Annotated in this window: 74 protein-coding genes (1 of these 74 cut by a window edge); 42 read left to right on the forward strand and 32 right to left on the reverse strand. The window is 56.0% G+C overall.

Annotated features, from left to right (window positions below; translation table 11 throughout):
* The 5 genes from T370_RS0106830 to T370_RS0106855 form a co-directional block, all read right to left on the reverse strand.
* A partial coding sequence (locus T370_RS0106830; RefSeq protein WP_034505975.1) for a Mu transposase C-terminal domain-containing protein occupies window positions 1-1,729 on the reverse strand: 1,729 nt, incomplete at its 3' end.
* Window positions 1,730-1,994: 265 nt separating this feature from the next.
* Window positions 1,995-2,318, reverse strand: coding sequence for a hypothetical protein (locus tag T370_RS0106835; RefSeq protein ID WP_029435226.1), 324 nt, complete (start codon window positions 2,316-2,318; stop codon window positions 1,995-1,997).
* 34 nt (window positions 2,319-2,352) lie between these two features.
* Window positions 2,353-2,583 (reverse strand): hypothetical protein, encoded by a 231-nt coding sequence (locus T370_RS0106840; RefSeq protein WP_029435227.1) that lies wholly within the window; start codon window positions 2,581-2,583, stop codon window positions 2,353-2,355.
* 209 nt (window positions 2,584-2,792) lie between these two features.
* Window positions 2,793-3,008 (reverse strand): hypothetical protein, encoded by a 216-nt coding sequence (locus T370_RS0106850; RefSeq protein WP_029435229.1) that lies wholly within the window; start codon window positions 3,006-3,008, stop codon window positions 2,793-2,795.
* Window positions 3,005-3,268 (reverse strand): DNA-binding protein, encoded by a 264-nt coding sequence (locus tag T370_RS0106855; RefSeq protein WP_029435230.1) that lies wholly within the window; start codon window positions 3,266-3,268, stop codon window positions 3,005-3,007. The genes T370_RS0106850 and T370_RS0106855 overlap by 4 nt, the downstream gene beginning before the upstream one ends.
* 135 nt (window positions 3,269-3,403) lie before the next feature.
* On the opposite strand from T370_RS0106855, the gene T370_RS24220 reads away from it, so the two are divergent.
* Window positions 3,404-3,796 carry a helix-turn-helix domain-containing protein gene (locus T370_RS24220; RefSeq protein ID WP_081847501.1) on the forward strand — a complete coding sequence of 131 codons (393 nt, stop codon included), beginning with the start codon at window positions 3,404-3,406 and terminating at the stop codon, window positions 3,794-3,796.
* Between the two features lie 1,157 nt (window positions 3,797-4,953).
* Here the strand turns inward: T370_RS24220 and T370_RS0106860 are convergent.
* The 20 genes from T370_RS0106860 to T370_RS23525 all read right to left on the reverse strand — a co-directional run bounded on the left by T370_RS0106860 (window position 4,954) and on the right by T370_RS23525 (window position 17,203).
* Complete coding sequence (locus T370_RS0106860; RefSeq protein WP_029435231.1) at window positions 4,954-5,805, reverse strand: tyrosine-type recombinase/integrase; 852 nt, start codon at window positions 5,803-5,805, stop codon at window positions 4,954-4,956.
* A gap of 173 nt (window positions 5,806-5,978) precedes the next feature.
* Entirely contained in the window at window positions 5,979-6,473 is a 495-nt protein-coding gene (locus tag T370_RS0106865) for a hypothetical protein (RefSeq protein WP_029435232.1), read from the reverse strand.
* Window positions 6,474-6,564: 91 nt separating this feature from the next.
* Window positions 6,565-7,071, reverse strand: coding sequence for a hypothetical protein (locus T370_RS0106870; protein ID WP_029435233.1), 507 nt, complete (start codon window positions 7,069-7,071; stop codon window positions 6,565-6,567).
* A 339-nt stretch (window positions 7,072-7,410) separates the two neighbouring features.
* Window positions 7,411-7,647, reverse strand: coding sequence for a hypothetical protein (locus T370_RS24915; RefSeq protein WP_156034360.1), 237 nt, complete (start codon window positions 7,645-7,647; stop codon window positions 7,411-7,413).
* A gap of 51 nt (window positions 7,648-7,698) precedes the next feature.
* Window positions 7,699-7,929, reverse strand: a complete 231-nt coding sequence (locus T370_RS0106875; RefSeq protein WP_029435234.1) for a hypothetical protein — start codon at window positions 7,927-7,929, stop codon at window positions 7,699-7,701.
* A gap of 273 nt (window positions 7,930-8,202) precedes the next feature.
* A complete protein-coding gene (locus tag T370_RS0106885) occupies window positions 8,203-9,069 on the reverse strand; it encodes a DNA cytosine methyltransferase (protein WP_029435236.1) in 867 nt (288 codons plus the stop codon).
* 428 nt (window positions 9,070-9,497) lie between these two features.
* Window positions 9,498-10,262, reverse strand: a complete 765-nt coding sequence (locus T370_RS0106890; protein WP_051643772.1) for a hypothetical protein — start codon at window positions 10,260-10,262, stop codon at window positions 9,498-9,500.
* A gap of 15 nt (window positions 10,263-10,277) precedes the next feature.
* Window positions 10,278-10,682 (reverse strand): hypothetical protein, encoded by a 405-nt coding sequence (locus T370_RS23520; protein WP_051643773.1) that lies wholly within the window; start codon window positions 10,680-10,682, stop codon window positions 10,278-10,280.
* Between the two features lie 55 nt (window positions 10,683-10,737).
* Window positions 10,738-11,556, reverse strand: a complete 819-nt coding sequence (locus T370_RS0106900) for a hypothetical protein (protein WP_248604232.1) — start codon at window positions 11,554-11,556, stop codon at window positions 10,738-10,740.
* A 237-nt stretch (window positions 11,557-11,793) separates the two neighbouring features.
* Window positions 11,794-12,597: a RecB family exonuclease gene (locus T370_RS0106905; RefSeq protein ID WP_029435239.1), complete on the reverse strand. Its 804-nt coding sequence runs from the start codon at window positions 12,595-12,597 to the stop codon at window positions 11,794-11,796.
* Entirely contained in the window at window positions 12,594-12,734 is a 141-nt protein-coding gene (locus tag T370_RS25490) for a hypothetical protein (RefSeq protein WP_169739149.1), read from the reverse strand. Before T370_RS25490 ends, T370_RS0106905 begins: the two co-directional genes overlap by 4 nt.
* Window positions 12,731-13,024 (reverse strand): hypothetical protein, encoded by a 294-nt coding sequence (locus T370_RS0106915; protein ID WP_029435240.1) that lies wholly within the window; start codon window positions 13,022-13,024, stop codon window positions 12,731-12,733. Before T370_RS0106915 ends, T370_RS25490 begins: the two co-directional genes overlap by 4 nt.
* A gap of 82 nt (window positions 13,025-13,106) precedes the next feature.
* Entirely contained in the window at window positions 13,107-13,397 is a 291-nt protein-coding gene (locus T370_RS0106920) for a hypothetical protein (protein ID WP_029435241.1), read from the reverse strand.
* An 81-nt stretch (window positions 13,398-13,478) separates the two neighbouring features.
* A complete protein-coding gene (locus tag T370_RS0106925) occupies window positions 13,479-13,703 on the reverse strand; it encodes a hypothetical protein (protein ID WP_029435242.1) in 225 nt (74 codons plus the stop codon).
* A 124-nt stretch (window positions 13,704-13,827) separates the two neighbouring features.
* Window positions 13,828-14,175: a hypothetical protein gene (locus T370_RS24920; protein WP_029435243.1), complete on the reverse strand. Its 348-nt coding sequence runs from the start codon at window positions 14,173-14,175 to the stop codon at window positions 13,828-13,830.
* Entirely contained in the window at window positions 14,168-14,641 is a 474-nt protein-coding gene (locus T370_RS24225; protein ID WP_081847502.1) for a Panacea domain-containing protein, read from the reverse strand. Before T370_RS24225 ends, T370_RS24920 begins: the two co-directional genes overlap by 8 nt.
* A gap of 389 nt (window positions 14,642-15,030) precedes the next feature.
* Entirely contained in the window at window positions 15,031-15,186 is a 156-nt protein-coding gene (locus tag T370_RS24925) for a hypothetical protein (RefSeq protein ID WP_156034362.1), read from the reverse strand.
* Between the two features lie 209 nt (window positions 15,187-15,395).
* Window positions 15,396-15,596, reverse strand: coding sequence for a hypothetical protein (locus T370_RS24930; protein ID WP_156034363.1), 201 nt, complete (start codon window positions 15,594-15,596; stop codon window positions 15,396-15,398).
* Entirely contained in the window at window positions 15,596-16,477 is an 882-nt protein-coding gene (locus T370_RS24230; RefSeq protein WP_081847503.1) for an SDH family Clp fold serine proteinase, read from the reverse strand. The genes T370_RS24930 and T370_RS24230 overlap by 1 nt, the downstream gene beginning before the upstream one ends.
* A gap of 72 nt (window positions 16,478-16,549) precedes the next feature.
* The gene (locus tag T370_RS23525; RefSeq protein WP_016361042.1) at window positions 16,550-17,203 is read right to left on the reverse strand and encodes a LexA family transcriptional regulator; all 654 of its coding nucleotides are present in this window, start codon (window positions 17,201-17,203) and stop codon (window positions 16,550-16,552) included.
* A 131-nt stretch (window positions 17,204-17,334) separates the two neighbouring features.
* Here T370_RS23525 and T370_RS26275 point away from each other — a divergent pair, with 131 nt between their 5' ends.
* Window positions 17,335-17,535: a helix-turn-helix domain-containing protein gene (locus T370_RS26275; RefSeq protein WP_428829478.1), complete on the forward strand. Its 201-nt coding sequence runs from the start codon at window positions 17,335-17,337 to the stop codon at window positions 17,533-17,535.
* Here the strand turns inward: T370_RS26275 and T370_RS25360 are convergent.
* Window positions 17,459-17,752, reverse strand: coding sequence for a hypothetical protein (locus T370_RS25360; protein WP_162177135.1), 294 nt, complete (start codon window positions 17,750-17,752; stop codon window positions 17,459-17,461). The genes T370_RS26275 and T370_RS25360 overlap by 77 nt on opposite strands.
* A gap of 41 nt (window positions 17,753-17,793) precedes the next feature.
* Here T370_RS25360 and T370_RS23530 point away from each other — a divergent pair, with 41 nt between their 5' ends.
* The 16 genes from T370_RS23530 to terL all read left to right on the forward strand — a co-directional run bounded on the left by T370_RS23530 (window position 17,794) and on the right by terL (window position 27,268).
* Window positions 17,794-18,237, forward strand: coding sequence for a phage regulatory CII family protein (locus T370_RS23530; RefSeq protein ID WP_051643774.1), 444 nt, complete (start codon window positions 17,794-17,796; stop codon window positions 18,235-18,237).
* Window positions 18,238-18,829: 592 nt separating this feature from the next.
* Window positions 18,830-19,078, forward strand: coding sequence for a hypothetical protein (locus tag T370_RS0106955; RefSeq protein WP_029435247.1), 249 nt, complete (start codon window positions 18,830-18,832; stop codon window positions 19,076-19,078).
* A gap of 387 nt (window positions 19,079-19,465) precedes the next feature.
* Entirely contained in the window at window positions 19,466-20,353 is an 888-nt protein-coding gene (locus T370_RS23535; RefSeq protein WP_051643775.1) for a hypothetical protein, read from the forward strand.
* 1 nt (window position 20,354) lies between these two features.
* Window positions 20,355-21,764 (forward strand): replicative DNA helicase, encoded by a 1,410-nt coding sequence (locus T370_RS23540; protein WP_051643776.1) that lies wholly within the window; start codon window positions 20,355-20,357, stop codon window positions 21,762-21,764.
* Window positions 21,765-21,835: 71 nt separating this feature from the next.
* Window positions 21,836-22,255: a Mor transcription activator family protein gene (locus T370_RS23545; RefSeq protein ID WP_051643777.1), complete on the forward strand. Its 420-nt coding sequence runs from the start codon at window positions 21,836-21,838 to the stop codon at window positions 22,253-22,255.
* Window positions 22,252-22,683 (forward strand): RusA family crossover junction endodeoxyribonuclease, encoded by a 432-nt coding sequence (locus T370_RS22750; protein WP_051643778.1) that lies wholly within the window; start codon window positions 22,252-22,254, stop codon window positions 22,681-22,683. Before T370_RS23545 ends, T370_RS22750 begins: the two co-directional genes overlap by 4 nt.
* Window positions 22,680-22,862, forward strand: coding sequence for a hypothetical protein (locus tag T370_RS0106990; protein ID WP_029435252.1), 183 nt, complete (start codon window positions 22,680-22,682; stop codon window positions 22,860-22,862). Before T370_RS22750 ends, T370_RS0106990 begins: the two co-directional genes overlap by 4 nt.
* Window positions 22,855-23,115 carry a hypothetical protein gene (locus T370_RS0106995; RefSeq protein ID WP_051643779.1) on the forward strand — a complete coding sequence of 87 codons (261 nt, stop codon included), beginning with the start codon at window positions 22,855-22,857 and terminating at the stop codon, window positions 23,113-23,115. Before T370_RS0106990 ends, T370_RS0106995 begins: the two co-directional genes overlap by 8 nt.
* Window positions 23,108-23,476, forward strand: coding sequence for a helix-turn-helix domain-containing protein (locus T370_RS0107000; RefSeq protein WP_029435254.1), 369 nt, complete (start codon window positions 23,108-23,110; stop codon window positions 23,474-23,476). The genes T370_RS0106995 and T370_RS0107000 overlap by 8 nt, the downstream gene beginning before the upstream one ends.
* Window positions 23,477-23,541: 65 nt before the next feature.
* On the forward strand, window positions 23,542-23,928 hold the full coding sequence (locus T370_RS0107005) for a D-Ala-D-Ala carboxypeptidase family metallohydrolase (RefSeq protein WP_029435255.1): 387 nt from the start codon (window positions 23,542-23,544) through the stop codon (window positions 23,926-23,928).
* Between the two features lie 11 nt (window positions 23,929-23,939).
* Window positions 23,940-24,218 carry an RNA-binding protein gene (locus T370_RS0107010; protein ID WP_248604233.1) on the forward strand — a complete coding sequence of 93 codons (279 nt, stop codon included), beginning with the start codon at window positions 23,940-23,942 and terminating at the stop codon, window positions 24,216-24,218.
* Between the two features lie 14 nt (window positions 24,219-24,232).
* The gene (locus T370_RS0107015; RefSeq protein WP_248604234.1) at window positions 24,233-24,538 is read left to right on the forward strand and encodes a hypothetical protein; all 306 of its coding nucleotides are present in this window, start codon (window positions 24,233-24,235) and stop codon (window positions 24,536-24,538) included.
* On the forward strand, window positions 24,538-24,810 hold the full coding sequence (locus tag T370_RS22755; RefSeq protein WP_034505981.1) for a hypothetical protein: 273 nt from the start codon (window positions 24,538-24,540) through the stop codon (window positions 24,808-24,810). Before T370_RS0107015 ends, T370_RS22755 begins: the two co-directional genes overlap by 1 nt.
* Window positions 24,811-24,827: 17 nt before the next feature.
* The gene (locus T370_RS26280; RefSeq protein ID WP_029435258.1) at window positions 24,828-25,289 is read left to right on the forward strand and encodes a helix-turn-helix domain-containing protein; all 462 of its coding nucleotides are present in this window, start codon (window positions 24,828-24,830) and stop codon (window positions 25,287-25,289) included.
* Complete coding sequence (locus T370_RS0107030; protein WP_211250496.1) at window positions 25,273-25,812, forward strand: hypothetical protein; 540 nt, start codon at window positions 25,273-25,275, stop codon at window positions 25,810-25,812. Before T370_RS26280 ends, T370_RS0107030 begins: the two co-directional genes overlap by 17 nt.
* Complete coding sequence (gene terL / locus T370_RS0107035) at window positions 25,805-27,268, forward strand: phage terminase large subunit (RefSeq protein WP_081847505.1); 1,464 nt, start codon at window positions 25,805-25,807, stop codon at window positions 27,266-27,268. The genes T370_RS0107030 and terL overlap by 8 nt, the downstream gene beginning before the upstream one ends.
* A gap of 14 nt (window positions 27,269-27,282) precedes the next feature.
* Here terL and T370_RS0107040 read toward each other — a convergent pair whose 3' ends face one another.
* The gene (locus T370_RS0107040; RefSeq protein ID WP_029435261.1) at window positions 27,283-28,029 is read right to left on the reverse strand and encodes an endonuclease; all 747 of its coding nucleotides are present in this window, start codon (window positions 28,027-28,029) and stop codon (window positions 27,283-27,285) included.
* Window positions 28,030-28,163: 134 nt separating this feature from the next.
* On the opposite strand from T370_RS0107040, the gene T370_RS0107045 reads away from it, so the two are divergent.
* The 5 genes from T370_RS0107045 to T370_RS0107065 are packed head-to-tail and all read left to right on the forward strand — an operon-like array spanning window position 28,164 to window position 34,514.
* Window positions 28,164-30,350 carry a DUF1073 domain-containing protein gene (locus T370_RS0107045; RefSeq protein WP_081847506.1) on the forward strand — a complete coding sequence of 729 codons (2,187 nt, stop codon included), beginning with the start codon at window positions 28,164-28,166 and terminating at the stop codon, window positions 30,348-30,350.
* A complete protein-coding gene (locus tag T370_RS0107050) occupies window positions 30,343-31,125 on the forward strand; it encodes a phage head morphogenesis protein (protein WP_051643780.1) in 783 nt (260 codons plus the stop codon). Before T370_RS0107045 ends, T370_RS0107050 begins: the two co-directional genes overlap by 8 nt.
* Window positions 31,126-31,128: 3 nt before the next feature.
* Complete coding sequence (locus tag T370_RS23550) at window positions 31,129-32,841, forward strand: DUF2213 domain-containing protein (protein WP_051643781.1); 1,713 nt, start codon at window positions 31,129-31,131, stop codon at window positions 32,839-32,841.
* A gap of 10 nt (window positions 32,842-32,851) precedes the next feature.
* Window positions 32,852-33,490, forward strand: a complete 639-nt coding sequence (locus tag T370_RS0107060) for a structural cement protein Gp24 (protein ID WP_051643782.1) — start codon at window positions 32,852-32,854, stop codon at window positions 33,488-33,490.
* Between the two features lie 10 nt (window positions 33,491-33,500).
* Window positions 33,501-34,514, forward strand: coding sequence for a major capsid family protein (locus T370_RS0107065; protein ID WP_029435266.1), 1,014 nt, complete (start codon window positions 33,501-33,503; stop codon window positions 34,512-34,514).
* A gap of 454 nt (window positions 34,515-34,968) precedes the next feature.
* On the opposite strand, the gene T370_RS23555 is transcribed toward T370_RS0107065, so the two are convergent.
* The 5 genes from T370_RS23555 to T370_RS0107095 all read right to left on the reverse strand — a co-directional run bounded on the left by T370_RS23555 (window position 34,969) and on the right by T370_RS0107095 (window position 39,548).
* Window positions 34,969-35,895 carry a BRO-N domain-containing protein gene (locus tag T370_RS23555; protein WP_081847507.1) on the reverse strand — a complete coding sequence of 309 codons (927 nt, stop codon included), beginning with the start codon at window positions 35,893-35,895 and terminating at the stop codon, window positions 34,969-34,971.
* A gap of 357 nt (window positions 35,896-36,252) precedes the next feature.
* On the reverse strand, window positions 36,253-37,323 hold the full coding sequence (locus T370_RS0107080; RefSeq protein ID WP_029435268.1) for a type I restriction endonuclease: 1,071 nt from the start codon (window positions 37,321-37,323) through the stop codon (window positions 36,253-36,255).
* Between the two features lie 32 nt (window positions 37,324-37,355).
* Window positions 37,356-38,348: a hypothetical protein gene (locus tag T370_RS23560; RefSeq protein WP_051643784.1), complete on the reverse strand. Its 993-nt coding sequence runs from the start codon at window positions 38,346-38,348 to the stop codon at window positions 37,356-37,358.
* Window positions 38,349-38,668: 320 nt separating this feature from the next.
* Entirely contained in the window at window positions 38,669-38,962 is a 294-nt protein-coding gene (locus tag T370_RS0107090; RefSeq protein WP_029435270.1) for a hypothetical protein, read from the reverse strand.
* Window positions 38,963-39,182: 220 nt separating this feature from the next.
* Window positions 39,183-39,548 carry a trypco2 family protein gene (locus tag T370_RS0107095; protein ID WP_156034365.1) on the reverse strand — a complete coding sequence of 122 codons (366 nt, stop codon included), beginning with the start codon at window positions 39,546-39,548 and terminating at the stop codon, window positions 39,183-39,185.
* A gap of 150 nt (window positions 39,549-39,698) precedes the next feature.
* Between T370_RS0107095 and T370_RS0107100 the strand changes: the two genes are divergently transcribed.
* The 19 genes from T370_RS0107100 to T370_RS0107195 form a co-directional block, all read left to right on the forward strand.
* Complete coding sequence (locus T370_RS0107100; RefSeq protein WP_029435272.1) at window positions 39,699-40,487, forward strand: BRO-N domain-containing protein; 789 nt, start codon at window positions 39,699-39,701, stop codon at window positions 40,485-40,487.
* 74 nt (window positions 40,488-40,561) lie between these two features.
* A complete protein-coding gene (locus tag T370_RS0107105; protein WP_051643785.1) occupies window positions 40,562-40,975 on the forward strand; it encodes a hypothetical protein in 414 nt (137 codons plus the stop codon).
* 3 nt (window positions 40,976-40,978) lie between these two features.
* Window positions 40,979-41,410, forward strand: a complete 432-nt coding sequence (locus T370_RS0107110) for a DUF4054 domain-containing protein (RefSeq protein WP_029435274.1) — start codon at window positions 40,979-40,981, stop codon at window positions 41,408-41,410.
* A gap of 2 nt (window positions 41,411-41,412) precedes the next feature.
* Window positions 41,413-41,973 carry a hypothetical protein gene (locus T370_RS0107115; RefSeq protein WP_156034366.1) on the forward strand — a complete coding sequence of 187 codons (561 nt, stop codon included), beginning with the start codon at window positions 41,413-41,415 and terminating at the stop codon, window positions 41,971-41,973.
* On the forward strand, window positions 41,970-42,401 hold the full coding sequence (locus T370_RS0107120; protein WP_029435276.1) for a phage collar protein: 432 nt from the start codon (window positions 41,970-41,972) through the stop codon (window positions 42,399-42,401). The genes T370_RS0107115 and T370_RS0107120 overlap by 4 nt, the downstream gene beginning before the upstream one ends.
* Window positions 42,394-42,879, forward strand: a complete 486-nt coding sequence (locus tag T370_RS0107125; protein ID WP_029435277.1) for a phage neck terminator protein — start codon at window positions 42,394-42,396, stop codon at window positions 42,877-42,879. The genes T370_RS0107120 and T370_RS0107125 overlap by 8 nt, the downstream gene beginning before the upstream one ends.
* A 15-nt stretch (window positions 42,880-42,894) precedes the next feature.
* Complete coding sequence (locus tag T370_RS0107130) at window positions 42,895-44,400, forward strand: DUF3383 domain-containing protein (protein WP_051643786.1); 1,506 nt, start codon at window positions 42,895-42,897, stop codon at window positions 44,398-44,400.
* A gap of 11 nt (window positions 44,401-44,411) precedes the next feature.
* Complete coding sequence (locus tag T370_RS0107135) at window positions 44,412-44,861, forward strand: phage tail fiber protein (protein ID WP_029435279.1); 450 nt, start codon at window positions 44,412-44,414, stop codon at window positions 44,859-44,861.
* A gap of 15 nt (window positions 44,862-44,876) precedes the next feature.
* The gene (locus tag T370_RS25365) at window positions 44,877-45,374 is read left to right on the forward strand and encodes a hypothetical protein (protein ID WP_034505984.1); all 498 of its coding nucleotides are present in this window, start codon (window positions 44,877-44,879) and stop codon (window positions 45,372-45,374) included.
* 117 nt (window positions 45,375-45,491) lie between these two features.
* A complete protein-coding gene (locus T370_RS0107150) occupies window positions 45,492-47,294 on the forward strand; it encodes a phage tail tape measure protein (RefSeq protein WP_029435281.1) in 1,803 nt (600 codons plus the stop codon).
* Between the two features lies 1 nt (window position 47,295).
* Window positions 47,296-47,853 (forward strand): phage baseplate protein, encoded by a 558-nt coding sequence (locus T370_RS0107155; RefSeq protein ID WP_051643787.1) that lies wholly within the window; start codon window positions 47,296-47,298, stop codon window positions 47,851-47,853.
* Window positions 47,850-48,152: a phage baseplate plug family protein gene (locus tag T370_RS0107160; RefSeq protein WP_029435283.1), complete on the forward strand. Its 303-nt coding sequence runs from the start codon at window positions 47,850-47,852 to the stop codon at window positions 48,150-48,152. The genes T370_RS0107155 and T370_RS0107160 overlap by 4 nt, the downstream gene beginning before the upstream one ends.
* The gene (locus T370_RS0107165; protein WP_029435284.1) at window positions 48,149-49,051 is read left to right on the forward strand and encodes a baseplate hub protein; all 903 of its coding nucleotides are present in this window, start codon (window positions 48,149-48,151) and stop codon (window positions 49,049-49,051) included. The genes T370_RS0107160 and T370_RS0107165 overlap by 4 nt, the downstream gene beginning before the upstream one ends.
* Window positions 49,051-49,773 (forward strand): phage baseplate assembly protein, encoded by a 723-nt coding sequence (locus tag T370_RS0107170; protein WP_029435285.1) that lies wholly within the window; start codon window positions 49,051-49,053, stop codon window positions 49,771-49,773. The genes T370_RS0107165 and T370_RS0107170 overlap by 1 nt, the downstream gene beginning before the upstream one ends.
* Before the next feature lie 11 nt (window positions 49,774-49,784).
* The gene (locus T370_RS0107175; RefSeq protein WP_029435286.1) at window positions 49,785-50,558 is read left to right on the forward strand and encodes a hypothetical protein; all 774 of its coding nucleotides are present in this window, start codon (window positions 49,785-49,787) and stop codon (window positions 50,556-50,558) included.
* A gap of 161 nt (window positions 50,559-50,719) precedes the next feature.
* Window positions 50,720-50,989 (forward strand): hypothetical protein, encoded by a 270-nt coding sequence (locus T370_RS0107180; RefSeq protein ID WP_051643788.1) that lies wholly within the window; start codon window positions 50,720-50,722, stop codon window positions 50,987-50,989.
* Window positions 50,976-52,229 carry a baseplate J/gp47 family protein gene (locus T370_RS0107185; protein WP_029435288.1) on the forward strand — a complete coding sequence of 418 codons (1,254 nt, stop codon included), beginning with the start codon at window positions 50,976-50,978 and terminating at the stop codon, window positions 52,227-52,229. The genes T370_RS0107180 and T370_RS0107185 overlap by 14 nt, the downstream gene beginning before the upstream one ends.
* On the forward strand, window positions 52,222-52,887 hold the full coding sequence (locus T370_RS0107190) for a baseplate wedge 1 family protein (RefSeq protein WP_051643789.1): 666 nt from the start codon (window positions 52,222-52,224) through the stop codon (window positions 52,885-52,887). The genes T370_RS0107185 and T370_RS0107190 overlap by 8 nt, the downstream gene beginning before the upstream one ends.
* Window positions 52,865-53,086, forward strand: partial view of a phage tail protein gene (locus T370_RS0107195; RefSeq protein WP_029435290.1) — the beginning only. It continues 1,065 nt past the right edge of the window; the window shows 222 of its 1,287 coding nt (coding positions 1-222); it begins with the start codon at window positions 52,865-52,867; its stop codon lies beyond the right edge, outside the window. The genes T370_RS0107190 and T370_RS0107195 overlap by 23 nt, the downstream gene beginning before the upstream one ends.

A 53,086-nucleotide genomic window follows, 5' to 3' on the forward strand; every position in this document is an offset into this window, starting at 1 on the left:
TGGGATCGCGCATGTCATAACGGACGTTGACCTTTTCACCGTGGAACAGATCAAGCTCCTTGGCGTAATATTCGCGCCCGGCGAGCTTGAACCGGCAGTTTTTGACCGGGCATTCCTTGGTGGGCATGAACAGTTCGTCCCGAACCGTTGAAGGCACCGCCAAAATTTCATAATCGGGATTTTCGGCGAGTTTCATTTCCCAATATTCATTGGGCGAGTAGTTTCGCCGCTTGCCGTTGGCATCCGTAAACTTCGGGAGAGACGTGTGCGGCGTGGCGTTGTACTCCTCAATGCGGTACTGGAGCGCCGCGAGAAGCTGATCAAGCGTAGGCAACTTATCGGATTTTGCGGTCTTTTCGATTTCCTTGCGGGTAAGCAGATAGAACTTTCGAGCCGCGTCCGAGTCCATGTCGTGGTGCGTGCAGGAATCAAAACGCTTGGAGAGAGGGGTACAGATGGTTTTGACCGCTATTTCCATAAGCCCTTTGCCCTGAGGAATGGACGGGATCGAATGCTTGGCGACAATGCCGAGCTGCGTCAAAATACCCGTGCCTTCTCTGGTGAGCATGGCGTTTTTGTAGCCCGGCCCGTTGTCGGTATAGAAAAACTGCGGAATGCCGTAGCTCACGCAAGCCGCCCGGAGTGCGTCCAGTACGGTGAGGCCGTTTTCTGACGTATCCACGGAAGAGCCGACGCATTTGCGTGTGGCAATATCCAGAATGAGCGTGATTTCCGGTTTGAATGCCCGTTTCTGGTAGGGGTGATAGAACATGGCGTCGAGCGTGGTGCCGTCGCCCGTGAAGCCCTCCACCGGGAGCATGTTTTCCGTCGAGCGGCGCTTGTACGCGCAGAACTTCCGAAAGGCGTTGCCCGTGGTGCGCCCGTGCATCCGTTCCTTTTCCGGTATCTTGTCCAGCCAGCGCCGCACGGCATGAACGGACGGGACGTTTTCCGGGTGTTCGGCTAACTCTTTCAGGATGCCGCTATTGTGAGGCTTTCTAGCTATTTCTTTGCCGGGAAGAGCCGAAAGCAGTACAGTACCTTCGGGCATACCAGCACCAACCCATTTGATCAGTGTCACAAATTCATTGTATGACTGTTGTACTGAGGGCTTTTGAGGCTTTTGCCAGAGTTGCAGAAAGACATGGAGCCATGCGGGAGGCGTCATATCCTTTTGCGGATTGATGGGAACCAAACCAAGGATGCCCTTTGTTTCATATGTCGAACACCAATCATAAAGTCTGGTAATGGAGATCCCGCGTGAAGAGTTGCGACGGGCGTTGGCGACATAGGCCGCATCCATGAGGTTTTGCGGCAATGTGCCGTTTTTGTATCCTTCAGCCAGAGTGATGATTGCCGTCCGGCGCGTATGTCCTGCCATTTCAAAATTGTATACGGCGTCAATAAACACCTTGCGTGACAACACGACATCCCGTTCACGGGAAGAAAGATGCGCGAGGGAAACGACGGGGTCTTGAGGGACGGCGGGCGTGGCGGGTTCAAGGGCGACCGGGAGACTTTCCCGTTCCTCGGCGGAGACGGCCAACGCGATCGCTTCGCGTACGTCGGTGGGGAGCGTGATGGTGGGATATTCGAAGCCACCGCCTTGACCGGAGCGAGGGCGGGAAGGCCAGTTTTCACGCTTTGCACGGCTAAGCAAGTTCTTAGGCGCTATGCCCTTAAACTCGGCAAGTTCGCGTGTCGTGTATGCTTCCTTGATCTCGCTCATATCCTCACCTCATAAATATGTCCCGGATTATGCCGCTCCGGGGAGCGTCCCGCGTGGAGGCTCGCGGTATTCGCCGTTGTGCAGGTTTCGCCGCCCGCCGCATGGCGTAGCAGGCGGCCTACACGGGCGCGGTAGGGTGACCGTGGCGCTCTGGGCGCTCTGCGGCCCCGGTTTGTAAGGTTCCGCCTTCTCGGTTAGATTGGGCACATCAGAATCAACCATCTAACTCCCGGACCGTCCGGGAATGCCGAGGAGGCGGAAATGCTCAGATACCTTCTGCAAAGCCCCGCTCATAAGCGGCTCTACGTTCCGCAACTTCAAAGGCTTCCTTTTGCCGCCACAGGACGTTTGCCCCTTCAACGATCGGAGCGGGCGTTTCCGAATCTTTCGGAAGTACCCCAACCAGCACGAAGAGCAGAGCTTTAGGGTTGGTTTTCAGCCCACGCAGACGGTCCCAGTTGGTGAAGCGTCCCCAGACAGGACCAAGGTTCATCCAGAAATCTTCGCGATCCTGCTCCAGATAGAGGGTCCACGCGTTTCTATGAAAGATGGTACAGGTGATGGGGATTCGTTCGATAGAGGGGGGCATGCCGTTTCTCCTTTCATTGATTGATGTTGCACCGCTAGTCGAAGAAATGGATCGGTTCATCGGGGAACAGAAGGCGGTTGATTTCCCTTACCCGTTGCCTCCCCGTCTTCCACTCGTCGAGAGCGCGGCGGATCGCCGAAACGGGAAGCCTGTTAAGCCGTGCCAACAGGAGAACCATGTGATCCTTAGGCATCCCGCCATTCCGCAGGACACAAACAATGTTCCGCAACTTGTCGGACAGATTGGACTTGTACTGTTGAGTCATGTTACTTCTCCTTACTTTTTGTTCCTCTTCGGCAAATACCGAAGATGCTTTCTTCCGGGATTGGCCTTTAAAAGGGCTGTGACTCCTTTGATGCACTGGTCGCAGATGTACCTTGTGCAGTCTTTGTTCTCGATAAGAGCTTTACAACTCTCTTCCTCTTCCTTGACGTCACAGAAGCTACAGACGGGTCCGGTGAATTTCATACCGCCCTACCTCTTCGGGATGTAGGTACTGTCCATGCAGCAGTACGGCCCCTTGGTGCTCCACAACGGGACAAGTTCCACCTTGGCTTGGAATCCTCCCTCCACCGTCCGTTCGTTGACTGCGGAAACCAGCACCGTTACGGCCTGTTCCCATTCAAGGTGGGCTACCTCGGCAAGTACGGCGCTGCGGATTTGTCGATAGGACCGGGATTGTTCGCTCATGCCGCTGCCTCCTTTCTTTTTGTGCGTTTACCGCCGCAACTTTCATCCCCGACAGTGCCGTCCTTGAGCCTCAGCAGGACGGCGATCCTATGGGATTCTCCATAGGTTCCCTTGATCCGTCCCGCCATCACGTCATAGACGGACTTGGGGTTCAGCCCGTGTCGCCGTGCCAGATCGGCGATAGTCTCGCCACGCCGTGCAAGCTCCTTCTTGATCTCTTCCGGCGTCCGAAGCCGCCCGGAAGCCTTCTTTTCCGCCATAATATCCTCCCGTACTTGCGCCCCCTTCCGGTTCCGTGTAGGGGTTTAGGTGTCGTTTGTTTTCCGTTTTTGTCGTTATTTGATAAAAAGAGTTTAGTCGTTTGTTTAAATTAAGTCAATGAGGTTTTTAAACGTATGGATAATTTTGGCCAGCGGCTCAAAAATGAACGTGAACGGCTAGGACTCACACAAAAAGAACTTGCAGAGGCTGTATCTATTTCATATGTCACACAATCAAACTACGAGACAGGTAAAAGAAAGCCTGACACGAAATACATTGCATCCATTGCAACTATCGGATTTGATTTAAAATATCTATTTACAGATACAAGAGAAGAGAACTCTCCGCTCGCACCTGAAGAACGAGTCGTACTTCAGTGTTATAGAGAGGCAAGCCCTGCCATCAGGAAGGCTGCACTTGCGGTATTGGTGTCAGGAGGAACTGGGAGTGGAGGGCAAAATGTGATGGTAAACGGCAACGTGACAGGGGGTGTCGTCGCTCATACCATCAAAGGGAGCGGGGAATAAGCCTTAAAAAGGGTAAAGAATCGTGTTCAAGTCCATTTTTTTGAAAAAAACAACATAGATAAATATATAAGTATGTTATGTGTTAGCAGTCGCGTTCAAGTTAATGTTCTAGTTCCAGCGTCGAAGTTGAACTCTCAAGAGAGATGAGGGAAGAGAAACCCAGTATAAAGTTTTTCCGAGTAAGAAAATTTTTATATTAATTTATTTCAAATGATTGCATCATTTTTACTGGTATAAAGATAAGTATAAACTTCGGGGTGGGAAGTTTATACTTGAGGAAGTGTGTAGCGAGAAAAACTGTGAAAGAAGAGAGCCAAGTATATTTTTACAAAAAGAAACTATATGTAATAATATAAATATGTTAAGTAAACATAGACAAGCAAAGCTTCATGCAAAGGTTATGCAAAACTTCACTTAGCCGCTAAAAGGGTTGGTGAGGTAAAACTTCTTTTTTTCGTAAAAATCATTTTTACTATTAAAAACAATATGATATATTGTTTTGCTAGGGTAAAGGTTAAGGTAAAAGCTCGGCAATCTAACCTTTACCCCCTGCGAGGCAAAAGCGGTTGTATGTTCCAAAAATAGATATTTTTCTAATATACGGAAATTAAAAATATTTATACAAAAAAGCAGTTGTAGCTTTGGTTGTAAGTTCTGAGGATAAACCTACAACCTTTCTGGCTGCCGCACTTCCGAGTTCTTCTTGGAATGAAAAATATTTTTATTCAAATTAACTATATGATTTATATATAGTTAATACTCTTATCAGATTTCGGGATTCATTTCAGACTTGCACTTGGGAAGAACGAAATTTTTCAGCAAACAGCTTACGAAGACCATAGATTCAAAATAGGGGGCAATTCCGCGTCATAGGCCGCGTTTTATGGAGCGGACGGGAATATAAGTAGAAAACGAAAAATCGCGGCCTGTTTTTACCGCGAAAAATACATGTGTTTTGGTGTACGTTTTGGCACCAAACAATAAACGGGCGGCTCCGATGAGGAACCGCCCGTTTTTGATCATCCTGTGATCATTCCATCCCGAATTGCGCGCTAAAAATACCCCACTGGCGATCAAAAATGAGCAATCTGTTCCGAATCGCGCGCGAAATTTTCCGCCTCAAAATTTTTCATAACATCCCGTGACGCAAGGCCAATCTACCCATTTCCCGAATTACCCGCATGTCCCGAATTGATCGCTACCCCAGTCTTGATGCGCGGCGTGGTGCGCGGATAGGGAAGACCCGTTCCGGGGGCTTCAAAAACGAACCGCTCATTTTCGCGTAAGGCATAGAGACGGAACAGCACGCTATATAATGTAGGGCTCATGGCAATCGTGCGTGATTCCCGGTTCCCGCCCCGGCGTTTGCTTGTCCACAGCCGGACGGTCCTGTTTTCCAGATCGACATCTTCCCACGCCATTTCGCGGATTTCGGAAATGCGCCCCGCCGTATGGAGAAGGCAGAGCAGGAAATCCCGCTCGAACCCTGTAGCGCAGGACATGAGCTTGGCAACGTCACCTTTCGGTGGAATATATTTCACGGCCTGCACTGTGGCGAAAGGCTCAGTCTGGCGCGCAATATTGACCGGAACGTACCCCTCTCGTGCGGCCCATGAGTAAAGCGCTGATAACTCGATACGGTACTTGTTCGCGGATTTTGCGCTCACGGCTTCCTTGGCTGCTTCAAGAAAGGCTTCCAGATCGTTTTTTGTGATAGTTGAGAATTCGGCTTTAGGTCCGATGAACTTATTTAGCTTTCGAAGAACGCTTTTCTTATAGATGAGTGTGTTCTTCTTGCATCTTCCTTCGCGTTTTTGAAGATAGAGAGCCGAAACCTCATACAAGGCCAAGCGTTTGGGCATAGTTGCGGATTTCTTGACGATTGATTCCCATTCGAGCGCCTTCATCTTGCTCAAGAATCCGCCCCGGTACGCGATTCTTTGCCCTCCTTCGAACACTTCCGCCGCGTATCGCATACCATTCTTCGTCTTGTATTTCCTGATGGACATGAGAAACCTCTTTGAGTGTATCGCTATCCCAAAGGAAGCGGACGGAGCGGAGCGTTTTTCCGCGTCCTACAGGGATATGGGGGTATATTTTCCAAATTCTACGGAATGTTTCCCGACTGATGCCGAGCCGTTCGCTCATCTCGTCGGCGGTGAGTGTTTCCATCTTGTCCTCCCTACGCGGCCCGCTCGTACACCCGCGTCCCGATCTCCGCTATCTGGGGGTCGACCTTTTCGAGCGCATTACACAGCGTGGTCAGCGTTTTGAGCAGATTGTGCCAATGAAGGCCCCGGAAGTAGGCGGGGCAGGTGTTCCGGCAGTCCTCAAGGAAGGTCAGCCCGGCCCACATCCCGGCGCCCCATTGCGTCCAGCGGGAAGCATCGGCGGCAGACGCCTGAATATCCCCTACGTGCCCGGCAAGGATATGGAACCGGGCATCCAGATCCCGTTTCGCGCCTGCGGAGAGCCTGCGCTTCTGCGTGTCGTCCGCGCATCGGTCGATCCAGCGGTTGACCTTCTCGACTTGTCTGCCAAGGTCGCCAAGCTGCGCCAGCATTTCCAGCTTGAGGAGGGATAGCGCCACGGTGATCATGGACAAGGCCAGAACACAGCGGGTGTGCTGGATGGCCTCGTGCGGGTACGGGATTACGGGGTTGATGGGTCTTCGCATGTTCTCCTCCAGAAAAAGGAAAGCCCCTTTAGGGGCTACTTCGGTTCGCGCTTGGCTTGAGAGTTCCAAACGTCTACAGCGGCGTTATTAACTAGTATTCGCAGAACTTCTTTATTTCTGAAAAAGTTACTTCGCGCAACCACTTGGGTACCTGTGGCAATTCTTCGTCGAAGGGAATGGGCACGCTAAAGCATATCTTTAGGCTTCGGATGGATACCCTTGGCATGTAGTGGATATTGTCTTCGCTATACTCTTTACCGAGTCCGATCTTTTCGGCCATGAAGACGTTGGTGTCGAACTGTACGTCTTCGGAAGCCAGCCGGGCAGCAAGTTGCCTCCCCTCGCGCGTGTTAAGGTTTGGGAAATATCCGTACCCGGGGGCCATCTTCCCGGGGACGCCACGCAGATAGAGTTCGTCGGACGGCTTGTCGAAAAGGAGGCCCACAGGGGTCTTCTTGTCGTTGAGGAGCAGGCTGTGGGCGCTGTAGTCGTTTATGAGCAGGGTTCTAGCATATCGACACTTTGTCGCTTTGCTGATGGCAAGTTCGATGAGTTCCACGCATTCCGGGCCTTCTCCGATGTAGTACATCCGTTCCATGTGGCTATTCCTTCGGTTCGCGGGGTTCGGGGATGGGGCCTGCCCATTGCCAGCCCTCTCTTGTTCTGTCGCATAATTCGGGGAACTTCGTAATCCCAAGGTGTGAAGATGTTTTATACCAATACCATCCCGGAACCTGAGGCGGGTTATCCGCCCACTCCAGCGCTCGGGGCAGGGCGTTCCATTGTTTGACAGCATATTCCACGTCGACCTTTGGAGCGCAAGGGCCGCACATCCCGCACGCGGGACAGAATCCGTAGGCTCTCGTATCTACTCTCATGACCACATCGGAAGCCCCACACGCCGGGCACGGTAGCAACGTCAGTTCTTCGGGCATACTCACCTCTTTGCTTTTTCCTCAGCGGCCTGATCCCAACATGAGGTCGTTTTATTGGCGTCCATACAAAGGCACATTCCTTCAACATTTTGGGTCGTTCTATAATCGCAACTAGCTTTATCCGCTGAAAAAGGACACCATCCAGAAGCGGCACATTGCTGTGCAAGCCAAAGAACTTTCTTTTTTTCCATGTCCCGTTCTTCGGTACGTGCTTTGAGGTCTTCAAGTAAGTTGTTCATCTCCCTTCCTCCACGGCCTCGCGTGCGGCTTCCATGAGCCGTTCAAGCTCGTCAAGCCATTCCTGTGCGGTCATCTTTCTTCTCCTGCGCGTTGTTCAACACTTCTTCCCAAGCTTGCGGAGTAACGTCTGAGCACCACACCTCTTTCATAGGGCAATTTTCTGTTTCTTCGCCATGTAGCGGGCATCGAGTATAAACCGATGCACTGATTTTGCACATATACGCCCGCGCAATCGCCTCTTTCGAGCACTTCATGATGGATTCAAGGGAGGTGTCACTCATTGTCCATCTCCTTCTCAGCTTGCAAATGTGCCATTCTCATCCCGTGGGCACATGGTACGTCTTCAATGTCGAGATGGAGTGCAATTATCTTTGCTCTCGCCTCGAACTCTGCGGCGTCGCGGTAGTCTGGCGGGATCACCATCGCCAAATCACGAATGGGGTATCTAGCTTTCTGGCAAATCTCACGAAGCACAGGGCTACATGTCTGCCTGCGCTTCTTGCACCGGAAGCACACGTCCTTCCGAAACTCCAGCCACTTCCTTTCCTTATCCGTCAGCATGCATACATGTTCTCCCATTTCTGTATCCTTTCTCCGATCCACCACATAACGGGAACGGCCATGCTGTTTCCGAGAGCTTTGTAGCGCGGACTGTCGGCAGCAGGTTTTCCTTTGTAGGGGACAAGCGTGTAATCGTCAGGGAAACCGAAAAGGCGTTCCCACTCTTTGGGCGTGGCTATTCTGACGCCTGTTTTTTCCAGTACATACGGCGTTCGGTCATCGTAAGCAGTCGCCCCTCTTCGCGTGAGACAAGGGAACACATGCCGCGTTTTCCGTCCCTGCGAAGTATCCCTGCGCAAGCCTTGGGGCTCAAAAAGTACCGCGACGGGAGGCCGCCAGTCTCCAAAATATCCGACAAGGAAGACTCGACGGCGACACTGGGGAACTCCGAAGAACTGAGCGTCCAGGATTCTGTAGGCAAGATGATACCCGCATTCAGCCAGCGCCTGGGCAAAGTAACCGAAGTCGATCCCGCCGTTCGTTGACAGGCATCCGGGAACGTTTTCCCAAAAAATCCAGCGCGGTGTAATTTCACGAGCCAGGCGGATAAAGTCGAGGGCCAGTCCACTGCGCTCTCCGGAAAGTCCGGCTCTCTTTCCGGCGACGGAGAAGTCCTGGCAGGGAGTCCCCCCGACCAGAAGGTCAACTGTTCCACGGTATTTTCTCCCGTCGATTTTTGTCATGTCACCGAGATTGGGCACGTCTGGGTAGTGATGCGCAAGCACGGCACAAGGAAACCGTTCGACCTCTGAAAATGCGACTGGTTTCCATCCGAGCGGCCCCCACGCCACTGTCGCGGCTTCAATACCGGAACAAACTGAAAGATATCTCAATACTTCCCCCCACCGCGCGTTGTTCATGCAGCCACGCCCCTGCCGAAGATGTGGACGGACGAACGAACTCGTTACTCCCTCCCATTTGTATCACTCCCTTATGGGGCTAGTTGCCCAGATCAGCCAAAGAAAGAAGGCGACCCACATCCACGTGAGCCGCCTTTCCCATTTTGTCATTCCGCCTTTTCCGTCCATTTATCGCAGATTGCCAAAGTACCAGTCTTCCAGCCATTGAGCGTACAGCGGGAACCGTCAAAGTACGATGTACCGTAGTATCCCTTTTTCTCAATGCGCTCGACATGCTTGCAATTCGCGCAATTCTTTGTCGGCGCATGTTTCTGCCAGTTTACGCTATTTTTTGTGATTCTTGGCATATCATCCCGCGTGGTGACGGATGCGCGGCCCACGGTTTGGGGTATGAAAAGCCCCGCCGGGGGAGGGCGGGGCGTGGGGTGCTACGCGATGACCTTCACGCCTTCGGGCAGGTTTTCAATCAGCCATGTGCGGATATTGGCGATGGCTTCCAGCTTCCACGCGCCGCCGTCGCATTCGATGAGTTTGCAGGCCAGCGGGCTGGACTGGAGCCGGAACACGACCTTGTGCGCTGGCTGCGCGACTTCCGCAAAGGTGCTGAACGGGAAGATAACCGCAGGGGACGGTACGGGCACTTCGGCCTTACGGGCCGCGCCTTGGCGGATGGAAACCTCCTGCGACACGCCGTCGTCCTGTACGCGGACTTCCGAGGTGTCCACAAGATTGCCGCTGATCTTGATGAGCGCGTCGAGATCGTCCGAGGGGACAAAGCAGGACTGGAGATAGGGGACGAACTCATCAGGCGAGGTCCAGCTTCCAAAACGATGGGCAGGGACGACTGCCTCAGCTTGCATGTACGTGTTGCGCTGCTTCCAGCCCCCAAAGGGGATGGACATGACTTTCACGGTCGTCACATCGCAGACGTGGACAAGGAGCTTTCCGAGGTCCAGCCCGTCTGGGTTCTGGTTGAGGTAATCCACCACGGCCTGCAAGGTGCCAACGCTGAGCGTCTCCTGTCCCGGTTTATACAGGGGTTTCCAAGTGTCCCTCTGGTCAGGCTTGTAGAAACATAGCCCGTCTTCCGTGACGTGAACGGGGAGAGCGGCCTTGGCCTTGACGTCAAGGGATTCGAGTTCCCGGCCTACGCCGATGAGGTGCCTGTCAGCTTCGAGGCGGTTGATTTCCATGTGATTCTCCTTTGGTTACTGGTTGATGGGATGTTCCTCAGCCTTCTTGAACGGGGTTACGTTCACGGTCACGCTGCCGTTCCCCCTGAGTTCAGAGGGCATGGTGCCGTCAAAGCGGTACTGGTCGGGGTGGTTGTCGGTGAAGGACTCGAACAGCATGGGCGCGCCGTCGAGCTTGTCGAGCACGACCGGGATGGTCTGCGGCTCCTGCGGCTGGAGGTTGGTCGTCACGACCGCCTTGGATGCGATCAGCGTCCGGCTCTCGTCGGGCTTGAATGTGATCTTGAGGGTGACGGTACGGGGCTTGTCCGGCGGTGTGTTCACGTCCGCGATGTTGTCCGCGACCTTGGCAAGCGCGATGTTGACGGCTTCGACCACGCCGCCGTTGTTCATGGTTCGCATGTCGAGAGGGCTGCTCATGGTTCTTTCTCCTTATGGTAAAAGAAAGGCCCGGTGGTGAGCCGGGCCGGGGTGGTTATTCGGCCCACGCCGGGCATCCGGCGCGCTGTTCGCAGTCGGAGCACGTCCAGTCGCTGACCTGCGTTTCGGTTTTCGGACAGGTGATCATGTTGGCGGCGGGGGCGGGCTGCGCTTCCGGCTGCTCGGATACTTCCGGGACGTCCTGTTGCGCACCGTTCCGCATGGCTTCGGCGGCAAGTTGCTTGGCCTTTTCGCACTGCGCTGTGGTCCAGTTGCGGGCGTAGGCGTTCACCAGTTTTTCGACGTCCTCAAGAGGGTTGCCCGTGGCCAGCCATGCGTCCGCGGCTTCTTTGCGTCGGGCTTCCATTTCGGCGTTGGTGGGGCGGCTACGCTTGGACGGGGTATCCCTGTCCTGCGCTTCTTCCTTCATTTCCTGCACGGATACGCGATATGTCCCGTCTTCGGCGGGTTCGAGATCATACGTGTCCTGCACTTCTTCGGCGGTCTTCAAGCCCATGGCGATTTCCGGGGCGTAGGCCCGGACGAACCACGACGCCGCCCGGTAACGGAGCATCAGTTCCGGCATGGACTGCCACTTGCTCCCGTTCTTGCCGTACCATCCTTCCTTTTTTGCCAGTCCGATAGTGATGAGCGGTCCAGCCAGCTTTTCCCCTGTGGCGAGTTCGGTAGCCACGGCGCGGCATCCCCATTCATCCTTGCCTTCTTCGCCCTGAAATTCGTAGCGGATGGACGTAAACCGTCCGCACTGGTTGAGGGTGGCGATCAGGAATTGTGCGGACCATGCGGGACGCCCGTGGACTACGTAGATGTTTTGCATGACCATAAGCGGATTGGCTCTCATACGAATGGCCATATCCATAGCTATGGTGCAATTCCCGACAGCTTCGTCTTCAGTTCCACATCCCTTTGCTTGACCTTTTTCGTTTACGTATGGTTTTCTGAATTGATCGGGGGTAATCGGGGACTTTGCAAACATTTTTGCCATCCGCTGCAAGGCTTCAAAGCCTGCAACCGTGTCGAAACCAACAGCAATGGCAGGAGAGGTTTCAGGTTGGCGAAGGGTGGCTAGAGTAGTTGTCTGGCTCATGGGTCATCGTCTCCATTTGCAGGTGTTGAAGATAGGGCAGTATTTTTCCCCGCACCCGTTGGAGCGGGGATTGCCGTAAAAGTTGCCGCTATGGATGAGGGTTGCGGCCATTTCGAGAAGACCGGGAAATTCTTCGTCGCCGATGAGGAGATCCCGCCCGCCGGAAATTGTCCCTGTGGCCACGCGCTGGCCCCTTTCCGTCTTGGCGACTTGCAGCCCGATGATCTGGGCCGGGGCTTCGATGCAAATGTCCGTGCTGTGCTCGGCCAGCAGTTCGTAGACGGCGAGTTGGGCGGCATGTCCCTGTGTCTTGCAGGTTCCGTCCGCGCCGACGGCGGATTTCCCGGTTTTGATGTCGGCAATCCCATAGCCGTCCTCCGTCCGCCTCACGCGGTCCACGGTTCCCGTTAGAGCGATGCCAAGATCCGCGATGTCCAGCCGTTCGCAGGTGGCCTCGACCGCCGCATAGGTTTGCCGGGGCGCGATGGTGGAGCAGTACAGGCGGTGCAGGGAGAGGGCGATACGCTCGGCTTCCGTGGGCTGGAGGTCGTCCCAAAGGACTTCTTCATCCGGCTTGTGGATGGCGTCTACAGCCGCGCCCGCCGCTTCGTCCGGGGTGATGCCCGTTCCGTTCATGCGCGAAGTGTCAAACAGCGCCGTGCTGGTGTGGACGGCGGTTCCGAGCCGTGCGGAACCGCTGGAAGGCGTCCGTAGTCCGCGGATGTTTTGGGCTTCCCATCGGGCCGGGCATTCAAACAGCCCGGCGAGGCTGGAAGCACGAATCAAAATCGGTTCCTTGATATTCATCGTTCCGCCTCCACGCTCAGGGGTGCCATGTTGTTGAAGAGTTTTTGGTCTTCCCATTCGAAATAGCCCACGAGCAGGAAGCAGAGGACGATCAGGGCGACGCGCCACGCGACGGGGTATTGCTCTATCCACTTCATGCCGCGTCCCTCTTGCGTCCGGCTTCGACAACCGCGTCGAGTCTGGCGGATACGGCGTCAATGGCGACGTCGAGAAGTCCGCGGACTGTGGCGGGGTCGAACGTGACGATGTAGTCACGGATGCTTCCGTGAGCACAATGGGCGAGTTCGTTGCCATCGATGTCGTTCACGAACCCGAGGCCCTGCGGTTCAAAGATTGGAGTGATGCGGCAGGTCGCGGTGCGGAGATGCACCAGCCGGGAAAGTTCCGTTTCTAGCTCACGGGCGGTCATCCTGTTTAAATGCTTCATGGTTCCTCTCTCCTGCGTTGAAGTTCGGATTGGCGTCCCAATCCCGATGAAAAAGCCCCGATTTCTCGGGGCTTCTACGGGGCTAGGCGACAGGAGTAGCCCGTTGGCGATGTTCGTTGCAGTATGCATAAATTGCCTTCTTACATGCAGCTTCTACGGATGCAGTGGCACACGACCGAGAAACGAGCTGAGCCTTTTCTGTCTCGTCAGTGATTTCGAATCGACTTACCTTGAGAAAGCCTTTGCGTCCCATATCGCAAGCGACATAGACGTTATATCCGGTACGTTGAGACAGCTTGATTCCGTTGATCCGTGCCGCTTTAATGAAGACTTGGTATCCGTAACCAGTATCTCTGATTGCTGTAACTTCCATGTGTCCTCCATAATTGAAATACGATTTGTCCCAATCCCGTTTCCTGCCCCGGATTCCGGGGCAAGTGCGGGGCTAGGCGCTTTACCAAGCGGGGTGCAGCGTTGCGGGGAAGTCGATGCCGGGGAGAACGCCGAAGTCTTCGCGTTCTGGCAAGACTGCGGGAATCTCGGAAATTCTCATGAGTATGGTCGAGGGCATACCCTCGCTGGCTACAGTCTCCGCGAAGTCTACCGCCTTCGTCTTCGTCTCGAACTCTTCAACTAATGGGCCGCTTTCCGAATGCGAAATTACGATGAACTGCATCATGGACATTCTCCTCTGTTTTGAAATTCGTTCCGCAGTCCCGGAATCAATGAAAAAGCCCGGAGCATGTCCGGGCTTTTCGATGGGGCTAGGCACGAAAAAAGGCGGCTCCGAAGAACCGCCCTTGTTATCTATTACCATTTTTCTTAAAGAAATATGTGGTAGTTACACTCATTAAGAGTCCGACAATAATGGTGAGTGCTAATTCTTTGAGTTTGGTCAGTTCGTTCTCACAAAGCCAACGGCAAGAACTAGGTCCAATCAAATGCCACATATATACTAACACAACGGAAAAACTTCCAAAAGCGGAAACAATCAAAAACCCCACACGAACCCAGTAAAACCACACTTCTTCTTTGAAGTGCATAGACCGACGCTTTTTCCCGTACTCATCCGGATCCGCTGAACTATCAGCGGTTTTTTCTTGTGCGTAACAATTTTCGTCTGTTGTGAGAGGGTCTCGGATGTCATCCATTCGCGGTAGCCTTGATCACATGTTCCTTGAAGTATTGTGCAATTAGGTCATCTGGAATGAAGTTATTCATTCCCTTTCCTTCTCCATCAATACAGTTCACCACTGTATCCCAAGGTGAGCCCGGCTTATGGGTCCAATTAGATAAGGCTACAGCAGTATACTTTCCAAAAACATCAATGACCTTGCTCAAAAAGTTCTTTAAATCGTCATCACAAGAGAAGTTAGGGCAATAATCTTCAAGACTTCCCTTACCTTTGCTAATAAAGTTGAACACACGAGGATATACAGGGCCATACTGCCAGGCACGAGGATATTCGTCACAAAGACGTTCATTCCGGGAAGCAAGAACGCTTCCATAGCAACAATACAGAAGTTTTTGAATTTTTGTATTGTTGTAATAATATCCCTTTTCTCTGCAAAGTTGGGCAATGAAGGATGCAACATCAAGACTATTATATGGTGCCATGTCCCTTTCCTCCTCCTTTGCAGACTCGACCTAACGGTCTGTTTCGAATCTGTTAAAATATTTTGATTGAGAAATGAAATATAACCTAATTTGTTGACTAGTGCAATGAGATACCTAGGCTGTTTTTTTGTCAAAACCCGGCGGGGCCAATCCCCGCCGGGGTGGAATTTTATCCATGCGGAAACCCGGACGCATGGTTCGGCGCAACGCGCATTGTCGCTGCGCCTCTCATGCGGGGCGGTGAATTGTCAGAAAGTCAACTGACCGCCCGGATGTAGAAATTCGTATTTCATCACGTTTCACGGCCCGATCTTTGTGTCGTAACCGTGGGCCCTGTTGGTCGGCTCGGCCCCCGTCGCTTCGGTGCGCTTTGCGCTTCGGCCTTCTTTTCAGCCGTTTTTCCGTCCCGCCGTCCCTTTGCGGCCTGTCTTCACATCACCAGTCTCACGGGCCTCTTTCGAGCTTTCCGGGCGGCCTCTTGCTCCGCCCACCGTATCCGCTACGGCCTTCATGCCGCCCAAACCGGCTTCCTTCTCACGGGGCATTCTGGCTACTTTCCGGCTAGGTGCCTGGCGTGTTCGCCTTCCCCGTTCGTTGTGAAGACAATATATACGTATGCGAATTTTACGTCAATAAAAATTTCATATATGTATATATTGAATCAAAAAATACCGCCGACACCACGAAGGCTCGGCGGTCACGCCCCATAGGGCACAAAAAAGCCCCTCACGAGGAGGGGCAAAGGGAGGCTCCGTTAAGGTACTAATGGATTAATATTCATATTAGATAGTTCGGTGATATTTTTATTTGTAAAATCAACTTGTTGAATAGGGTTTGTCTTGATGCCCATATTTTTTAAAATTAACATCATTTCATGATGATGTTTCAATGCTGGATTGTTTTCTATATTTTTAAGTAATAATGACATTTTATAATGCTTTTTGTCGATTTTCATTAGAGTAAACTCCCATTAGTCATTTCTCTAGTATGTAAAAATAATTGATAGTTATATTTTGATGAAAAGTCAATCGCAAGTCTATTATATTCTTTTACTAATCTATATAATTTAAGGTCGTCTGAATAATCTTCAATCTTTAGCTTTAGATCGTCTTGAAGAGTTTTTATTCCTATATGTCTTCCATGTATATGCCAATGAGCATTATCACCTAATATTCTAGCTATTTCTTCAGCTCTATGCTCTTTTTCTTTAAGTGTGACTTCGGTATCTGTTTTACTATGAATTGTCCAGTCTTTAAATTTATAATTTACGAGCCATTTTTTTAATAGCGTTACGGTTATATTTCGTGCTTGTTGATAAAAATTTAAATCAGCAAGATTTAAATTTAAAGCCATTTGTAACTCTACTGGACTTATGGGGTTATTAGAATCTTTATTTAATGATTTTTTACATATTGCATCAAATTGATCTAAATACCCTTGTGCAGGAACCCATTGTCCATTAGACAATACTTGAGGATCTATAGGGCCTAATGATGAGGCAAAATTCATATATATTTTGTCGCCAGACATGCAAAGAATAGTACCCGCTGAGTATGCATATTCATGTACAATGAAATATACTTCATCATAGAACCTACGCATCACCTCAACCATTATCTCAGCCATTTCTACACTGCCGCCATTTGTTGTTAAATTGACAGCAAGAGATTTATGTTTTTTCTTTCTAGCTAATTTTTCAAATTCAGTGGTAAAGAATGTTCTGTGGTTAGGGTGAATACCACCATAAAACAAAAAAACATCAGACTGGAGATGTTCTTCTAGTTTAATACAATAATTATTCAAAGCTTCATATGCAACTTTATCAACTGGACCCATTGCATCTCCCTCCTCCCCGCTCCGGCGGGGATTTTCATTTACAGCTCACGTCACGCCACGCCCACACGGTAACTAAACAAGCTGCCAAGTCCAAACGACTTTCCCAATAATGATGTTGTCGTATCCCTCATTAGAAACTTTCTGTGGTTTCCATCTGGGATTGTCTGAATGGAGGATAATATTACCATCCTCATCTTGCATAACTCTTTTAACAACCAAACCAAATGGGGGACGCTGTACAAGGTAAATGCCGCCGTCCTCTAGTTCGTCGTCAAGAGGGATAACACCTACATAAGCCCCTTTTAAGATTGTAGGTTCCATACTGTCGCCAGTAACTTTAACGGCACGAACATCGGGAAGATTATACTGAGGGAGAACAGGGATCATATTTTCTGGAGCGGTAGAAAAAAATTCAGCTGGTAGTCCGGCACCTGCTTCTTCAAAGACAGGTATCTCATGTAAGTTGTCCCCTGTTACGTTTTCAGTAGGAGAGTGACAGGCCATACGACGCATTACAGGATACCTTTCTTCATCCGGGAAAATCACCAATGCCCCCATAGCTGACAATATTTTTGATACCTTATCGAGCCCAAGTTGCTGGGCTTTGACCCCTAAAGCACGCGACAAGTTCGCCTGACTGACGCCACATTTTTGAGCAAATGCAGCTATCTGGCGTTGATCTGAAATGTCCCTCAACCGAGCCATGAGTTTTTCTTCTAGTTCCATACGTTCCTGCATACGATACTGAGGACAAAAAGTCATCTTTCGTAAATGTAATTTTACTTGCATATAGATACGTATATGTATATACTTACGCCATGAACACCGAACTTTTCAGAACTCACTTGCGCGAAAGAATGCAGATTACCCGGGCAACCCAGATAGAAGTCGAAGAAAAGACTGGAGTTTCTCAGGCGTCGATTTCGCGTTTTTTGTCAGGGGCAAGGATTAATTCTGACAACTTGTTCAAGTTATGGGAGTTCATTTACGAGGGGCAATTTCCAGCCGCTCCCAGCACTCCCACCGAACCCGAAGAGGTGAGTCATGGACTGGCCTGATATCGCCGCGAAGGTGGCCTTCTTCGCCCTCATGGGGTTTATTTTCTGGCTTGATCGTGACTAACCCCGCCGCGCACCGCCGGGCCACAGCCTCGGGCGTCGGGTACTCCGCGACGCGGTACGCCCTCCAGCGTATCCGGGGATCCCTATGGATCAGGATGCGGACACGCCAGACGGCACGGTGGCGAGTGATGAGCAGGTGAACGAAAGATTCCATGCCCCCATTAGAGCATGGGTATACACCAAGGAAAATGATCGATGAATACCCAAGATTATAACACGTTGACGGAAGTTATCGAGGCCATGATCGATGAAGGCAAAAAGCCGATCAAGGCCATCGCCGCCGAGATCGGCAAGCCGTATCCGACTCTCAAGCGTGAGCTGAACCCGGCTGACGACGGCGCGAAGCTCGGAGCGGACGCACTACTCGGCATTATGGCCTCCTGTGGCTCAATCGCGCCCTTGGAATGGCTGGCGGACAGGCCCGGTTATGTCGTGAAGCCCAAGGAATGGGCAGAGCCAGACAAGCCGACTTGGGAAGGAGAATCCGTGGACGATACCATATGCTGCGGGAAGATGGTCATGCTCATGCAGGAAAAAGCGCATCCGTCCATCGTCTCCAAGGCTGCGGAAGAATGGAAGGACGAGATAGACCAGACGAACACTCGGTATAGGCGAGATTACAACCAAGCGAGGCAGTAAAATGCCGATCCTGATTTGCCAACAGTGCGGTCGGATGTTTGAAGTGAAACGGTACTTTGCCGAAACCGCAAAGTACTGCTCAAAAGAGTGCAAGGATAAGGCCGCACAGACGCGAGGGCCTCAAAAGTGCAAGTGCTGCGGAAAAGAATTTCCAGCGAAAGGGAATGCAGCTTTTTGCGACAAAGTTTGTGGGTATGCTTTCAGAGCCGGGGTGAGCCGCGAAGAATGGCTTGAAGCTCATCCACAGAGCAATCAGTCAACACTTTTCAAGCGTAAGTGCCATGACTGCGGGAAGCCCACAAACAACTACAGGTGTTCAGCTTGTTGGGAAAAGCTCCGCAGCGAATCTGAAACGGGTGGTATCCCGGAATACCAGGTTATGGGGCAGGCATGGGTATAATAGGCCCGTGCCGTTTGGGTCGGCTTCACCGTGATAGGCGGCGCGTCCTGTGTTTTGCGGACTGGTCGAAAGAGTACGGAGTCCCGGCGTGGACGTCTCGAAACGGGTTCGTCAAAGACGTGAACTTCTGCCGCCTGTACTGCGAGAAGAGGCCGGATATGGTAGTTCAACGTTTAACCAAGGAGTTTTTCTATGAATGAAGGTTTCATTGAAGCATTGCGTCAGGCGCTTCCCCCTACCTTTTCCCGACAGGTTGCGGCGGAAGCCCTCAAGGGCATCTACTCTGCCGGGCGGTTGTGTACTCTCGACTCCATGGGGAAGGGGCCGGGCGGGGTGCGGCTTGGGCGTTGTGTGGCTTATGAGCGCGAATCCTTCCTGTCATGGCTGGAGGGACGGATCAACACGCCTTCCGGCAATAAGCGGCTGGGAGGGTGCGCCTGATGCTCAGAAACACGAAAAGCCGGGGGGTGGAATCCCCGGCTCTCCAGAAAAAGGTATTTGTCTTAGCAGGACAGGAAAACGATAACATCCCCGCCTCTGCCCTGCAAGGTTTTTCGTCCTGATGATGGGCGCTAGCCTTGAGGCAAAAGAAAAGGCCCGATGCGGGAACACCGGGCCAAACATAAAACCAACTCAATGGATGAATTATGATGGAATCTTCGCAGAAAGTCAATGATGAGATTATGGACTCTTTGAGAGAGATAGACAGATTGTGCCGTGTAAGAACGTACCTCATTGAGAGAAATGCCAGCATCTCCAATATCGATGACATCAACTCTAGAATTAAGATAGAGCATAACAAAATTGTCGAGTTGGAGGGGGCAAGCCATGAGAGCGCGTGATATAAAGCCCGGTTTCTTCAAGAATGATCAGCTTGCCGATTGTTCTACGGCTGCACGTCTTCTTTTCCCCGGCCTCTGGATGATGGCGGATAGGGAAGGCCGTCTAGAAAATCGCCCCAAGAAAATCAAAGGCGAAATTTTTCCTTTTGACAATGTAGACGTCGCCTCTCTTCTGGGAGAACTGGAATCTTCGGGACTGATTCGTTTTTACGAGGTGAATGGGCAGAACCTTATCTGGATTCCTCAGTTCAAGAGACACCAAAGTCCCCACAAAAACGAGAAATGTAGCGAACTTCCCGCACATCCTGACGACTTTGCAGCGCATGAATCATCACCAAAACACGACAATTACGGTGTTGCTCCCGAAAAGGATCGAAGTGCTCCCGTAATTTCTGGTCAAATCCCCCTGACTCCCTCTTCTCTGACTCCCTCTTCTCTCTCTCCGAGAGAAGATACTACCCCTGACGGGGTAGTTGTCGACGCCGAAGCCGCCGACGCCTCCCAGCCCGGCGAAAAGCGGCAGGACCATGCCTCGCCAGCCTGCCCCTATGACGCCATTGTCGGCCTGTATCACGAGGCTTTCCCGGAGCATCCCCGAGTTGCAATCGTGAACGCAAAGCGCAAGGGGGCAATGAAGGCCAGATGGACAGAGACCGGAGAGAGGCTGCGAATGCTGAACAGGGACACCTCCGCCGCCGAAAGGCTGGATTACTTTCGGCGGCTGTTTGCAAGGGCTTCCCGGTCTGATTTTCTCACTGGCAAAAAGGCTTTTCGAGATGGGACAGTGTACCGGGTGGATTTCGACAAGCTCATGTCCCCAAGCGGATTTATGGGCGTGATTGAAGGCAAGTACGACAATCGGGAGGTGGCTTGAAATGGCAGTTCAGACGCTTGAACGCGGCATCATGGCCCGCAGGCAGAACGCTCCCGCGCCAAAGCCCGTCATGGCCTCGGAAGCCCGTGCACAGCTTGAGTCCAGCGTTATTGCCGCGACTCTCTCGGGCATGAACCGGGATACCCATTTGCTTGGGGATGTACTCGATATCTGCCCCGCAGGTTGTTTTGTAACGCCAGAAGCTGCGCCGCTTGCCGTGGCTCTCGATTTGCTCCGTCAGTCCGGTCAACGTCCCAATCTCACCGCGTTGGCAACGCAGATGCAATCGCGTTGGGCGAAAGATCCTGAACTTTGGCCCGCCCCGGATATGGCGCGCATGGCTGAACTTTCTACGTCCGCGTGGGGGCTGAAAGGCCATGCCGAGAGTTTGGCCCGAAAGCTTGCCGATGAACATCGCCGGGCGGAACTCCATGCCGGATTGCTCGAAATTGCTGCGGAAGCATCGGTTTACGGCGTGGACTCCGAATACATCGCTGACCGTGCCCGAAAGCTTGTTGAAGCTTCGGGAGGGATTCAGGAAGCCGTAACTATGTCGAACCTCATGGGCCGCATTCGGGCAAAGCTCGATAATCCGCAATCGCTGCGCAAGGTTCAGACTCCGTGGAAAAGCTTGAACAGCGTTTTGCGTGGGGGATTCATGCCGGGGGAATTGATCGTCCTTGCCGCTCGTCCCGGACTTGGAAAGACGGCTTTAGCCGCAAATGTGGCGTTGGGTGCCGCATGGCGCGGAATGGGTGTGCTCTTTGTCTCATGCGAGATGAGCGACGAAAGCCTTGGGCATCGTCTCATCTCCCGCGTAGGGCGTATCGACGGACGGTTTTTCCGTGAAGGGATGGGCGTCACGCCGCAGATCCGTGGAGCCATTGACGCCGCCATAGGGCAGCTTGAAGCCCTTCCCTTGTCCATCGTGGAAAAGTCAACTGTGCCCATGTGCCCCCGCGAAGTCCGCAGGCTGGCGCGGGGCATCAAGGATTTAGGGCTCATCGTAGTGGACTATCTCCAGCTTTTGCATCCTGACGAGAAAAGCACCAGCAGAGAACGAGAAGTTGCGGAGATGTCACGCTCCTTTAAGCAAATGGCCCTTGATCTGCAAGTTCCTGTACTCCTGCTTTCTCAGCTTAACCGCTCAAGCGAAGAAGGCAAGCGGGAACCCCGTGTTTCCGATCTCCGAGAATCTGGAGCGATTGAGCAGGACGCGGACATCATCCTTTTGCTGCACACCCGCGATCTGGACAGGGCTAATGCCAGACCAGACGTGAAATGCATAGTCGGGAAATCCCGCAGTACGGGAACAGGCGCATCGTTCTTGCGTTTCGAAAAAGCTTTTTCTGAGTTTACCGAGGGTGAAGCATGGGCCGGACGTCCTGCGGTACAGGAAAACGATTTGTGATGTGCCCACGGTACTGTGAAATCTTCGGCCCCGGAGCGTGTGCAGGGGTGTTTGACGAAAAGGAGTGTGTGATGAGCACGTACAGGGAAGAATCGTTGCCGGAAACACTGCAAGACATGTCCGACCGTTTCGGAAAGCCCTTTGTCCGGCACATGATTGAACGCTTCGCGGGTATAACTCTTATTATTCCCGCCAAAAGCCGGAAGACGCGGCTAGCTCGGGAATTGTGCACCTTCTTGGGGCAGGATGCCCTTTCCGACTTTCTGCACACCTATGGCGGTACGAGAATCTATATCCCCACTTTGCGCCGGGCGAAGATCCGCGCACGGGACATGGACATCAACGCCGAGCGGGACGAGTTGGCTCGCAAGGGGCTGAGTGAAAGAGCGCTTGTCGCCAGGCTCGCCACGCTGCACGGGCTTTCCGAACGGCAGGTGTGGCGCATTTTAAAACAGCCGAGAACCTCGGACAACAGGGAGGCGGCGTCATGACGGTCTTACGCTTCACCTTGTCCTGCACGCCCACGGCACAGGCCCGAGTCCGCCACGCCGTCCGCTGCGGGCACAGCGTGGCCTACAAGTCCGCCGGGCAGAAGAGCGCGGAAGCCGTGCTTGACGATCTCCTTTCTGCGCGCGCCCCGAAAAAGCCTCTAGAAGGACCTCTCGTGCTCGAATTTGTCGCGGGGATGCCGATTCCCGCATCGACCCCGAAAAAACAACGAGAGGCTATGTTGCGCGGCGAAATCGCCCACACGAAGAAACCGGACTTAGACAACATGGCAAAGCAGCTCAAAGACGCCATGTCGCGCACCGGGTTCTGGGGCGACGACAGGCAGGTGGTGTCCCTGCGTTGCTCGAAATGCTACGCAGCAGTCCCGCATTGGGAGGTAGCCGTGTACACACAGGAGGAAGCGCAATGAATGAACGGAAATTGCTGCTCGGCTGGAAGGCCATCACAGCCTACACCGGAGTTAGCCGCCTCCTCATGATCCGCTACGCCTACCCCGTCCACGACTGCGACAGGGCAACTCATCACGGGTACGGCGTCTGTGCCTATACCGACGAGCTTGACGCCCACAAGGAGGCTACCAGTGCATAACATCGACATCACGATACTTGGTGAACAGGCTCTTGCGGCACTCATGCAGCGGCTGTCGGAAGCACGCGGGAAGCACCCTGTTTTCGCGGAGGGCAAATACCATGCGCTCGGCGTTATCGGGGAGGAGTACCGTGAGCTTGTATACGCCGTTGAGCATGAAACTCCGGAGCGTATCCGCGACGAAGCCCTCGATGTAGCTGTGACCGCACTGCGGCTATGGCTTGGGGAACACAAGGTTGGTGCTCATGAGTGACGTGTGGGTGAGCCAGTTCGAACTGTCAGAGGCCATCGGTGACGTGGGGGCGGTCATCCTCTGCGCACAGTGCGGTGGACGTTCATACTTTATCCCCCGGAAGCCCACAGGTTTTCTTCTGGAGTTGCTTGGTCGGCAGCGTATGGCGGCACTCTGTACAGAATTTTGGGGGATGCAGATCGTCGTGCCCAACCTGCGCCGTGGTGAACCGTTCAAAGGACGTATCCTGTCCCGTCTGGAAGCAGGGGAGAAGCCGGACGCCATCGCCGAAGCCCTTGGCGTGACCACCAGGTACGTCCGTCGGCTCAAAAAGCAGCTTTGCGGGAACCCGGAACCACAGCAGCAATATCGGCTGTTGTAGAATCTTGTTCACGGTGTCCTCCCCCTATTCTCTTGTGCGAGAGTGGACGCAGGAGGATATTTTTTATGGCTGTTCTTCCCTTGCGTCACTTCTCCCCGGTCGAGTTCCGCTGCAAGTGCGGGTGCGGCGCGGGCATGGAGAAGATGGACGCCGATCTGCTCCAGATGCTCGATGAGGCCCGTGATCTGGCGGGTATCCCGTTCCCCCTTTCTTCCGCCTACCGCTGCCCGAAGCACAACAAGGCGGTCGGCGGCGTGCCCACCTCCGCGCACACTCGCGGCTACGCCGTGGATATCCGCTGCGTGGATTCCCATTCCCGTTTCGCCATGCTGCAAGCCCTGCTTGAGGCCGGGTTCCGGCGCGTCGAGCTGGCTCCGACGTGGATCCATGTGGACAACGACCCCGACAAGCCGCGCGACGTGGCCTTTTACCAGCATGGAGGCAAGTACTGATGGAAGCGACCGTGATTGATTTCATCCTTTCGACCTTGATGAGCCTTTCCGCGCAGTATCCCGATGCGGCGTGGCTCGTGACCGCCCTGAGCGTGGTCATGACCGTGTGCGGCCTGTGCGCCGTGGCCACCGCATGGATGCCCGTCCCCAAGGAAAAGAACGGGCTTTATGCCGTCTTCTACCGCTGGGCCCATGCCCTTGCCGCACACTTCGGGCAGAACAAGGGCGCGGTGGCGGACGGCAAGTCCGAAACCGTGAAGGCCGAAGTCAAGGCCGTGACGGGGAAGTGATGTGCGGGCCGTCCTTGAGTTCCTTTCATCGCTCGCCGGGATCCTTAAGCTGTGGCTGCGTCAACGGTACGGCGAACGCCGCGAGGCTGATCGCGCTGCTGTTCGTGATGACGCTGGCGGCGAGTGGGTGCAGCACAGTGGCGGAACCGACCGCCGCGACAAGCCTGGCTCCGCTGACGCCGGGGGCCGTCGTGACGGGTGAGTGGTCCTACACCTACCGGGGCGAGACGTTCACCGAGCCCGGCGAGTGGGTGCACCTGCCCGCAGGCGAGGCCGGGAACCTGCTCCTGTGGATCAAGGGCGTTGAGGCTGGAAGCTGATGGAGCATACACTGGACCATGAATCCCGGCTTTCCCGCATTGAGGCATTGCTCGAAGCGCTCAACCAGCGGCTTGACGACGCGATACTCACGCAACTCCGCGATCATGGAAAACGCATTCGGGATCTTGAGGATCATATCTCGGTTATGGCCGAGACGTGCGCGCGGGAACGCGGGGAGCGGCAGGGCAGCAGGGCAACGGCCATCGCCATCATAACCGCCCTCTCGGGAGTTGGCGGTTGCATCGGTGCCATTGTGGGCCGGATGTTTTGAGAATGCCCTGTGCATGAATGGACACCTATGCGCTCCAGCGTCAGCTTCTTCAGGCAGAACTTCCTCCAACGGAAAAGCTTGTAGGTATGGTGCTCGCCATACACATGGACAAGCGGACCGGAAAAATCCGCGTGCGGCAGGAAACCGTCGCGCAGGAGTGTGGCGTGTCTGCGCGAACAGTGCGCAGGGCCATTGCTGCGCTCGTATCCTCCGGAGTGTTCGTCTCCGTGGCAACCGGACGCTCCTCGGTTTTGGTTGCTGGTTCTGGAAAGAGTACTGGAAGAGTGGACCGGCCACCGGTGTCCTATCAGACCGGTCACGGGTGTCCGCAATTGAAGCGGAAAAGGGCCCCTTGGGAGTATGATTTGGCGCACAGTACGAGGCCCGAGGAAGAGGAGAAACGAGGGCATGAAAGTTTTTTGAGAGAACAGGAAGAACGCAGGCCAAACGGGGGGTGCGACGATGGCGGCACGATTTGATTGGGAATCCATCCGGGCCGAGTACGAAGTAGGGGCGAGCCAGTCCGATCTGTCCAAGCGGTACGGTGTGAGCCGGACGGCCATCCAAAAGCGCATCCGGGCCGAAGGCTGGGTGCAGGATATTTCCGGCACCGTGAACCGCATGGCAGAGGCCAAGGTTGCGGGCGTGGTTGCAGGCTGCAACCCTCAAAAAAAGGCCGAAGCCTTGGACCGCGCCGCCGAAGCCAAGGCCGCTGTCATCACCCGCCACCAGCGGGAGTGGGATCGGCATCAGTCCATTATGGATGAGGCGTTGTCCGAAGGCAGCTTCGACAAGGCCAAGCTCGCCAAGATCACCGCCGAGACGATCAAGATCCGGCAGGAGGGAGAGCGCAAGGCGTGGGGCATCGTGGACAAAGCTGCGTTGGATCATACTTCATCCGACGGTTCGCTGTCTCAGCGTCCGGTGGATCTCTCGCATCTCTCTCCGGACGAGTTGCTTCGCCTGACAAAGGAAGCCTTCAAAACGCCGGATCATGAGTAGCCCAGCCATCCTTTCCGATATCCGGAAGGCGTTGGCCCGGAGCTGTCTCGCGGCCTTCGTGCGCTACACCATGCCCGGCTACCGCATGGGATGGGTGCATGAGGAAATCTGTTCCGAGCTAGACGCCTTCCTTGCCGATGTCGTAGCCGGGCGTTCCCCGCGCCTCATGCTGACCATGCCGCCCCGCCACGGGAAAAGCGAGCTCGCCTCCCGACGTTTCCCGGCTTACGCCTTGGGCCGTTATCCTGATCTATCCGTCATTTCAACGAGCTACGCCGCCGACCTGTCCTCGCGCATGAACCGCGACGTCCAGCGTGTCATCGACAGTCCGGAATACCGGGAACTCTTTCCCGGCACGGCGCTGTACGGCAAGAACATCCGCACCGTGGGGAACGGTTCCTACCTCCGCAATTCAGATATATTCGAGGTAGTGGGGCACGCTGGATGCTACCGTTCCGCTGGCGTGGGCGGCGGCATCACGGGCATGGGCGGGCATATCGTCATCGTCGACGACCCATTCAAAGACCGGGCATCCGCCGATTCCCCGACCATCCGCCAGAACGTCTGGGACTGGTACACGTCCACGCTGTACACGCGCCTCGCGCCCGGCGGGGGGGTTCTCATTATCAATACGCGCTGGCACATGGCCGACCTTTCCGGGCGGCTGCTTGAGGCCGCCGCACGGGGGGAGGGCGACCACTGGCGTGTGGTGGACTTCCCCGCCATCGCCACGGCGGACGAGCCACATCGTAAGGCCGGGGAAGCCCTGCACCCGGAACGTTACCCGCTGAGCCAGCTCCTTGCCATTAAGAAAGCCCTCGGCACACGCGACTGGGAGGCCCTGTACCAGCAGCGGCCTACGCCCGACGGCGGCGCCATTTTCAAATCCGAGTGGTTGCGCTTCTGGCTCCCCAAAGATCTGCCAGAGCAGTTCGACCAGCTCCTTATCTCGTGGGATATGACGTTCAAGGACGGCGACGATACCGACTTTGTTGTGGGGCAGGTGTGGGGCCGCAAGGGGGCCGACCGCTACCTCCTCGATCAGGTCCGGCGGCGCATGGGATTTACGGATACGGTCGCCGCGTTCCGGGCGCTCGCCGCTAAATGGCCCGGCGCAGCCCGTAAGCTGGTGGAGGATAAGGCCAACGGCCCGGCGGTTATCGACGCGCTGAAACATGCTGTGCCTGGTATCATCCCCGTGGAGCCGGACGGCAGCAAGACGGCCCGGGCCCATGCCGTGACCACGTTCTTCGAGGCCGGGAACGTCCTGCTCCCGCACCCTGAGCATTGCCCGTGGGCGCGGGAGTACGTCGCGGAACTGACACAGTTCCCCGGTGCGCCCCACGACGACCAAGTGGACGCCACAACACAGGCGCTGCGTGATTTCGATACCAAGCGGCCCATGTGCATCAACCCCGCCATCCTCAATCATCCACGTATGGGAAGGAGAATATAAATGAATGTAAAGAGTTAGAGTCCTGCTTCTTGACATCTTTCCTTCACAAAAGGGTTCTCGTTACCTTGTAGTCTTTCAATACGTCTGGCCCGCGTGCATTCCCACGCATCAACCGGATACATCTTGTCCCATGCGTCCATGAGCTGCGTCTGCTGGCGGCTCATGCGGTAGCGCGGGGCATAGGCGTCGGCCATATACTTGTAGGTCCGGGCAATCTGTCCCCTCGCTCTGATAGGCGGCTCGGCCCTGCGGTCGGCGATCTTCATCCCGCAGCTTCCGAAGTCCGGCTCCTCGCCCGGCAACATCTGAAAGTTGTAGTTCTGGCGTAGGGCATTCACCGCGCCGATGGCCGGATACAGATTGTACAGGTCAGCCTGCATGAGCCTGTATTCCCGGCTGACCTTCTCGGCGCACTTGCGGCCTTTGAACGCCTTTCCCCTGTTGTCCACGCACTGCGCGTCGCCCTCGCGCCACTCCGCGAACGCCTGCCCGAAGTTCTCGGCGGGGACCACGTGTTCCCATTCCACCTTCCCGGCCCGCTTCTCGTGCTTCGCGGCAGTAAAACCCTCCGGCAGGGTGACGTTCTTCTTCTCGTCGAACGCCGCCCCGCAGTAGAGCGTGATCCGATGGTCATAATAGACCTGCCGTTCCAGCGTCTTCTTGGCCTTGCTGAACGAATCGTTCCATTCGTTGCCCGCGGCCTGCGCCTCGGACGTCATAACCAGCGCGGCCAGCAGAAACACCATGATGCTTTTGTACATGCGGATACCTCCCTAAAGGTATCCATGTATATAGATTAATCTATATTGATACAATATGAAAGGTGTCCCACAGCCAAGCCCCCCGAACCTTGTTCACGGTGTGTTTTCTTTTTGGCTCGTAGCATTATGGGCACATGAGCAAGAAGCGCACTTATCGACACGCCACCTCCATACCTCAAGTGCAACCGTCGCGCCGTCTGAATCTCTCCCCGGACGTGCGCGGCGGCCTTGCTCAGCCTTTGCCGCCTACGCCCGACGACATCAGCAGGCTGTACGGCCCAGCGAAGACGCTCGGCGCGCCCGAAGAGGTGCAGCTTGCGATGGATGCGCGGCTTGCGGATTCCGGCGTCTATTCCCTGCTTCAACACTCGCTTGAGCTCGGATTCGGGATTGCCCCTCAATTCATGGGGTACGGCGTCCTCCAGAATCTTGCCCAGAACGGATTGATCCGTGCCTGTGTCGAGACGGTATCGGACGATATGACTCGAGCGTGGATTGAGTTCAAGCGCGAAGGGGAGGGCGGCGACGAATCATTGCTCACCGACCTTGCGCAGGCGTGCAAGAGGTTCGCACTGCAACGCCTTTTCCATGAGGCGACCGAGCTTGTGGGGTACGAGGGCGGGGCCTTCCTTTTCATCGACACCGGAGCAGTCGGGGAAGAGCTGGAACGCCCGCTGAACGTCAGCCCGTATTCCGCCGAACTCAGGCCCGGCGGCGTGCTGCGCTTCGTCGTCATCGACCCCGTGAACGTCTTCCCCGGAGACTACAACAGCCTTTCGCCGCTTGAGCCGGACTACTTCCGCCCGCGCTGGTGGTGGGTGCTCGGGCAGCGGGTGCACGCCTCGCGCCTCATCCGATTGGTTGCGAACGAATGCCCGGTGCTGCTGCGGCCCGCCTACAATTTTTTGGGCATCCCGCAGGCGCAGATCCTCTGGGATTACGTCCTGCATTTTCAGGAATGCCGCGCCGCCGAAGCCCGGCTACTGACCAAGTTTTCGCTGACCGTCTTCAAGACGAAGATGGAAGACATCCTGTACTCAGCCGGGGGCACCGCTCAGATCGATACCCGCATCCGGTACATGATTCAGACCATGACCAATGACGGCGTGCTTGCCGTCGACAAAGAATCGGAAGACGTGGTCAAGCTGGAAACCCCGCTTTCAGGCGTGACCGACATCGTGCGCCAGTCCCTTGAAATCCTCGCCGCCCTGAACCGCACTCCGGCGGTCAAGCTGCTTGGCATCAGCCCGTCAGGGTTCAATGCCACGGGCGAATCGGACATCCGCAACTACTACGACCATATTACGAGCCAGCAGGAGAAAGTCCTGCGCGACGGCATCAAGAAGGCGCTCGACTGTATCCAGCTCTACCTGCGCGGAACCATCGACCCTTCCGTGACTTTTGACTTCGCGCCCCTCGGCGAAGAGGATAGGGCGGCCCTTGCGACGCTCCAGAAGACCAAGGCCGACACCATCGCCGTCTACATGGATCGGGACATCATCTCTCAGGAAGAAGCCCGGCAATCCCTTGCCAGTGACCCGGACAGCGGCTTCTCCGACATCGACCCGGCGGAAGTGCCGCAGGGCAATGGAATGCCTGATGCCCTGCCGGAAGCCGGGGAAGAGGGCTTGATGCCCGACATCGACGATGTGGACAAGGCCGGGGCCGTCTACGACGCCGCGTGGGACGAGGATGTCTGGCGTACCGCCGAGAACGGCAAACGGTATCAGATCGACACTGAAACCGGAGAGATCAAGAAGGGGAACGTGGGGCAGAAGTCATGGAATTCCGAACAAAAGCAGCACGAACGCAGGGATCGTATGGAAGATGCTCTGCGGGAAATAGCCAATGGGCGTCCGGAATCAACGATACCGCATCTCCGAAAGGATCTTGAACGCTATGGGGGCACAAACGACGTCACTATTGTCAAGGGAGATGCAAGGAAAGGTCTTGTCCATATTGCTGACCGACATGGACACGCGGCTGTTGCCCATGTGCTGGAAGCTGTCGCCAACGGGGAAATAGATAGGTTCGTTCCGGGAAAGCAGACTGTACATATCCGCAAAGACGGCTATGAGGCCGTGCTCTCTCTTGAGGAGAACGGTAGGAAAAAAACATGGTTATTGACTGGATTTGATCTTCCCGGAGCGGGACAAAAAAAGAGGCCCACGGGTGACAGCGGCAAGGTTTGTACAAGACACGCTTCTACGCAGGCCGGGCCTATTCTTAGTCGTCCCGACATGGGAGCCGTAAGCCTCTTTAAAGACAGGATACTCCATCTCATGGAGCAAGTAAAGCCGGTGGAGATCCCGCGTGGCTAAAACCCTTCGAGCCATCAAGCCCAACGCGGGCATCCGGGCGAAATACCGCAAACGGCTGGTGTCCCTCCTCGACGAAATGCAGCGTTCCGTCGTGTGGTGGATACGCGCTGAGTATCGGCAGCAGGAAACTCGGATAGCACAAGATGCATCCCCGGCGAGTGACCTGCAAAACCGCCTCAAGCGCCTGTTCCGGTACTGGACGAAGCGGTGGAGGGAAAGCGCGGAGAGTTTTGCACGGGAGTTCGTGGGCAGTACGAGGCGGCGCACGGAAGCCAGCATGAGGCAGGCCCTCAAAGATGCGGGCTTCACGGTGAGGATGGAGGGAAGCAGGGCCATGAGCGACGTGGCGCGGGCCCTCTTCGAGGAAAATGTCAATCTCATCAAATCCATTCCGCAGCACTATTTCACGGAAGTGACGGGGCTAGTACAGCGTTCCGCCAGCATGGGCCGGGACGTGGAGTTCCTCGCCGACGAACTGCACAAGCGGTACGAGATCACCCGGCGCCGGGCAGAATTCATTGCCCGCGACCAGTCCAATAAGGCGACCGAGGCCCTTAAGCGGGTACAGGACAAGGAACTCGGCATCACCGAAGGCATCTGGGTACATGTGCCGGGAAAGAAAACGAGCCGCCATACCCACCAGCTCATGAATGGGAAAAAGTTCGTCATCACGGAAGGTCTTTACGACTCTGACGTGAAGCGCAAAGTGCTTTGCGGTGAGCTTCCGGGGTGCCAATGCACGTACCGGGCCGTTATTCCTGAATTTGGAGACTAGTCTATGTATCAAAGTAAAGGCGTCACCTTCGACGCGGCTCCCTCACAGCGGGAAACCGACGAGAACGGGTTCCTGCACGTCGGGGCGTCGCACATCACGAAAGCGACGGTGAACCCCTATTACGGGCGGGAGATTCCGGGCTGGCAGGAAGCCGGGCTTGACCCCGAGGCTGTCTATTACGGGCTTCGTGACCCGGAAGAACTTCAAGCATCGCTTGAGACATGGGCCGGGCTGCCGCTGCACATTGAGCACCACATCGACAGTGCGGAAGAGCCGCAGAAGCTCACCCGCGTGGGCGCGGTGGGCACGGGCGCGGTCTGGAACCCGCCGTATGTGGATGCGCCGCTGACCGTGTGGGATCGGGCCGCCATCGACGCCATCGAAGACGGTTCCTTCCGGGAACTCTCCTGCGCCTACCGCTACGACCCGGATTTCACGCCGGGCAGCTACGAGGGCACCCCCTACGATTTCATCATGCGGAACATCCGAGGCAACCACGTCGCGCTGGTCGAAGAAGGGCGGGCCGGTCCGGACGTGGTGGTGGCGGATTCTCATCCAACTTCAACGAAAAAAGGAACGCTTATGGGCACGTTTAAGAAATGGTTCCGGGGCGCGCAAGACGACAACCCGGACATCGAAAAGCAGGAAGTGGAGCTTGCGCAGGCCATCATCGACCTGCACAAGGTCGACCCCGTGACTGGCGAAATCGTGGATATCACCGAAGACGAGGACAAGGCGGAGGAAATCCGTAAGCTCATCGGTGAACTGTCCGCCAAACTCGACCCCGAGGACGTCAAAAAACTGACGGACTCCCTCTCCGATCTGGCCTACTCCAAGGCCACGGGTGATGAGAAGCCGGAGAAAAAGGAAGCGATGGACGAAGAAATCAAGAAAGCTATGGACGCCTGCGGGCTTGATGCGGAAGACCCCGCCGAGTCCCGCGCCTTTGCCAAAGGCGTGAAGTACGGCGAGGAACTGGAGCTCAATCCGGACGAACGCAGGAAGCTCGACCGTGAGCATGAGTCCGAGGGTATGAAAAAGGCTATGGATGCCTGCGGCCTCGACGCCGAGAACCCGCAGGAGAGCAAAGCCTTTGCCGAGGGCGTCAAGTACGGTGAGGAGCGGATCCGGAACCCCGAGGAACGGAGCAAGCTTGACCGGGAACACGAATCCGAGGACGAACGCCGCGAACTCGGCAAGGACGAGGACAAGGACGCGGCCATTAAGCGCATCCTCGATTCCGTCCCCGACCTCACACCGGAGCAGAAAAAGAAGCTGACCGACTCCCTCGCCGATCTCGCCTATTCCCCCGCGACCGGAGATGAAGCCCCGGACGACAAGGGAGCCGCTCAGGACAGGGCATTCCGCCGCCGTGGTCCGCGTCCTCTCACCGCAATGGACGCCGCCCGCATCAAGGCATCCGCAGTCGCCGAAGCGCAGGAGCATATGCGGAACCTTACCCGTGCCGTGCGCGACGTGCGCGGGCTGGTGGGCGAACTTGACCCGTTGTCCTTCGACTCCGCGTCCGACGTCTACGGCTACGCGCTGGAGCAGCTTGGGGAGAATCCCCGCAAGTATCCCCGGCAGGCATGGCCCGGTATGATCGATATCCTCCGCAAGCAGAAGGCGACACCTTCCGTTGCACGTGACGCGGCCCCCGTCGGGCGCATGTCCGGCAGCTTCGCCGGTCTTTCCAATATCACCATTGCAGAATAGGAGGCACACCATGCCTTTGCAGTCCCAAGTCAATCTTTCCGTCGCTCCCGGCGTTGCGGGCGATAAAGCGACGCCCGACCAGAGCATCTACACCCCGCTCAACCCTCTGGCGGCGGTGGCCCTCCCTGTGGGGCGCTTCGTCTTCCCTGTCGTGGATTCCGGCGTGATCGACAACACGCGGGCCACCAACGTCGCGGGCACCGCCACAGCCGTGCTCGGCTTCGTGGAGCGCGTCATCAACTACGTGAACTATGAACTGCTTTCTGACGGCACCCTGACTGTCCCGGCAGGCTCGAACCTCACCGCGGCTGTGAAGGGCGACTATTGGGCCGTTTCAACGACCAAGGCCACGGTGGGGCAGGCCGTCCTTGCCTCCACCGCTGACGGTTCAATCAGCACCGGGACCCCCGACGGGACGCACCTCGATACGGGGTGGGTCGTCAAGACGCCAGGTGAAATCGGGGAACCGATCATCATCAGCAATTGGGGACAGGCCGCAGCGTCGGGATCCGGCGGCGACACCTCGAACCTGATGCAGAAAGATTTCAGCAACGCCACCGGAGCGCTCGGCGTGGCCAACGGCGGAACTGGCGCAACCACTGCGGAACAGGCCCGCACCAACCTCGGCGCAGCCGCCGCCGGAGCGTAGGAGGTACTACATGAATCCGACTTTTGAACAGGCCAAGCGCTACGGCTTTATCTTCCCGGGCGCCCGCATGTGGGCAACCCCGGAGAACCGCGCCCGCATTGCGCAGGACGCCGCGCTCATCACTACTCCGAACACGACCGTCCCCGCCGAGCTTCTGGCGTATATCGACCCGATGGTCATCGAAATCCTGACCGCGCCCCGGCGCGCCCGCGAAATCTTCGGCGAAGAGAAGAAGGGCGACTGGACGACCCCGTACATGAAGTGGCGCGTCGACGAAATGACCGGAAAGACCGAGCCGTATTCCGACTATGCCAACGGCACGACTTCGGGCGTGAACTCCGAATGGCAGACCCGCGTGCAGTACGTCTTCCAGACGTCCATCACCTACGGCGACTTTGAAGTGGACATGTCGAGCACGGCGAAAGTCAACCTCGCTGCCTCCAAGCAGCGCGCGGCGGCCAACGTCATCGACATCGACCAGAACCGTTTCTACCTGCTCGGCGTCGCCGGGAAGGAAATCTACGGTATCCTCAACGATCCGAACCTCCCTGCTGCGATCACCGCAGGGGCCACGGGCACGGGCGGCTCCACGAAATGGGCCGACAAGACCACGGTGCAGATCTACAATGACGTCCTCGCCCTGTTCGCGCAGCTTTCCGAGCAGTCCAGCGGCCTCATTGACAAGGACACGCCCCTCAAGCTCTGCCTCTCCCCCGAACTGGCCGTTCGCCTCGGCGCGGCTACCGATTTCAACGTGTCCGTGCTGGATATGTTGAAGCGGTACTTCACCCGCATTGACATCGTGACCGTCCCCGAGCTGCACAGCATGACCGCCGGGGAAACCATGTTCCTCATCGCCCCCGAAGTGAACGGGCAGCGATCCGGCACGCTGGCCTTCGGAGAAAAGATGCGTGCCGGACGCGTCGTGCCCGACCTGTCCAGCTTCCGCCAGAAGTTCGTCGGCACCACCTACGGCGGTATCGTGCTCATGCCCTTTGCCTTTGCCCAAATGACTGGAGCCTAGTCCCATCCTTCCCTCCATGCGAAAGCCCCAACCGCCTGTTTAACGGTTGGGGCTTCTTTGCATCTTTGGGCTCTGCTCAGTAATGATAACTTCTGTCCTCTACATGCAAAAAGTAAGCAGAAATGCGCCTCGGTGTTCTGATAGTCGTTCTTTGACAAGGGAATAGGGAAAGGATAGAAAACCGCTGTGGGGCACTCTCCTGAAAGGAGGGTACTCCATGCGACACTTCCTCCGGGACGTCGCTGTCCAAGTGATTGGCGGCGTCATTGTGGCTGTGGTGATTCGGTTCATGCTGAACCAATAACGCAGTTGCCCCGGTAGGAGGTGCGAACTCCAACCGGGGCGCAAACTTGAGATGATCAATCTCGGGAGGGTGTCCCACGGGGCGGCAGGTGTGTCACCACTTGCCGCCCTTCCTTTTTTCAATAGCCATTCCCGTGCTCGGGGTCAAGGGCTATCCTAGCATCAACCTGTTCGCGGTCTTCGCGGCACGGATGGCCGCTCTCATTTCCGAGATTCCCGCGTCAATCCACGTCTGGGCGTTGTACGAGTTGGACTGTAGGATGCCGAGAAGCGGATCCTTCGAGATGTTCTGCTGGGAACATACCCGGTTCAGCAGTTCGGGATAAGTGCTCTCCTTGACGCGCAAGAGCTCGTTGACGAATCGGTGGAGCCGGGAGCGGGTTTCCCCCGCGAATTCGATCCATTCCTCTTCGAGGCGGTCGAGGGCCGCGATGCGGGCGGCGTAGACGCTGGAGGCGGGAAGCGCAGGGTACGGAATCGCGGATTCCGCCGTGGGTATGGCATTGATGGCGCGGACACGGACGGAAAGCAGGAACTCGCGGGCCTCGGGCATAAGCCGGGCCGGGAGCTGACTGTATTCCGCGATGCGGAAGTGGCGGTTGTGCTTCGCCCATATCTCGGCGCGGGCCTTGCCCTGCACGGCGGCGGGGTATGTCGAGAGCTTGGCGTCTACGATGAGCTTGAGCTCGGCACGTTCCGCCGCACTGATCAGCTCGTCGTTGAGCGTCACAGGCTGTTCAACGGGCACCCTGTCGCCGTACTGCTCGATGACGTCCAGCACCCACTTGCGGAATGCCTTTGCTACCGGAGTCCGGGCGAACATGGCGAGGAGGTGGCAGCCGCGAAGTGAGAAGATGCGGGCGCGACCCTCAGCCCCGTTTTGGGGCTGTGCGGTAATTTCAACTAGTTGCGTCATGTCTGGCGTGAATTCATCGGCGTTATTTCGGTAAAGACGCGAAACTTGATTTTCGCGTCCATACCCAAGAGCTCGTGCGAGTTCTGTAGCGCGAATCCAAGGCTGATTGCCGCGAGTTATGGGGGAGAAAGTGAAATCGTTGAAGCAAAGAGAATGAGACATAACCAACTCCTACTGTTAAGAGTTGGCATCGCCGATGAATGACGATGCCGGGTGTTCATCACCGCCAGTAGGAGCGGCTCCCTGCCTTTAGCTTACGCTTGGACATATCAGGGACACCCGGCATCAGGAAGATGCAAGTATAGCAGAAAACCAAAGTCAAAAAGAGTCTTGACTTCGGCAAAAGGGCACAAAAAGAGCCATACTATCGGGTGGCGTTGTCCGCCTACTGTTGGTGTGATGAGCACCGTAGAAAAAAGACAGCACAAAACGCGAAAAATGTAAAGAGAAAAGCAGTGGCGTTGCCCGCATCTGGATGTTCTTCATCTGCATTGGCGGACAACGCCACGTTGGAAAGTTTTACTTGTTATCGTATTTCAAGGCCGTAGCCCGGATTCGATCCGCAAAGGGGATAATATCTTCCAGTTTTTCGATGTCTTCCTTTGCGTCCTTATTCTCCCCATCAAACAGTCCGACCCTCCACTGTTTTCCGTTGAAATACAGGCGGCACAGAGGCTTGAGCCTGTTGTCGTCAAGAAGGATGGAGCAGTAGCTGATGCTGTCCCGCATGGCTACGCGCCCCGGATCAACGGTGCCCATCAGAAGCGATTTGACAAGGTAATACGCCTCTTTTTCTTCCTCGGTGGTGACTATACGCGAATCCTGCTCTTTTCCTTGTGGGGTATCTTCGGACTCTATCTCTACAATTTCCGGTTTCTGCTGCGTCATGGCATTTTTCAATCGGTCGTTGATGCGGTCGTTGATGAACTGGTCAAGCGCAGCGGTAAGGATTGGAGTGAAGCGATCCAGAACGTTTTGCGTGATACGCCCATCATACGTCTGTCCGATGAAAAAGCGTGCGAAATCTTCGTGGGGCGTTTCCATTTGTTCGGACATGAGGCGTTTGAACTCTCGGTTGTACTTGAGTTCGTTTGCCGCGCTCATGCAGGCATCCCGATCAAACTTGCCTTTTGCCAACTTGCGCAGTTCCGGGAGCAACATTTCATCCATATCGTCAAGGACGAACTCCATATAGGGCTTGCTGTCCATTTTGTTGGCTGTTTCAAGATCGGAATAGAACCGGTAACGGTTGCCGTCCGTCAGGATGGCAATGGGGGCTTCCGTCCCGTGGAAGTAAAGCTGTAGCTGGTTGCAGTGCTTCATGTCGAGAGACGTGCCCAAAGCCTTGCACTCCAGAAGAAGGATAGGCTTGCCGTCCACAAGAATCGCATAGTCCACGCGGGCGTCCTTATATTCGCCGATGGGGGCTGAAAATTCGGGCACGACTTCCGCAGGGTTGAAAACGTCGTATCCCAGGGCCGCGATGAAAGGCATCACCAAGGCGTTTTTCGTGGCCTCTTCGGTCTTGAGGCTATCTCCCAGATTCTTTACCTTTTTCGACAATTCAGCAATTCTTTCCGAAAAATCCATTGCACTCCCCCTTAAAAAATCATGTATTGAGGTTATTTCTGTAACTCTTTTAGATAATTGGGAACATATTCATGGACAGACTCTTTTCCGGGAATTTTCATTGAGATCATATCCCCTTTTTGTCCTTTTCCATAAGCGCGGGCCGTAACAATTTTTACGGCTCCATTCGCATCAAAAAAGTTTTCCAACGCACGGATACCCGAATTTGAAATTCTGCGGGTATCCATTTCGTTAAGAGGACTGGGGAAAACCAAAGCTATTGCGCACCAATTCTTTGAATTTTTTTCAAAAACCAGTTTATAGCCCCCAAGTTTGGAGTACGTAGGTAAGGATTTCTTTATGAAAGTCTCAATGTCTTTCTGCGTCCATGTATAATTGTATTCGGGGGCCTTTGGTCGGCACTCTTCGTGCCCAATGCGCCAGAAGGTATCGGCTTGCTCCCAGTCTTTGACTGTTTTAATTTTTTCACAGTCAGGGCTTAAGTTTTTTGCTCTATTTGTGGAATTGGTATTTTGGGGCGCGATTCCTTCTGGGTGCCTTGAGTTGAGCCATGCCCCTGCAACTACCAAGCAAACGAATAGAACCAGTAATTTTTTTGCTTTGCTTGGCTTTTTTTTGTTTTGCTGTGCAAATGGGGTTGGTTTTCCACGCTCTTGGGCCAATTGTTCATCAAAAAGGTGTGCGCGGATAACCTCCATCATGGGGCTATTCACCTTTGCCAATGCCTTATTTCCATTTTTGAACTCAATAATGACGGTAGACTCAGTCGTCTTGCCTCCAGCTACCGCACCCGCAACCGCTCCGATGCCTCCAAGCAAGACGCCGCCGACAAGTGCGCCTCCCAAAGTTCCGCCGAGCTTTTTGACCGATTCTTCATTGGCTACTTCGCAAGAGGCAATACTGGAAAGAAAAAGTTCCTTTGCTCCAAACATTTTTGAAGAGCAACGCAACTGGTTTTTATTTTTAATGTAAATATATTCTTCTTTCCCGTAGTCCCCTGCCAGAAATTTGATGTAGGTAGCCATACATCATCCCCCTTATTATAGATGAGGCTATCATGGCATAGGCCGTTCCAAAAATCCACCGCCGCCGCCCTCCGCCCCGAAAGGGGCTTTTCCTTTGCCTGTACGAACCTTGTTCACGGTATCTGCCCCGTTGTCCTGCGGGCTATCCTTTTTCAATGTGCTGTATTGGCACGTAAGGAGGTAGCGCATGAACGCAATGGAACTGAAAAGGGGATTTCATCTTGCGGTTGAAGATTCCCGCATCATCCCCACCGGGAACGGGGTGTTTATCGAATATGACGGTTTCTTGAGCAAAAAGATGGAGGGGCTGAGGGCACTCCTCATTCAATGTTACCCCGACGCGGCAACACGTTTTCCAGAAGCGTTTGCACATCGCTATTCTCAGGATGAAATTGCAGAGCATAGTCGTCGGTTACGCGAGCAACGAACAGAAAAGACAGGTTTCCGAGAACCCTGCTGAGGTCGCTCTGGATCTGCTGTGCATGAGGCCCGGAGAGGAGCAGAAATAAGCCGGGGCGGATCGGAATATACCCGGCTCCATACATGCGGTTGAGCTCCTCCCTTTCATTGGAGGCTTCGCCGGGCTGTTTTTCATAAGCTACAAGATAGGACATATTCCCCTCCCTGTTTTTCCCAAACCGGCACACAATGGAGGGGATGTCAAGAATGATTTCAGGGCATCATCCTGAAAAAGGAAGGTCCGCATGTACGTTGAAAATACCAATTATTGGGTTGAGGTTGTGTTGCGGCAGTTAAAGGGGTTTGTCCCCAAGGGCGAGCCTGTCCATTTTCACATTTGTTTTTCCATGGTGGGGGGGGAACCCACGATAGATTTCACGGCTGTTCAGGTTTTTGATGAGGAAGATCAACTACAACCTCAAACCGAACCCGCGATGTGCTAGAATCGGATGTTTCCCGGTGCCCATCCGCCTTCAGACTCGCGGCAATCACGGCCACGCCAAAACCGCCTCCAGCCTTGCCAGACTTGCTGGCCGTAATGGCAATATCAAAAGCCACGGTCTGCAATTGGGTTTGGGAATGAAACGCTTCGGGGTTCTTGATCCGTTCAGGGCCATTTTCTTTAGCATGGTAGTACGGATTAATGAGCGCCCCAGAGCCCCGCAACCGCGTCTGCGCGCCGTGGATGCCCTCGGCAATCTGGCACAGCGTTTCTTCTACAAAGCTCTTCAAGTCCATCATTATGGCGGCTCCTTGCTTTCCGAGTAGGACGCCATAACGCATGTCCCATGTCAAGCGCCAGAGGTGAGAGAGCTTTTCCCGAACCTTGTTCACGGTGTGCCCCCACGCCGCCATGCGGCATCATCTCCAAAACACTATGGAGGTGCAGCGATGGAAAATTCCCCCCTGGCTCTTTTTGAACATGAAAAATTCGGTTCCCTTCGCGTCGTCAGAAGTGATCAGGGGGCCCAGTGGTTCGTGGCGAAAGACGTGTGCGGGTGTCTCGGGCTGGATACCAGTAACCTTTCAAAAATGTTGGATGAAGACGAGCTTTCGACCTACCCCGTACAGTATACGGATCAGGTCAGGAATCTTTCCGTCGTATCCGAACCGGGCCTGTATTCCCTCATCCTGCGTTCCCGCAAGCCCGAAGCCAAGGCGTTCAAGCGGTGGGTGACGCATGAGGTCATCCCCTCCATCCGCAAGACGGGCGGCTACCTGATAGCCAAGCCGGACGATACCCCCGAAGCCATCCTTGCCCGCGCCGTGCTGGTCGCGCAGGACACCATCAGGCGCATCGAAGCCGAGCGCGACGAGGCAATCCGCACCAAGGCCGAAATTGGTTCACGCCGCGAGGCCACCGCAATGGCAACCGCCTCCGCAGCCGTACGCAAGGCTGCGGCTCTTGAGAACGAACTTGGGCGGGGCAGGGACTACAAGTCCGTGAAGGGCATCCCGTGGTTCCTTGACGTCTTCGCAGATACGCCAGCCGCGTACTCCGTCGCAGGACGCAAGCTTTCCGATATGTCCCGCCGTATGGATTACGAAATCCGGGAAATCGAGGACAGCCGTTTCGGGAGCGTGAAGGCGTACCACGTCGACGTGATCGAAGCCTTCCGGCTGGCCCTGAAAAACGACCTGAACATGCTGGGCAAGTACCGCCTTCGCCGTGCCGCATAGCCGAACTTTGTTCACGGTGATTTCGTCCCGGCTCTTTTGCCATGATGACCAAAACAACGGAGGGATACAGAGATATGGCCAGACCCAAAAAGAATACCGCCCCGGAAACAACGCAGGCGACGAAGACGGATACCGTGATGGTCGCCTTGAACCGGACGACCGGGATCACGTTCCCCATGCCCGACGGACGCAAGGTGCTCATCGAAGGCAACGCCGCCAGCCTGCGCGGAAAGGAAAAGGGCGTGCTGCCCGTGGGCGCGTTTGGGCTGACGCGGGTGAACGCCGACGATTGGGCATACATTGAAAAGACCTATGGTCCGCACATGGAAATCTTCAAGTCCGGGCTCATCTTCGCGCAGGCGCGCAAGGCCGACGCCGTGGACGAGGCCGACGAAAGGGCGGAACTGCGCAACGGGCTGGAGCCCGTGGATGTGGAGAACGACCCCAAGGCGCAGACCGAACCGCTCCAGAGCAAGGCGGGGTTCTAAACCGTGGCTGTTGTTGTCTTTGCCCCGCAGGAGTTCCGGGAGGCCTACCCGTGCTTCGTCGATCCGAAGACCGGGCAGCCCCTCCTGACCGATGCACAGCTTCGGCAGGCATTCGACGTCGCCTGTCTGCTCTTGGACAACACAAACTCATCCCCGGTTCCTTATGATCCGGCCCACGGCGTCATGATCCGCAAGACGCTGCTGTATCTCCTCGTCTGCCATCTGGCGACGCTGGCCTTGTGGCCGATGGGGCAGGCCGGGCCAGTGGCCTCGGCGACGGAAGGAACTGTCAGCATCAGCTTCTCCGTGCCCCAGGACACCGGGAAAGCCTTTTACGCGCAGACGCCGTGCGGACAGACGTTTTGGCAGGCCATCCAGCCCTATGCCGTAGGCGGGCGCTACTATGCCGCCCGGTATTGGCATCCGTGGGGGTAATGGTGTCCGGAGAACTCGAAAAGCTGCTCAAGCGGTACATTACCCCCGATATCGTCGTGAAGGCCGGGGTGCTCGAAAATGCGACGCGGGGCGAAGGTGGTACCCCAGTCGCGGAGTATGCGGCGTACAACGAATACGGCGCAACAATCGAAATCCCTGAGCGGACGCAAACCTTGTACTTCAAGCGGAAGCGTGACGGCAGCGTCGGGAATCGGTTCGTGAAGAAGGGCAAAAGTGATTTTGCGCAGGATGCGTCGGTCAAAGCCCACACCGTCACCATCCCCTCCCGGCCTTTCCTGCGCTCGACGCTCGATGCCAAGGCAGACGCATGGTGTGATAACCTTGCGGAAGCATTGGAAGCCGGACGGACTCCGAAAGAGGCGATGCGGCTTGTGGGACGCCGCATGGCAGACGACATTCAGGCAACGATCAAGAGCAATATGCCCCCGGACAACGCCGAATCCACCAAGCGCCGCAAGAACGCCAAGGGCGCGGGAAAGGGGACGCTCATCGATTCCGGAAGCCTGCTCAAGTCCATCGATTACGAGGTAGTCAAAAGATGAATCTCCATGAACTTGTGCGTCCGCTTATCGGCATCGTGAACCCTTTTCAGTCGGTCGTGATTCTCGTCTCCACAGGCTTCACCGTAAACGCGCAGTATGAGCAGGTCCCGGCATGGGCCCCTGCCGTGGAAGTCATGGCGCAGCCGCAGCCTGTCGCCGACAAAACGCTGCAATTCCTCGTGCAGCAGCGCCAGAACACGATCTGGCACGACTTTTATCTTTCAGGGGACTGGTCGGCCCTTGATCGTCCGGCGGAGCAGGGCGGCGATCTTCTCTACTGGGATGGCGCCGAGTGGCAGGTAGATCAGGTTCTGGAGCGCTGGAATCCCACGGCGGGCTGGACGAAAATCCGGTGCGTGAAACTCAGGGAAATCGCGCCGCCGGAAGTCGGGGCCACGGAACCGCCCAAAGGGGGAGACGATGAGTGACGGCATCCTCGTGCAGGCCCTCGGCGATTTTTGTAAGCGTTACCTCGGCGATTCCGCCGTCGTGGTGCGCGGCTACGTCAACCGTGTGAGCAAGCCGAAGACCAAAAGCTACGTGCTCGTCACCCCGATGACCATGACGCGCCTCTCGACGAACCTGCACCAGACCGAGTGCGGCGGGGAGGCCATCGTGCAGCCGCAGCGCCGCCGTGTCCAGCTTGACGTCTACGGCCCGACCGCCGCCGACCGTGCCCAGACGCTCGCAACGCTCCTGCGCGACGGCGTCGGGTGCCGCTTCCTGCAAACGTACGGGATTGCCCCCCTGTACGTCGAAGACCCGCAGGACATGACACAGGCGGAGGGGGACGAGCAGTACAACCCCCGCTTCATGCTCAATGTGCTGATTCAGGCGAACCGCGTTGAACACGTTGAGATGGATACTTTTACCGACGCGGAACTTTCCGTGCATCCGCTGGCATAGCAAAAGGAGGGCGCAATGAGCGTCAATGCCGACAAACTGGTTCAAATCATCCCCCGCATCATCGAGGGCGGCACGCCGGGCCTGACCTTCGCCGGGCTCCTGCTTTCGCAGTCCGAGCTTTTGCCCGCAGGCCGGGTCGTGCAGTTCGCCAGCGCGCAGGCTGTGGCGAATTATTTCGGCTCGCTTTCGGAAGAGGCAAGCATGGCTTCCATGTACTTTTCCGGCTATGTGAACACGACGAGCCTCCCGGACAAGATCTTCTTTGCCCGGTACAACGGCGAGGCCGTGGGCGCATGGCTGCGCGGCGCGAAGTATACGGGCAATCTCGCCGCGTTGCAGGCCGTCACCAACGGCGCGATGGTTATTTCCATCGACAACACGCCGCACACGCTTTCCTCCGTGGATTTGTCCGCTGCAACCAGCTTCTCGCAGGTTGCGGAGGCGATCCAGACCGCGCTCACGACGGCGGGCGCGACCGGGGCGAAGGTGACGTACTCCAGCCAGACTGGGGCGTTCCAGATCGACAGCCCGACGACCGGGGCAAGTTCCGCCGTGGCCTTTCCGACGCCGCCGGAAGCCGGGACCGACCTCGGCGCACTGCTTCTGCTCACCGAACAGTCCGGTGCCGTCCAGTCCGTAGGCATGGCTGGCCAGACGCTCCCCGACTGCATGACCAACGTGCTCCTGTACGCCCGCGATTGGGTGACGTTCTCCACGGTATGGGAGCCCGAGCTTGACGACAAGATCGCGCTCGCCCAGTGGTGCGCCGGATATGACACCCGTTTCGCCTATGTGATGTGGGATACCGACAACGCCGCGCAGGTCGCGGGCTCCACCGCCTCGGCGGGGTATCAGATTGCCAAGGTGCTCGAACTCGACGGGACGGTTCCCGTGTTCAACACGCCTGAACTCGCCGCGTGGGTCATGGGCACGGCGGCCTCCATCAACTTTGAAGAGACGAACGGACGGCTCACCTTCGCATTCAAGCAGGGCGAAGGGCTTGCCGTAACCTGCGACAACGACGAGAACTATGATGCGCTGATCGCCAATGGCTACAACTGCTATGCGGACTTCGCCACGGCCTCCAGCCAGTTCAAGTTTTTCCAGAATGGGCAGGTTTCCGGCAAATGGGGCTGGCTCGACACCTACCTTGACGCCATCGCCATCAAAAACGGCCTCCAGCTTAACCTCCTTGATCTGTTCAAGGCCGTAAAGTGCATCCCCTACAACGAGAGCGGCTACGGCATGATCCGCACGGCATGTCTCGACACCATCACGCGGTTTCTCGACTTCGGGGCTATCCGCACGGGCGTGACCCTCTCGAACACCCAAAAGGTGCAGCTCCTCGCGGAAATCGGGCTGGACGTTTCCCAGACGCTCGAAACGCAGGGCTGGTACATGCAGGTCAAGGACCCCGGCGCGACCGTGCGCGGACAGCGCCAGTCCCCCGAATGCAAATTCTACTACATGGACGGCGGCAGCGTGCAGCAAATCGTCATGCCCGCCACGGCCATTCAGTGATGAGGTAAAACATGGCTGACAACTTCGGCAACATGACGATTACAGCGGCAAATTGCACGCTTTTCCTGACGGTTCCCGGGCTCTACGACAGTCCCGTGCAGATCGAGGGGTTCAGCACCGACGCGATGGTCAGCGTCGCCACGAATACCCCAGTCGTCGCGGAAAAGGGCGTTGACGGGCATACCTCCTTTGGGTGGGTTCCGACAAACAAGGAAGTCACAATCACTCTCGCGGCGGACAGTCCGAGCCGCCAGATCATGGAAGACTGGGCGACGTATCAGGAAACCGCCCGGGAAGTGATGCTCTGCAATGCCGAGTTCGCCATGCCGAGCATCAACCGGAAGATCACCGGAAAACGGGGCGGCCTCACCTCCGTGCAGTCCAGCCCCAACGCCGCTCAGACCTTGCAGGCGAGCGCCTTCGTCATCACCTTTGACCAGTGGACCGCGAGTCCGCTTTAAACCGTGGAGGCCGTCATGCTCAACGAAAAGATCATTGCCATCGACAAGGGCCGCGACGCCGGGAAGACCTTCAAGGTCAAGGAAATGCCCGTCACCAAGCTGGAAAAATGGGCCGCCCGTGCGCTGCTCGCCGTCTTCGGTTCCGAGATGCCCGCCGACATCCGAACGCTTTCAGCGTCATCGAACACCGCCGCGCTGCTTTCCGCCGGGCTCCGGGGGCTCTCAGGGCTCCGGTGGGAACAGGCCGAACCACTCTATGACGAGCTTCTCGGGCAGATCTACCGCGTCCCGAACCCCCACAAGCCCGATGATGCCATCAGGCTCACCCCGCAAAACCTCGACGCCCATGTCGAGGATGTGGGCACGATCTACCGCCTGCGTTGGGAGGCTATCGCCGTCTGTCTGGATTTTTTGCATGGCGGCGAGGGCTTGACCTCCCGCCTGTCGCAGATCCTCAACCTCTCGGGCTCCGGGACTACGCAAACCTCCCCGGATGCGTCGGCATCCCGGTAAGCCGGAACCTCGCGACGTTGCACGAAATGCAAACAGTGTACGGCCTGTCCGATGCCTACGAGCTGATGGAAATCATCGCCGTGGACGGACATAACCAACGCCTCTGGAGCAGATTCAATGAACGCAGGTGAACTCGTCGTCAGCCTCTTGCTGAAAGCAGGTGATTTTAAAGCGCAGGTGCAGGCCGCACAGGAGCGGCTGGACGGCGTGCAGGCCGCAGCCGTTGACGCGGGGCGCGCGACATATGACGCAGGTGCCAAAGGTGCCCAAGGGCTTGACCAGTCTGCCGATGCCGCCTCTTCGTTGCAGGCCGCCTTTGAGGAAGCCGTGCAAAAAGGCCGCGAAATCAGCGAGGTTACGAAAGAGTATCAGCGGATGCGCGAGGAGCTTATCCGCACCGGAGCGGCAAAAGAACGTCTTGAGGCCCTTGATGCCGCCGCGAAAAGATTGGGCGTTTCGCTGAAAGACGCAGCGGACACCGGCGCACTCAGCTTTGAAAATCTTAAAGGAACACTCACGAAGGTTCTTGGGGTGATTGGTGGTGTTGCCTTTATCAAAAGCCAATTCGCGGAGTTTACCGAAGCAGCCCTTGAAGTGGATACGGCGAGCAAGACTCTGGGGATGGACATCAAAGAGTTCCAAGGCTGGCAGAATGCAGCGGAAAAAGTCGGGCTTGAGACGCGAGATCTGGTTCAGCTTTTCGGTGACGTCAGCGACCGGATGTATGACGCCGTTCTCCATGACTCCGGTCCGTTCAAGGATGCCGTTGACGATATTGGAATCTCGCTCAAAGGCGTTAAAGAAGGGGCCACTTCATCCGCGGATATACTTTTGCAATTTGCCAGAGCTGTAGAAAAAATGCCGAAAGACAAAGCGCACGGCCTTCTCACTCAGTACAGCTTCGATCCTGAAAGCATCAAACTCATTATGATGGGGGAAAAAGAGCTTGAAAAGCTGATCAAAACGGGAAAGGAGAAAGTTAGGTTTGACAAGCAAGATATTGAGAACGCGAAGAAGCAGAAAGAAGCCCAGCAGCGTCTCAAAAATGCATGGGAGGCTATCTCAGCTCTTTTTTCCAGTATAGTGTCTCCAGCTATTACGCTCTTGACAGAGTTACTTGGCGACCTCCTCGGGTGGGTGAAAGAAAACAAGCAGTTCGTGATCCTCTTTTTTACTGGGCTGGCCGGGGTCATCACGACGCTCATGCTCCCGGCCCTGACCGCGATGGCGACTGCGGCATGGGCTGCGATTGCCCCGTTTGCGCCGTTGATTGCAATCGTAGGTGCGGTTGCGCTGGTTATCGATGATCTCATCACTTACATCCAAGGCGGTGAGTCCGCTTTTGGAGATTTTTGGAAGATGTTCGGTGAAGGGGACGAGCTTGGGGCGCGGTTCAAGTCTCTATGGGAAGGCATCAAAAGTATCCTTGCAAGCGTGGGCGCCGCGCTGAAAGCCGTTGCGAAATTCTTCATCCTTATCTTTTCGTTGACTGGACAGGGTGTCGTCAAGGCAGTCGAAGGAATCTGGAAAGGTGTCACCAAGCTTTATGATGTACTTAGATCGATGTTAGATTGGGTAGCAAAAAAACTCTACAACCTGCTTCCAGATTGGATCAAAAAATGGCTCGGCGGTGATGAATCTTCGCGCCCGGAAGAAGAAAAGACAGAGGCCAAGCTCGGCGGCGTTGCCGATTCGATGCGGGTTGGTGATGCGCGTCCGTCTATTCTGCCGCCGCAGGTGCGCGCGGGTGATGCGCGCCCGGAAAGCGTGAGCAACGTCAACAACTCAAGTCGGCAAACGGTATTCAACAATGATATTGAAATCGTCACGCAGGCGACGGACGGTCAAGGCCTTGCACAAGAGCTAGACCGGACATGGCGCAATCAAACCGCGCAGGCAGACAGCGCATTCGGGTACTGACATGGCATTCGGCTCGCTCCCGCCGGGACAGCCCGGAAACTGGTCGATTTTCGATAAAGACGGCGCCAAGGCCCTCGACTTCGACACGTTCTTTTCCTGCTCGATCAAGTCCGAGAACAAAATCAGCTCCAACCCTGTCGAGAAAGGGAGTTTCGCGGATTACAACAAAATCGCTTCTCCCACGGCGGTGTCGGTCGTGATGGGCCGCACGGGGAAGAGCGACGAGCTTGCGGCTTTTCTGGAGGCGCTGGACAAGCTGGCGGAAAGCACCGACCTCGTGAGCATCGTCACCCCGGAAAAAACGTTTCTCGACTACAACCTTGTCTCCTACGACTACGACCGCAAGGCCGAAAACGGTGTGGACAGGCTGCTTGTGGGGATCATGCTGCAAGAGATCCGGCAGGTCGAGCCGCAGTACAGCAACGAAACCATAAAGCCGATCAGCAAGGCGCAGGCCAAAAATCCGACTGATGCCAGTACGACGGATGCAGGGAAACAGCAGGGGCAGACGACGCAAAAAAGCACACTGAAAAAGCTGGGCGAGGGGATTTTCGGATGATGACCGTACCGCTCCGGCATGAGCCGAACCAGAGCCTCCAGATTGTGCTTGGGGAACAGAACTGCACCCTCCGGTTTATCTCCCGAGGCGTGAACCTGTACTGCGACCTTGCCATTGACCAGACGGTCATCTGGTCTGGGTTCATCTGCCGTAACCTCGTCGGCTTGAAGCTGTACGACTATCTCGCCTTCCGGGGGCAGCTCTACTTTGTCGATATGCAAAAGGAAGAGGATCCGCACTGGTCGGGCCTCGGCGACCGATTCCAGCTCGTTTATGTCGAAGAAGGGGAAACGCTGTGAACACGAGCTTCACCAAAAAGCTGCTTGAAGCGCACATCACGCTCGCCGAGGGCGGCTTCAACACGGCTACCGGGCAAGGTGCGAATACCAAGATCATCCGGCTCGGAATGGATGTGGACATACAGAAGCCCGGCGGGAAAGAGAAGAACAAGGCCAAAGTCCGTATCTTCAACCTGCCCCTTGCCGATATGGAGACGCTGACGACGCTGGCGTTCAAGCCGTTGCAGGCGTCGAAAAACCGCATTGCCGTGTACGCGGGCGATGAAGAGCACGGGATGTCTCTTGCGTTCTCCGGCGATATCGTGAGCGCCGTTCCGAACTTCAATTCCGCCCCTGATCCCTCTTTCGATATTGAGTGCATCACGGGATACGTCGCCAGCATCACGCCCGTGCCGCCGTTGACGGCGCAGGGTGCGCAGGACGTTGCCACGCTCATGCAGGGGCTCGCGAAGCAAATGGGGCTCGCTTTCGTCAACAGGGGCGTGTCCGTTTCCCTTCGCAATGTCGCCCTCGTCGGGGGTCCGATGGAGCAGGCGCAGCAGCTTGCCCACGATGCCCGCATCGATCTTATCGTGGACGATGGCGAGATGGTCATCTCCCCTCTTGCGACGCTTCGCAGCGATGACGGCGGCTCGACTCCCGTCTGGTCCGCGAAAAGTGGCATGATTGGCTATCCGAGCTTCGACAACGAAGGCGTGACGGTGAAAGGCATCTACGAGTCGAAGCTCCAGCTTGGCGGCCCGGTGCGCATTGAGAGCATCGTCCCCCGAGCTTCCGGCCTCTGGCAGATCGTGAGCCTGAGCCACAAATTGCAGGCCGGCTACCCCGGCGCAACGCAGTGGGTAAGCCAGATCAAGGCAAGCTATCCCGGCGCGAAGCCGAAGAAGGACAAGAAATAATGCAGGGACAACGCGGCCTCTCGACAAATTCCAGCGAGTACAACGCGCAGGACTTCATGATCAGCCAGATGCTCGGGCGCATCGCAACGGCGGAACCCGTGCGCGTGGTCGCCGTATCCGGTCCGGGTGTCTCTCCGGTAGGCTTCGTCGACGTGCAACCCCTCGTCAACTTGGTGACGGGCGAACAGAAGGCGCAGGAGCAGAGCGTGCTCTTCAAGCTCCCGTACTTGCGTATCCAGGGCGGGAAAAACGCTCTCGTCATCGACCCGCAGCCGGGCGACATCGGCCTCGCCGTCTACGCCATGCGTGACACGGAATCGCTCAAAGAGAGCCGGGGAGTGGATGGGACCGTCAATCCGGGGTCAGCCCGCGCCATGAACAAAGGCGACGGCTTCTATCTCGGAGGCTTCTTAAACGCCGCGCCGGAACGCTATGTGCTGGTCAACGACGAGGGCGTCACCATCGAAGGAGTGGCCAAACTGACGATGCACGGGGAAACTTCCGTCCTGACGGCGGAAAATGGCCTCACCATCAACGCCGACGTGCGCATCAACGGATCCTTGACGTGGACGGGCACGGCGCAGGGTGATGGCGGCCCGGCCCGGTTCTCCGGCGGACTCACGAACGCGGGAGGGACGGTTGAGAGCAACGGTAAGGTCTTGGAAAACCATGTTCATACCGGGGTCGAGCCCGGTTCCGGCATATCCGGACAACCACAGTAATGGAGGGTGTTATGCCTGATTTTCAGTACCAGCCCCCGACAGGGCCGCTTTCCGGAAGCGAATTCGAGAGACAATCCACACGGTTCTTTCAGCAAGTGCAGGGAGCCGCAGACACAGCACAGTCTACCGCAATAGCTGCACAGATCACTGCAAACGAGGCGATCGAGCGAGCTCAAGCCTCAAACCTTGTCGACGGAAAGACCACGCAGGCCGACACGGGCGGCGTGATCACCGTGAAAGATGTGGCGATTGGTGGGGATCTCGGGGATCTGGCGAGCGCGCGGGGACAGATTGGTAATTCCAAAACACAGGGGTCGCACGATTTTTCATCCGGGATGCTCAGTGAAAAACCGGGCATGTACACAGCAATGAACTTTGGTTCCACAAACGTTCCGTTCACTGGGCCTTTTGCAGAAATGATCTTGGGGACGCCTACATACAGAGGGTCCCTTTTGATAACTTCTGGACGTCATAGTTTCCCCCGCGCCGCTATCAGTGCTATCGATATGGGAGAGGGGGGAGGATTCAGCGGATACACTCGCCTTATTACCGAACAGCAAATCGGCGACGGACTCACAAACACCAACGGGATCATCTCCGTGCCTGAGTATGACGGCGCGACGGCATCGACCGCCGGAACGTCTGGCCTCGTACCGCCCGCAGCCGCCGGGCAAGCCAACTACGTGCTCTGTGGCGATGGAGAATGGCGGGACATAGCGACGCTTGTCGCCGCTGCGCAGGCTCGGCTTGCCGAATCTGTAAAAGCGGAAGAAGGGGCTTTATGAATTTCCGAGCGGTTCTGAATATCCGCGCGCTGTCTAATATTCGTGATGAAGTGCAAGCAACTGCCGAAGTGGTAGATTCGGGGCTCCTATCATTACGTCTTAATGGACAGTGGGATTTGACGCTCTCCGTAGGGGGCAATCTTGCTTCGGCAGGGGGGACTATGCGCATCGTGCAGGATGTCGCATCGTATGTACACACATTCCAAGGAGAACCGTACTACGCGCAGCAAGACGGAATCCCGTACTTCATGCGCGAGCTTGGTTCCCTCCCTCCCGCCGAGCTCGTGCGGGCGCGCTCGAATGCCCGTGCGCTTGAAGTCCCCGGCGTAGCGCAGGCTGATACGCAGCTTTCTCGGCTTGAAAAACGCATCTTGAGCGGGACGATCCGCATCACCACGGAAACGGGGGAAACCGCAGATGTCGCAGTCTAGCATCGATTTTACCGAAAACGGCCCGGTCGTCCCCGATACCGCGACCGTTCGGGACACTGTCGAAACGAATTGGCAGGCGGCATTCGACAATCGGCTGAACCCGGATCCGGCTACGCCGCAGGGACAGCTCATTGCCTCAGAAACGGCTATCGTGCAGGACAAGAACAGCCAACTTTTGTTCCTCGCGAATATGTTCAACCCCGAGACTGCGGAGGGTATCTATCAAGACGCGCTCGCCAAAATCTACTTCCTGACCAGGCAGCCTGCACGCTCCACAGTTGTTCCGTGTGTCTGTACGGGGCTTCCCGGTACAGTCATTCCCGGCATCGGCAGCGACGCCCCGGCGCTCGCGAAAGATGCGGACGGGAATGTTTTGATCTGCCAGACAGGAGGCACGATCCCGCAGTCCGGCAGCATCGTTTTGGAGTTCGCCTGTCAGGTTCCGGGGCCGATTGAAATCCGGCAGGGAACCGTGACTACGATTGTACGTACCATCCCCGGGTGGGATACGATCACAAACGCCGATGGGATCACCGGACAAAACGTCGAGAGCCGGGCCGCGTTCGAGTCCCGGCGCTACGCCAGCGTCGCGAAGAACGCCCGGAGCGTCGCCGCCGCCGTCTATGCCAACGTCGGCGATCTGGATGGCGTGCTTGATGTCTGTGTGCGCGAGAACAAAACCAGCGCGCCGCTTGAAGTGCAGGGCGTTACGCTCAAGCCGCACTCAATCTATGTGGCGGTCGTCGGCAGCGCGACGGATAGTGATATTGCTGAGGCCATTTACGCCCGTTGTTCAGCCGGATGTGATTACAACGGCAACACCAGCGTCACTGTGACCGATCCGGTAACCGGAGCGGTCGAGACGGTACTCTTTGAGCGCCCGGAATCGCTCCCGGTGGGCATTCAGGTGACTATCCGCAAAAATGCCTCAATGCCGAGCAACGTCGAAGAACTCATCAAAACCGCCGTTGTCGCCGAATTCTACGGAGAAACCGCTGATGCCTGCGGAAATACGGGCCAGCGCGTTCATATCGGGGATACGGTGTATGCAAGCCGCTTTTATTCCGCCGTGCTCGGAACGGGCGTCACCGACTTGGTGAGTATCGAAATCGCGGCGCCCGTCGGTGAAGGTTCGCCAACGTGGGGCGACTACATCACCATTAATATAGATGAAGCCCCCACGCTCGTCTCCGACAACGTCACGGTGAACATTTTTGAGGCGAGGCCAGGCCGTGGATAACTGGCGCGAAACGATACTTTCGCAGTACGACAACTCTGAACGGTTGCTGGCGCTCATCGAATCGATGAATACCGCCATTGAGCCCACGGCTGATATTGCGGCGTTCTATGAGGCCGTCTTTGACCCTGAAACGGCGGTCGGATGGGGGCTTGACGTGTGGGGGCACATCGTTGCCATTCCGCGCACGATTTCAGTGGATGCAACGGGCATCAAACCGTTCGGTTTTGCGGGGGCAAACCTCAGCAACTTCGGGCACGGCCCGTTTGCATATGAGAGCAAATCGAACACGTTCATACTTCAAGATAACGCATATCATCTTTTGATCTGGATGAAAGCAGCTTCGAACATCACCGACGGCAGCCTCCTAGATTTGAACAAGATCGTTCATTGGCTTTTCTCGGATCGCGGTCATATTGCCGTCGTGCATGTCGGAACGATGAAAATACGCTACGTTATCGGCTTCAAGCTCCAGCCATACGAGCGTGCGCTTCTCCTGCGCGATGACGTTCCCCCAAAGCCTGCGGGCGTCGGCTATGACGTCTATCAAGTCATCCCGAAACATACCTTCGGTTTCGCCGGATCCGGCGGTCAGAATTTCAACAACGGCGTTTTTCAGCCGTATGGAGGCCCTGTAGATGCCTATTCCCTCGACTCCTAGCATCATGCCCAACGTCTTGGGATATGCAGCGGATACCGTGCAGATCCCTGAGACGACCCCGACAGGTCAAGGTATTCCTTCTTTCCGGGATCTCTTTCCGTTCATCACGCAGGTCGACCCGGACGCGGGCGGCGTCATGGTTGAAAGAGCGTGGATGAACGCGCTTTTCAACTTGCTTGGTCAACACGCCTTTTTCCAA

Source organism: Bilophila wadsworthia ATCC 49260, assembly GCF_000701705.1.
GTDB classification, from domain to species: domain Bacteria; phylum Desulfobacterota; class Desulfovibrionia; order Desulfovibrionales; family Desulfovibrionaceae; genus Bilophila; species Bilophila wadsworthia.

Bases quoted from the DNA above. Each gene is read 5' to 3' on its own strand.
- T370_RS0106835 (WP_029435226.1), bottom strand. From the start codon at position 2,318: ATGCCCCCCTCTATCGAACGAATCCCCATCACCTGTACCATCTTTCAT.
- T370_RS0106840 (WP_029435227.1), bottom strand. From the start codon at position 2,583: ATGACTCAACAGTACAAGTCCAATCTGTCCGACAAGTTGCGGAACATT.
- T370_RS0106850 (WP_029435229.1), bottom strand. From the start codon at position 3,008: ATGAGCGAACAATCCCGGTCCTATCGACAAATCCGCAGCGCCGTACTT.
- T370_RS0106855 (WP_029435230.1), bottom strand. From the start codon at position 3,268: ATGGCGGAAAAGAAGGCTTCCGGGCGGCTTCGGACGCCGGAAGAGATC.
- T370_RS24220 (WP_081847501.1), top strand. From the start codon at position 3,404: ATGGATAATTTTGGCCAGCGGCTCAAAAATGAACGTGAACGGCTAGGA.
- T370_RS0106860 (WP_029435231.1), bottom strand. From the start codon at position 5,805: ATGTCCATCAGGAAATACAAGACGAAGAATGGTATGCGATACGCGGCG.
- T370_RS0106865 (WP_029435232.1), bottom strand. From the start codon at position 6,473: ATGCGAAGACCCATCAACCCCGTAATCCCGTACCCGCACGAGGCCATC.
- T370_RS0106870 (WP_029435233.1), bottom strand. From the start codon at position 7,071: ATGGAACGGATGTACTACATCGGAGAAGGCCCGGAATGCGTGGAACTC.
- T370_RS24915 (WP_156034360.1), bottom strand. From the start codon at position 7,647: ATGAACAACTTACTTGAAGACCTCAAAGCACGTACCGAAGAACGGGAC.
- T370_RS0106875 (WP_029435234.1), bottom strand. From the start codon at position 7,929: ATGAGTGACACCTCCCTTGAATCCATCATGAAGTGCTCGAAAGAGGCG.
- T370_RS0106885 (WP_029435236.1), bottom strand. From the start codon at position 9,069: ATGAACAACGCGCGGTGGGGGGAAGTATTGAGATATCTTTCAGTTTGT.
- T370_RS0106890 (WP_051643772.1), bottom strand. From the start codon at position 10,262: ATGGAAATCAACCGCCTCGAAGCTGACAGGCACCTCATCGGCGTAGGC.
- T370_RS23520 (WP_051643773.1), bottom strand. From the start codon at position 10,682: ATGAGCAGCCCTCTCGACATGCGAACCATGAACAACGGCGGCGTGGTC.
- T370_RS0106900 (WP_248604232.1), bottom strand. From the start codon at position 11,556: ATGGCCATTCGTATGAGAGCCAATCCGCTTATGGTCATGCAAAACATC.
- T370_RS0106905 (WP_029435239.1), bottom strand. From the start codon at position 12,597: ATGAATATCAAGGAACCGATTTTGATTCGTGCTTCCAGCCTCGCCGGG.
- T370_RS25490 (WP_169739149.1), bottom strand. From the start codon at position 12,734: ATGAAGTGGATAGAGCAATACCCCGTCGCGTGGCGCGTCGCCCTGATC.
- T370_RS0106915 (WP_029435240.1), bottom strand. From the start codon at position 13,024: ATGAAGCATTTAAACAGGATGACCGCCCGTGAGCTAGAAACGGAACTT.
- T370_RS0106920 (WP_029435241.1), bottom strand. From the start codon at position 13,397: ATGGAAGTTACAGCAATCAGAGATACTGGTTACGGATACCAAGTCTTC.
- T370_RS0106925 (WP_029435242.1), bottom strand. From the start codon at position 13,703: ATGATGCAGTTCATCGTAATTTCGCATTCGGAAAGCGGCCCATTAGTT.
- T370_RS24920 (WP_029435243.1), bottom strand. From the start codon at position 14,175: ATGGATGACATCCGAGACCCTCTCACAACAGACGAAAATTGTTACGCA.
- T370_RS24225 (WP_081847502.1), bottom strand. From the start codon at position 14,641: ATGGCACCATATAATAGTCTTGATGTTGCATCCTTCATTGCCCAACTT.
- T370_RS24925 (WP_156034362.1), bottom strand. From the start codon at position 15,186: ATGCCCCGTGAGAAGGAAGCCGGTTTGGGCGGCATGAAGGCCGTAGCG.
- T370_RS24930 (WP_156034363.1), bottom strand. From the start codon at position 15,596: ATGAAAATCGACAAAAAGCATTATAAAATGTCATTATTACTTAAAAAT.
- T370_RS24230 (WP_081847503.1), bottom strand. From the start codon at position 16,477: ATGGGTCCAGTTGATAAAGTTGCATATGAAGCTTTGAATAATTATTGT.
- T370_RS23525 (WP_016361042.1), bottom strand. From the start codon at position 17,203: ATGGAACTAGAAGAAAAACTCATGGCTCGGTTGAGGGACATTTCAGAT.
- T370_RS26275 (WP_428829478.1), top strand. From the start codon at position 17,335: ATGCAGATTACCCGGGCAACCCAGATAGAAGTCGAAGAAAAGACTGGA.
- T370_RS25360 (WP_162177135.1), bottom strand. From the start codon at position 17,752: ATGGAATCTTTCGTTCACCTGCTCATCACTCGCCACCGTGCCGTCTGG.
- T370_RS23530 (WP_051643774.1), top strand. From the start codon at position 17,794: ATGAATACCCAAGATTATAACACGTTGACGGAAGTTATCGAGGCCATG.
- T370_RS0106955 (WP_029435247.1), top strand. From the start codon at position 18,830: ATGAATGAAGGTTTCATTGAAGCATTGCGTCAGGCGCTTCCCCCTACC.
- T370_RS23535 (WP_051643775.1), top strand. From the start codon at position 19,466: ATGAGAGCGCGTGATATAAAGCCCGGTTTCTTCAAGAATGATCAGCTT.
- T370_RS23540 (WP_051643776.1), top strand. From the start codon at position 20,355: ATGGCAGTTCAGACGCTTGAACGCGGCATCATGGCCCGCAGGCAGAAC.
- T370_RS23545 (WP_051643777.1), top strand. From the start codon at position 21,836: ATGAGCACGTACAGGGAAGAATCGTTGCCGGAAACACTGCAAGACATG.
- T370_RS22750 (WP_051643778.1), top strand. From the start codon at position 22,252: ATGACGGTCTTACGCTTCACCTTGTCCTGCACGCCCACGGCACAGGCC.
- T370_RS0106990 (WP_029435252.1), top strand. From the start codon at position 22,680: ATGAATGAACGGAAATTGCTGCTCGGCTGGAAGGCCATCACAGCCTAC.
- T370_RS0107000 (WP_029435254.1), top strand. From the start codon at position 23,108: ATGAGTGACGTGTGGGTGAGCCAGTTCGAACTGTCAGAGGCCATCGGT.
- T370_RS0107005 (WP_029435255.1), top strand. From the start codon at position 23,542: ATGGCTGTTCTTCCCTTGCGTCACTTCTCCCCGGTCGAGTTCCGCTGC.
- T370_RS22755 (WP_034505981.1), top strand. From the start codon at position 24,538: ATGGAGCATACACTGGACCATGAATCCCGGCTTTCCCGCATTGAGGCA.
- T370_RS26280 (WP_029435258.1), top strand. From the start codon at position 24,828: ATGGACACCTATGCGCTCCAGCGTCAGCTTCTTCAGGCAGAACTTCCT.
- T370_RS0107030 (WP_211250496.1), top strand. From the start codon at position 25,273: ATGGCGGCACGATTTGATTGGGAATCCATCCGGGCCGAGTACGAAGTA.
- terL (WP_081847505.1), top strand. From the start codon at position 25,805: ATGAGTAGCCCAGCCATCCTTTCCGATATCCGGAAGGCGTTGGCCCGG.
- T370_RS0107040 (WP_029435261.1), bottom strand. From the start codon at position 28,029: ATGTACAAAAGCATCATGGTGTTTCTGCTGGCCGCGCTGGTTATGACG.
- T370_RS0107045 (WP_081847506.1), top strand. From the start codon at position 28,164: ATGAGCAAGAAGCGCACTTATCGACACGCCACCTCCATACCTCAAGTG.
- T370_RS23550 (WP_051643781.1), top strand. From the start codon at position 31,129: ATGTATCAAAGTAAAGGCGTCACCTTCGACGCGGCTCCCTCACAGCGG.
- T370_RS0107060 (WP_051643782.1), top strand. From the start codon at position 32,852: ATGCCTTTGCAGTCCCAAGTCAATCTTTCCGTCGCTCCCGGCGTTGCG.
- T370_RS0107065 (WP_029435266.1), top strand. From the start codon at position 33,501: ATGAATCCGACTTTTGAACAGGCCAAGCGCTACGGCTTTATCTTCCCG.
- T370_RS23555 (WP_081847507.1), bottom strand. From the start codon at position 35,895: ATGTCTCATTCTCTTTGCTTCAACGATTTCACTTTCTCCCCCATAACT.
- T370_RS0107080 (WP_029435268.1), bottom strand. From the start codon at position 37,323: ATGGATTTTTCGGAAAGAATTGCTGAATTGTCGAAAAAGGTAAAGAAT.
- T370_RS23560 (WP_051643784.1), bottom strand. From the start codon at position 38,348: ATGGCTACCTACATCAAATTTCTGGCAGGGGACTACGGGAAAGAAGAA.
- T370_RS0107090 (WP_029435270.1), bottom strand. From the start codon at position 38,962: ATGTCCTATCTTGTAGCTTATGAAAAACAGCCCGGCGAAGCCTCCAAT.
- T370_RS0107095 (WP_156034365.1), bottom strand. From the start codon at position 39,548: ATGATGGACTTGAAGAGCTTTGTAGAAGAAACGCTGTGCCAGATTGCC.
- T370_RS0107100 (WP_029435272.1), top strand. From the start codon at position 39,699: ATGGAAAATTCCCCCCTGGCTCTTTTTGAACATGAAAAATTCGGTTCC.
- T370_RS0107105 (WP_051643785.1), top strand. From the start codon at position 40,562: ATGGCCAGACCCAAAAAGAATACCGCCCCGGAAACAACGCAGGCGACG.
- T370_RS0107120 (WP_029435276.1), top strand. From the start codon at position 41,970: ATGAATCTCCATGAACTTGTGCGTCCGCTTATCGGCATCGTGAACCCT.
- T370_RS0107125 (WP_029435277.1), top strand. From the start codon at position 42,394: ATGAGTGACGGCATCCTCGTGCAGGCCCTCGGCGATTTTTGTAAGCGT.
- T370_RS0107130 (WP_051643786.1), top strand. From the start codon at position 42,895: ATGAGCGTCAATGCCGACAAACTGGTTCAAATCATCCCCCGCATCATC.
- T370_RS0107135 (WP_029435279.1), top strand. From the start codon at position 44,412: ATGGCTGACAACTTCGGCAACATGACGATTACAGCGGCAAATTGCACG.
- T370_RS25365 (WP_034505984.1), top strand. From the start codon at position 44,877: ATGCTCAACGAAAAGATCATTGCCATCGACAAGGGCCGCGACGCCGGG.
- T370_RS0107150 (WP_029435281.1), top strand. From the start codon at position 45,492: ATGAACGCAGGTGAACTCGTCGTCAGCCTCTTGCTGAAAGCAGGTGAT.
- T370_RS0107155 (WP_051643787.1), top strand. From the start codon at position 47,296: ATGGCATTCGGCTCGCTCCCGCCGGGACAGCCCGGAAACTGGTCGATT.
- T370_RS0107160 (WP_029435283.1), top strand. From the start codon at position 47,850: ATGATGACCGTACCGCTCCGGCATGAGCCGAACCAGAGCCTCCAGATT.
- T370_RS0107170 (WP_029435285.1), top strand. From the start codon at position 49,051: ATGCAGGGACAACGCGGCCTCTCGACAAATTCCAGCGAGTACAACGCG.
- T370_RS0107175 (WP_029435286.1), top strand. From the start codon at position 49,785: ATGCCTGATTTTCAGTACCAGCCCCCGACAGGGCCGCTTTCCGGAAGC.
- T370_RS0107180 (WP_051643788.1), top strand. From the start codon at position 50,720: ATGCGCATCGTGCAGGATGTCGCATCGTATGTACACACATTCCAAGGA.
- T370_RS0107185 (WP_029435288.1), top strand. From the start codon at position 50,976: ATGTCGCAGTCTAGCATCGATTTTACCGAAAACGGCCCGGTCGTCCCC.